Source organism: Vibrio splendidus (assembly GCF_003345295.1).
GTDB classification, from domain to species: domain Bacteria; phylum Pseudomonadota; class Gammaproteobacteria; order Enterobacterales; family Vibrionaceae; genus Vibrio; species Vibrio splendidus_K.
This window is the reverse complement of record NZ_CP031056.1, coordinates 1,093,869-1,151,539: the sequence shown is the minus strand read 5'-3', so window position 1 is coordinate 1,151,539 and position 57,671 is coordinate 1,093,869. Positions and strand designations below refer to the sequence as shown.

Here is a 57,671-nt window from a genome sequence, read left to right as displayed (position 1 = left end):
CAATCAATGTCGGCATCACAGAAGCATCAATGACTCTCAAATTATCCAATCCATAAACTTTAAGATCGTTACCTACCACGGCTAATGAATCACTACTAGGGCCCATTTTACAGGTCCCGACCGGGTGATACTGAGTGTCTGCACGGTTACGAATGTCTTGCTCGATAGCCTTGTCATCACTGGCGTCCACTGGGTAGAAAGCATTGCCACGGATGTCATCAAACGCCGAACTCTCTAACATTTGATACTGCTTCTTCCAGCCCTTAATCATGATCTCCATATCTTCAGGATGACTGAAAAACGCAGGATCGATCTTAGGCGGATCATAAGGATCATTGCTATTAAGCGTTACGCTGCCATGGCTCTTCGGTCGCAACAAAGTGACATGGGAGGTAAACCCATGACTGGTATGGATTTTTCGTGCATGGTCATCCACAACAGCGACCACAAATACAAACTCTAAATCCGGCACGGCGATATGATCTGCGGAACAAAGAAAACCAATCCCTTCAGCAAAGTTGCTACTCATCTTGCCACGGCGTTCTTTGTGCCATAGCGGCAGAGCTTTGGTCATTTCAGAGGCCATTTGTAGCGAGATACCAAAGGTTTCACGTTTATCACTGCATTTATAGGAGTGTACTAAATCAATATGGTCTTGGAGGTTCTTGCCGACACCGGGCAGTTCGTGAACTTGTTCGATGCCATGCGCCTCTAATTCAGACTTAGCGCCTACACCCGACAGTAACAACAATTGAGGAGAACCAAATGCACCAGCAGATAGAATCACTTCTTTGCTGCACTGAATCTTATAACGCTGTCCGTTAGAACCATATTCAACGCCAACCGCTTTCTTACCTTCAAACAAGACCTTATGTGTGGTGGCTTTAGTAACGACCGTGAGATTCGATCGTGAAAGGTTTGGCGTTAAGTAAGCCTTGGCAGCGCTGCATCGTTCACCATTCAGCTGAGTGACTTGGGTCGGCATCGCCCCAAACTGAGCCGCACCGTTGATGTCGTCATTACGAGGAATCCCTATCGACTCACACGCCGTTAAATAGCGTTCCAACATCGGGCTCGGCGATCGAAGGTTTGCCACATTCAGAGGACCACCTTGGCCATGATACTCATCTTGGTGAACTTCGTTGTTTTCCGCTTTCTTAAAGTAAGGTAGACACGATTCATAATTCCACCCTGTGTTACCTAGGCTTTCCCATGTGTCGTAGTCGGAACGGTGCCCACGAGCGTACATCATGGCATTGATAGAACTAGACCCGCCAAGTGTCTTACCTCTTGGCTGATAACCTCTACGGCCATTTAAACCCGACTGTTCAACGGTTTCGAAAGCCCAATTATTGAGTTTGGTTGGCATCATAGCCACCACGCCAACGGGTGTATGAATGAATGGGCTCGTGTCTTTACCGCCCGCTTCTAACAAGCAAACAGTGACATTAGGATCTTCCGACAACCGAGAAGCCATGACACACCCCGCAGAACCACCGCCAACAACAATAAAATCATAACTATCCATTAGTCATCTCCGCTATTTCTAGTGGGTGCAATTCGCGCTTCAATATTTTGCCGGTTGCTGTCATGGGTAAGGCTTTGCGAATAAATACCTTACGCGGATATTTGTAATCGGCCAATTGCTCACGACACCATGTAATCAGAGCTGCACTATCACATTGCGTATGTTCGTGAAGCACCACATGAGCGTGAATCTCCTCGCCTAGGCGATAATGATGTTCACCCACAACCGCGACCATTTCGACATCAGGATGACACATCAATACTTCTTCGATTTCGCGCGGATATACGTTGTACCCGCCACGGATGATCATGTCTTTAACGCGATCAACAATGAACAAGTTGCCGTGCTCATCGGTGCGTCCAATATCTCCAGTTAGGAACCAACCGTCTCTTATCGCTTCTGCTGTCGCCTCTGGTCTTTGATAGTAGCCTTTCATGACACTTGGACTTTTGATACAGACTTCACCCAGTTCACCCATTACAACAGAGTTGCCTTGTATATCAGTGATCTTGATAAGGTGACCACACAAAGGTTGACCCACACTGCCAGACAATCGGTCACCGTCAATATGATTAAAGGTCGCAACTGGCGCTGTTTCTGATAAACCATAGCCTTCTAATACTGGAAGCTCAAAGCGAGACTCAAACTGTCGAATAACCTCAAGTGGCATAGAAGCACCGCCAGAAACACCCAACCTCAAGCTGTGTTTAACCTGTTCAGAGCGTTTGCTTATTTCTAAACTACTAGAGGAGTCTTCTCCCGCCTTTAATAGCGCGATATACATGGTTGGAACGCCCGCAAACACGCTTACTTTATGGTTAATGATCTGTTCGATCACCAGTGACGGTTCGAAACGCGGAATCAACACCATGGTCGACCCTGTTAGCACACTCGCGTTCATCATCACTGTCTGGCCGAAGCTATGGAATAAAGGCAGTGTGGCCATTGTGGTGTCGCTGTACTCCAATCGCATTAGATACTGTGACGACATCGCATTGGTTTGCATGTTGGTGTGGGAAAGCTCAGCCCCTTTTGGCTGACCTGTCGTACCTGAAGTATAAAGAATCACAGCGGTATCATCACCATGGCAAGCCACAGACTCAAAAGGAATCAAAGGTTGTCCTAACCAGTCAGCCATTGATTCATGCTGCTCGTTTCTTTCTGAAGTCGTGTCTGCGCCGGCTGGGATGGGCATCTCGACAAAGTGTTCACAATGGTTTGCCTGTTCGAAACCTTGTAAGCCATAGCGACCGATGGGCAGCTCTTCACTGCCCTCAAAGCATAAATAGGCTTTCGCGTCAGAGTCATTAAGGTGATAAGCGATCTCTCTTGCTTTAAATAACACGTTCAAAGGCACCACGACGCAGCCTGCTTTCAGAATTCCATAATAGGCAATCGGGAAATACGTGACATTCGGACACGACAACGCGACCTTATCTCCTTTCTTGAGCCCCAGCCTCTTTAAATTAGCGGCGACGTTTCCAGAAAGTTGTTCCAACTGAGAAAAGCTGACTTCATCCGTCCCCATTCGCAGAGCGACTTTATTTGGGAAAAGCGAAGCGCTGCGCTCCAAGTTAACAGCAAGATTGTGCATCCATGATCTCCTTATTCGGCTTAGACCTATTAATCACGGTCACCGTAGACGTTGTTGTATTTTGTTTCGAATATGTGTTTAACCTATGTTCATTTGTTCTTTGCTTTCGTTTCTAATCTATTGTTATTTCAACCCTATGCACACGTATCCGTGTACGGCTTATTAAATTACAACATTTTGATAACATTCTGCAAAGGTTGCAAAAAGACAAAAAACGGTGATATTCGGACATAATTGCAACACAGCCGACGAAAAGATGTTCGTGGTTAAGATAGAATAAGAACACTCAACAAGAGGCATATTATGGAATACACCGCAGTTTACGAACCGGATATGCAGGCATTTGGTATTCTTGATCTTCAACTATTGTCTCGCTATTTTTCATCATCCTTGACGGTCGATACGTTGTTGAAAGGCAGTAACATCGATGAGTTCCAGCTCAATACGCCAGATACCCACATCACGCTCGCACAAAAATTAGCGGTGTTCAGTAACGCGCTTGAGAGTTCCAACGTAGAGGGGCTAGGACTAAAAGTTGGACAGGAAGCCCGATTTAGTGATTTTGGTGTGTTGGGTTACGCAGTGTTCAGCAGTGAGACACTGTTAGACGCTCTTTTAATGGGCTTCAAATATCTGCGTCTTGCGGGCCCTGTTCTCAAGAAGACCATGTCCGTTGAACATCAAACCGGATACTTTCGCGCTGAGCAACTTATCGAGCTCGACTCTTTGTTGCCTTTCTGTTGTGAGTATTGGTTTTCCGCTATTCAAAGTTTGTGTGAAGAAGTGCTACAACAGCCGTTTCCCTCTCTTGTGATCCGCTTCCCTTATCCTAAACCTACCTACGGCGATCTCTATCAGGAGATTTTCCGTTGCCGGGTAGAGTTTGATTGCGAGCAGCTTGAATGGCAGTTCGATGCAACAAGCCTATATTCACCTTTACCAACGGCTAACCCAATCACCTTACAAATGTGTTTGAAATCTTGTGACGACATGTTGGCTAGAGTCAGCGCACCCACCAGCCTAAAAGAGAAGATCTCACAGATGTTTATTGAAAGGCCTGGCTGTTACCCTTCCATTGAAGCGCTATCCACAGAATTGGGAATGTCTTCGAGAACACTACGTAGACACCTCAAAGCTGCAGACACGAGCTATCAGAAAATATTGGATCACGTGCGATTTCACCTCTCTAGGCACTACCTTTCATCGACGCATATGAGTATTGAAGAGATCTCCGATAGAGTCGGATTTTCAGACAGTGCGAACTTTCGGCATGCCTTTCGTAGGTGGAGTGGAAGCTCGCCCAGACAATACCGAAAAGAAGTGGTCTAACACGATTAAACGCCCTAAATTAAAATCTGATAAATACAACGAATCTCTCTCCGTCTTTCAAATTAAATAGTCGTTTGAACAACGCTTTATCGGCTATTTAACCGCAGAAAATATCGCGAAAACATGAAATATCACAACGGTATTTTAGCCAACAAACACGATAGATTTCTTTTATCTTAACGACCATTTTTATTCGTTTTACCCAATTCAGTTTCTCCCCCATAGTCGCGGAAAATTCATCGTTTCTTTTACTATTTAGAGGCTCCTGCATTGGACAACATCCAACCAACAACTCGCATAACTGTTCCTGTTATTGCATTGTCTTTTTACGCGATCGCTTCAGGCTACTTAATGAGTTCATTACCATTAATGCTGTCTGAGTATGGCTTAGACAGTAATCTATCGAGTTGGTTGGCGAGTGCCTTTTATGCAGGTCTTTTAGCGGGTACGTTATTGATTGAGCGTGCGATCGCTCGCGTTGGTCACAAAGACGCGTTCGTCATTGCACTTAGCGTATTTATCGCAACAATTCTTGTATTACCGTTGGCGCCACATCAATCAGTTTGGTTGTTGGCTCGTTTCGTCGCGGGTGTCTCAGTCGCTGGGATCTTTGTGATTGTGGAATCTTGGCTAATGAGCGGTGAAGAATCTCAACGTGCGAAACGTTTAGGGGTTTACATGTGTTCGTTATATGGCGGCTCGGCCGTTGGTCAACTTGGCATCGGATACCTTGGTATTACGGGGGGCGTGCCTTTCATTGCAATGTTCACCCTGCTGTTTGGAGCAATCATTGTATTGATGTACGGACAAGCGACAGCACCACAAATTCACGATGCGCAGTCTTTATCACTGAAACAAATCAGCAAGCTAAGTCACAGCGCTTTGATTGGCTGTATTGTTTCTGGGTTAACACTTGGGTCTATTTACGGATTGATGCCTGTAGAACTCGCTCAGCGCAACATCGCACACCAAGACATTGGCGGTTTGATGGCGTTAGTGATTATGGGTGGTATGGCCGTTCAACCGATGGTGACGTGGTTGTCTCACCACATAGGACAAGTGTTATTAATGGCTCTGTTCTGCCTGCTAGGGGTTGCAAGCATTGGTGTGCTCACTATCAACCATGATTTTTACGTTCTTGGTATGAGCTTGTTTGTTTTAGGTATGGCGACCTTTGCACTTTACCCAATTGCGATTAACTTGGGTTGTCGTAACTTAGACCCGAGCTACTTAGTTTCAGTGACTCAAGTTATGTTGTTGTGTTACAGCATCGGCTCTGTAGCAGGGCCATTGGTTGCGGATAGCTTTATGGATTCACAAGCAGGCTTATTCACTTACCTGTTCGCGTCTCTACTCGCTACAACCATCTACATGCTAATTGCTAGCCTAAAACGTTCTCCTCTACAGATTGCAGGCGAGTAAATCGAATAGACAGGCACAAGAACTGTATCACTAGGGCTCTTAGTTATGACTTCCCGTCTAAATTAAGAGCCCTTTTTGTTTTATGTCGTCTGGAGGAAAGATCGACAAAAAACCAATAGCAAATAGCAAATAGCAAATAGCAAATAGCAAATAGCAATAAAATCTATTATTTCAAAAGGTTAAGGTTGAAATACGTAACCTTCACCAGTAATCGTGATGATTAATCCGTCTCCGAATAATGATCTAATTTCGGATATCGCAACAATCACAGATGAGTTGGTCACTTTCTCACTTTCCCAGCCAATCTTCTTTAATTGGCCAACACTGAACAGTTCACCTCGATGTCGATTCATAAATAAAATGATCTTTCGGTACGCCAAAGGCATGGTAGCCAGTACGTAACCATTTTCAACATTGCGAATGAGTTTGGTGTTGAGTTCAACAATTTTACCGTTTAGTTCAAGTACTACGTTGTTTTCAGAGTGGTTCGTTTCTATTGCAGGATAAGAGTCCATTTTTATATCATTCCCTTACTATATAGCCAGCGACAAAGTCAGATTCGATCGTATTTATATAACGTCGCTTATAAGTGGACGTTTTAGATTTGACGATAATCAATGGAATTCGTACGGTAAAGAGATTAAATTTTTATTATTAATATATTAACAGGATATCAATAGAAGATTATTTATTACTCCATGACATACCCTTCGTTGGAAACGGTTTGTATACAACGGCAGTCAAGAATCCTCCTTATCTCGTAAATAGCAACCAACACAGATGCAGATGTCACCGCTTTACCTGCCCAGCCTACACGCTTCAAAATTTGCTTGCTCACCACTTGGCCTCTGTTCAGGTAAAGATAGAAAAGTACTTTACGATGAGGCTCAGCAAGCGTTCCTATTATTGAACCACAACCCTGCTTGCGTACGATTTTAGTGCCTGATTGAAACTCTTTATTGTTTAAAATGAGCTTCGACGGAAGAGCTAAATCATCCGTCTCACTGATAACTTGGTGCATTAATTCCTCGCATTGCATATGCAGTCACCCTCTTGGATATTTCCAATAGTACCGAATAGAGTAAAAATACTAAATTGATAGATAGCTCAATACGGTAATATTACTGCAAAGCTTGATCTTGCGTAATTGATCGAGGAAATAAGCAAGGCTAACCAAGAAGTCGATGGCTTTTTCGATACTGGCTGGGTGACAGACCAAAATGTTTTTTGAAACGATGTGAAAAGTTATAAGGATCTTTGTAGCCCAACCGATTCGCAATCATAGAGACTGACCAATCTTGATATTTCAGCAAACTGGTGGCTTTATCCATGCGTAATTGAATCAATTTACTGCGTGGTGACAGGTTGAATAGCGTCTTGGTGACTCTATTGAGCTGCTCTTCACTGATGAACACCCTTTCGGCCATCCCTGCGACGGTCCATGGCTGGTGCAGACTGCTTTCAATCTCGTTATAGAGTGCTTGAACACGTGCTGTGGTGCTGGTCGATTTGGGTTCAAACCCCGTCAACGTTCGGATGATTTCACTCAAAAGTAACTTACGGTAACTGGCTCTACCGCCTATCTCAAAGTAAACCAAGTTCATTAATGACCAGATCTGCTCACACTCTCCGAACGGCACTATCCCCTGACCTAAACTTGCTATGTGCTGCCATTGCTGCGTATCGGGCGTCAGCATCCACGCCATTTTCCAATAATTGTATTGAGGATCGAGTTCAAAACGAAATGGGGTTTCAGCAGGAAGAACCACCAGCGTATAAGGTGTAATCGCTTGTACCGAGGTTGAAGTGGTTAGAATTCCGCCCCCTTCTTGAGTAAAAATCAACGTATGAACATTAACGGATTCGCGCTCAACCCAGTAGCCATCATATAGCTTCGCCATGCCGCCCATATAGACACCAAAGCTTTTCATCTCTGGAATATCTTCAACGGTCAAAAAACGTTCTTTGCACTGTTCAGCGAGAAAAACATCATCGTGCCAAGTTGATTTTGGTCTCATTGAATCAATGACGGATTCGCACAGGTTTTGTTGTTTTTTAAACATGTTGTTACTTCGCTCAAAACACTATAGTTCTGCCATAAATCGGAGAGCTTATGACAACTAACATCAACCCTAACTCATCTATGAATAACAAGCCAGAGAGCATCTTACCTCGTATCGTTAAACTTGGTTTGCCTGTTGCTTTGCAAAGTGCGCTTGTCGCTATTCTTGCCCTTGCTGACGTATTAATGGTCAGTGATTATGGTATGGAAGCAGCTGCAGCTGTGGGAATTGCATCAAAATGGCACTTCGTTGCAATTATGATTATGGCAGGGTTGGCCTCAGCAAACGGTACATTAGTCGCTCAATACTGGGGAAAGAATGACCGAAAAAGCGCACGAACAGTATCCTCGATTGCGATGATATTTGGCTTAAAAGTTCTGTTGCCTGTTACTGCAATCATCACTCTTGGTTCTCAGTTTTTAATGATGTTGCAAACCAGCGATCAAACCGTGATTGAACTTGGCGCGACTTACCTATGGTATGGCTTCCCTGTTCTACTTCTGACTCACATTGTTGTCGTGGTAGAAGCAAGCATGCGCTCATCAGGTGACACCGTAACTCCACTATTATTAGGTGGCGTTACCATCGCACTCAACATTGCGCTTAACTTCATTCTTATTAAAGGTGCTTTCGGCATTCCAGCAATGGGCGTCGCAGGTGCGGCATTGGCGACAACCTTAGCGCGATTAATTCAAGTGGGCTTGATGTATAGCTACATGCGTATGCGTAAACATTGGCTATTAACGACACCGAGCTCACCACATCGCCCATCATTGTGGATGTCTTACCGTCGCATTGCTTTGCCGTTGACGATGAATGCTGTGTTGTGGGCAATGGGTACCATGGCATATCAAATGATTTTCGGTCACATGGGCACGACTGAGCTTGCGGTGTTCTCGATGCTCGCACCATTTGAATCTCTGTGTTACTCGATCTTCTTTGGTATTTCAGTGGCGTGTTCTGTTTTGTTAGGCCATTCATTAGGCCGTGATGAATTTGATGACGCGATGAGCATGGGTCTAACATTCATTAAAGCCGTCGTTGGTTTTGGCGCGGTCGTTGGGTTGCTACTGTTTATGGGTAAAGAACATGTTCTATCATGGCTAAACCTTTCTACCGATGCATTGTACCCACTCGCTGCACCTGCAATGACTATTATGTGTTTTGCGGTAGTCATTCGTATGCTCAACATGGTGATCATTAACGGTATTATTCGTGCTGGTGGTGATAACGCTTTTTGCCTGCGAATGGATTTCATCGCGATGTGGATGGTGGGTATTCCAGTATGTGTTTACGGTGCGTTTGTCGCTGGATGGGATTTCAAATACATCTATGGTCTGATGTTGGTAGAAGAAGTGGTGAAGTTAGCTATATGCTCGCACCGATACTTGAGCCGACGCTGGATCAACAACCTCACAGTGACCTACGACGAGCCTCAAGCAGCATAGGCTATTTGGCTACATTTAAGCTGAGATAGCAGCGTATCTACATCAAAAAGGTCTGAGAAATCAGACCTTTTTCGTTCCTTCAGCAACCACTTTAAAACGCCAGTTACTTCTTATTCATTCGGATATGGCGGTTCGACACATTCGGCAATGGCTTCTCTGGCACTTTCCGCTTCTCATGTATCAAATGTCGTATCGCTAAAATCGGATGCTTGAGTAGCATTCTTGGCCCAGCATATCGCATCACTAAACGCATCTGCTCTTTAGGGTCAGGCTTATAGCAATGAATCGGACACTTATTGCAGGTTGGCTTCGCCTCGCCATAAGGACAGCGGTCAAGTCGTGTTTCAGCATAACGCAACAGTTGCTCGCACTCTTCACATAACGCGTTGTCCAAACGAACAGCACCGTGATGATCTTTGCAATAGATGTGCACCATAGCAATAACAGTTTTGTACTCGGTTGCGAGTTCGCCTTGCAGAATGTTGTTATGTTGAAACATGATTAATTACTCAGTGATAGACCGTACAGGTTGAGATTGACGCTTTCATTGATCGCCTCTTCAACTCGCTCAAACACAAAACCCAACTTAGTCAGCAGTGCGATGCTTCGAATATTATCAGAGGTCGTGATGGCAACTAAATGATCGATATCAGCATTATGTTGAGCTTGTTCAATTATCGCTTGTGCCGCTTCCTTTGCATAACCTTGGCCATAGACTTCAGGTACAAAACCATAACCAATATCATGCGCCTCTAGTGTGTCTCTTTTAATCAAACCACAGACACCGATTGGCGTTGAAGACTCTTTAATCTCGACCATCAGTAAACACACACCCTTCTCTCTATACATCTTAAGAATGTTGTTTTCGATGTATTCAACAGCCTTGCCAGTATCTGTAATTTCCTTGTCTCCGATGTAACGTAAGAAATCTTCTGAGCTATATAATCGCTGGATAAACGCCGCATCATGAGGTGCGATCATTCTTAATCGTAAGCGTGCGGTTTCGACTGCCTGCATAGTGATATTTTCCTTGCTGGATAGCATGTAAATATTGAGTTCTAGATCTAAAATGATTATCCTCCACCGCATAAACTAAATACAAGGCTATGCAGCAATGAACCGTAAGAAAAAAATCAATCAAATTCTAAAGAAAAGACAGAAACAGGCGACCTCTAAACTGCATGGTAGCAACAAGCCTCGCTATATTTCTAAAGCTGACCGCGCAAAAATGGAAGCTGAAGAGCAAGCGAAAGCCGCTCAAGAGCAAGCTGAAGGCACAGTTGAAGTTTCTGTTGAATCGGAAGAAGCTGGTATCGAAACTAAAGAGACAAAAGCTGCAGAGTAAATTTTAGCTCGCAGCACTCTTGCCCAGCACTCTGACCCAAAACTCTGACCAGAGCCAACGGACAAGAACAAAAAAAGCAGCCTCTATTTGGGCTGCTTTTTTGATCGTATTTTTTGAACGAGCGGTTTATTAGCTAACTTATTTTAGCCACTTAACCTTTGAAAGGCTCAACTTCCCAGCGAGCAAATGGCGCTTTTGCGTTAATCCCTGCTCTTCCCCAACGATCTACGGAATCAACAACAAGAATTCGCTCATGCGGTACCAGTGACTTAATTAACGTCGTTGGCTTTTTCGCTGTGACTAACCAGAGTTCATCGTCTTCTGAAAACATCGTTTTGAGCTTCGCTTTGTCTTGATCTGTCCATTCAAGTTCTGCTTTGAACATACGCTCTTCAACAAACAGTTGGCTACCAGAAGCGAAATCTTCCAAACTTTCTGAAAGCAACAATACTGAATCTACGTCGTTATCCAATAACACCGCTTGTTGCTTGTTAATCAGTTCACGAACATCAAGCATTACGCGCTGTAGGTTGCTATCAATGGTCTCAGCTTGCGCCGGCCACAACAACTTAAAGTCATCAGCCACAATTGCCGCCATACGCGTTAGATTGGTTGGGTTTAACCACGCGTATTTAGACACTTCACCATTTGATAACGTCAGCGCAGCGACACCTTGCGCACGCGGTGTAATCGCTTGAGCAGCATCAACCTCGACCAAACGGATGTTGCCTTGTCTTGCGTATACAAATGTAGGATCAGCTTGCCAGATAGATGACAGCGTTAGTACAACAGTCGCCTTTTCACCTGACTTAAGCACCTTACTTGCGCCCTTAGTGCCAAACCAATTAGGCAAGCGATCAATGCCGTAACGTTTTGGTGGTAGGTATTCAGCGGTAATATCGGTGCCTTTGGTGAGCTCAGTCGCTAACGCGTAAGTCACAGGCGTACTGGTGAGGATATCCTCTGCATTAGCGCTGATAGACACTATTGAGCCAGCCAACAATAGGCTGCTTAATGCGCCCGCTTGAGTCGTTGCCTTCACTGAACTTGAAATACGATTCATTAAAGAGGTCATGATTATGCCTTTCTTACAATTCGGTATAGCGTTGCCGCTAAGAAAAACGTTGCAGAAACGATGATAATTGAAGCGCCAGATGGCACTGGCAATTTAAGTTCCATCGGTAAGACGGTTCCGACCAAACACGCGATGGTTGCCAGCAACGCAGAAAGCAAAACAAAGCTGCCCATGCGCTTAGTTAGCAATCGAGCCGTAGCACCTGGGATCAGCAATAACGCGCCAACCAGAACCGCACCCACTATTTTCACGGCTGCAATCGTCACTAGAGTGATCATCATGACAAACAGGTAGTCGTAGAAGCTGGTGTTATAGCCACGAACCTTGGCAATATCAGGACTAATACAAGTCAAAAGAATACGGTTGAACGTCGGTATCAAGAGCAAAATGATGATCGCGCAGCTGCCTGCGAGAATTGCTAAATCTTGGTCTGTTACTGTCAGAATCGATCCAAATAACACGTTCTCAAGCATGTGGATATTGATCTTACGTGCTACGTACATCAGCAATGCCGCGCCTACTGCCAATGCTAGCGCTAGAAACACACCAACTAAGGTGTCATATGGCACGTTGGTTCTGTTTCTTACAAAGTGAAGAAGCAAAGCGAAGATCATACAGAAGCTAAACAAGCCAATAATTGGGTTTTCTGGTGGCTCACCAAGCAGAACACCGATAGCGATGCCGGTTAAAGCCGCGTGGCCGACAGCTTCAGAGAAAAAAGCGAGACGCTTTGCAATCACCAAAGTACCAAGGCCACCTAGTAACGGGCCCAGTAATAATGCAGCAACCAGTGCATTCACCATGAACGCATACATGAAGCTGTCTGATAACCAACCCGCTTCAACGCCACTTACGGCAAGTTGTCGTAACCATTCCATTACGCAACCTCCTTCGATTTAGTGATGGTTGCACCACTGCTGTAGTGCTGGAATAAGCTTTCAATTTTACTTGGGTGCAGTACTTGTTCGTGAGAACCGCTATCAACCAAGAATCGATTCACAACATGTACATTGGCTTCAAGACGACGCACTGCGGTTACATCATGGTGAACCGCAAGGATCGTACGGCCTTCATCAACACATTCACGAATTAGAGATTCAAGATAACGAACGCCCTGCTCATCCATACCGGTCGTTGGTTCATCCAACACCAGTAAGCTTGGGTTATCCAATAAGGCTTGAGCAAACAATACACGTTGTTGTTCACCGCCCGATAACTGGCCCATACGGCGGTCGCTACGAGTCGCCATTCCCACTCGATCTAATTGTGCTAATGCAAGATCCAACTGCTTAGACTTGCGACGCCAAAATAGCGGAATTCGAGTTTGGTTAAGCAACACGAAATCCATTACCGTCAGGGGTAAGCTCGATTCGAAGGCCGCTTTTTGAGGAACGTAACCAATACTTGGCTTTTCTGGCCAATGAATATTGATTTGCCCAGAGAAAGGTGTGAGACCAAGAACAGAGCGCAGCAAAGACGTTTTGCCTCCGCCGTTTGGCCCCATGATCACATGGCACTGACCCGCTTTAAGTTCTAGTGAGATATCGTCAAGAATGACGTTGTTGTCGTATTGCAGACCGAGCTGATTAATTGAAATTGATGGACCTAGCATTATGCATTCCCGCTCTTCGCTTGGTTCGCCGCAGCAAATTTCATGGCTTCGATTAACGTCTCGAGGTTCTTCTTCATCTCAACTTCGACTTTATCGTCTGCATATTCGCCGTGCGTCATGTGAGAAAAACGGTAAAGCTGCACGCCTGTTTCCGCTTCAATGGTGTCAACAAAGCGATTTGGCATATTGAGCTCATAGAACAGAACATCAATGCCCGAAGCGCGGATCTTTTCGATCGTTTCTTGTAGCTGGCTCGCACTTGGTTCAACACCGTGTGCAGGCTCAATTACCGCCGCCACATCTACACCAAACTCTTGAAGGATATAGCCGTAAGCATTGTGCGTAGTCGCTACTTTCATGCCTGATGTGTCTAGCTCACCTAGTGACAACATCGCATCACGCTTCATAAAACGAAACTGCTTGGCGTATTTACGCGCGTTTTTACGATAAAACGCCGCGTTGTCTGGGTCGAGCTTAGAGACTTCGCTCGCGATGGTGTAAACCTTTTGAATCGTTGTCGAAAGGCCAACAAAGGTATGCGGGTTCACGGCACCTTGGCCAACAGACTGACCTAATGCGGGAAGTAGAGGCACTTCTTTGTTTGCTTCGATAACCACTAAGTCATCACGTTGCGCGGCTGAGATTACTTTTAGTGCGAAGTCGTCATGGCCAATACCGTTTACTACGATTGCATCCATCTGGCTCAATCGCTTCAAATCATTGGGTTGTGGTAAGTAGTTATGCGGATTAAACCCAGCATCAACCAATGGAAGGATGTTCACTTTGTCACCCACGACAGCTTTTACGTAGCTGTAGTAAGGTTGAAGCGTGATACCAATCGTTAGCTTGTCGCTGTCGATCTTGTATTCTTTTGCCAATGCATTGGGTGTCATTAACACCGCCAATAACGACATCAATAGAGTCATAATTCGCATAGTAAATCTCTTATTATTAGTGAGCATTTTTGTAAGCCGGATTGTTTAATGAGAAGAAGCATCATGCTGTTCAACTTCTGATTCATTGACGACCATTTTCCAGCCCGCAGACTCAAGTGTGTGTTGATCAAAAGTACCGGGCTGTTCTGCTACTCCACCGAAGTAGATCCAGATTTCAGGAGAGACGCTGTTGGCGTTTAAAATAAAGGAATCCGCAGAACCATGATCGGATGGCGTAGAAAAGTAGTAACCACGCTCGTCCAATAACCAAGTATGAGAACCTTTGCGCTTCCAACTCTGGTCTTCAACAAACGGCGCGACCCATTCGTCTTTAAGTGATACGACACTTGGCCATTCGCCGTCTGAGTCCATACGCAGGTCACGAATCTCTTCATGCGCTAAACGCAGCTCTGATAACATCGCCAAGTTTTCTTGCTCAACATCGGTCACTAAGATTTGGTGATCAAGTACCGCTTTTACGTGGGATTCTGCTTGATGAACTGGGATAGCTATCGTGGCAAAGCTCAGAATGAACACAATGATCAGCCCTACCCATTTGCCTTCTCTGCCGCCCGTGTCAGCACGTACACCTTGGATCATCATTTCTCGCTGATCTCTACAACATCGACTTCAACAGGAAACTCATGGCCTGAATCAAACACAAGGTAGAACTCAGTATCAGGATTTGGGAACTCGACGATAGAACGCTTATCCGTCATCTCTTTTGCAATCAAGTTGTCTTCGTAGTCGTACATCTCAACCGCGTAATCAATCGCTTTACTACCGTCTGAATAGCCCGCTTCGCAAGCCACGGTTTTGCCTTCAAACCAGCAGCTCATCAGTGGAAAGTGTGCTTGCGCAGGTAATGCCGCGAAACCAAGTCCCAGTGCCAAGCATGGAGTGATTATCGATTTTAGTTTTGTTTTTATTGTCATGGTTCGTACCCTAGCCACTGTGCAAATTCTCAGAAGTTAACTGAGCGATAAAGGGCTCAAATGAGCCCTTAAGTTTTTAGTTGCTTAATCAGGAATCGAGCCCCGATATCACAGATTATTGAAGCAATGCTTCGAACGTTAGGTGAACGTTCGCGCTTGCTTTGTCTGCCAGTGGGTTGTCAATCAACTCACCTTTGTAGTTCGCTTTCATTACGTAACGACCCGCTACGTCTGGAGTGAAGGTAATTTCACCGTTCTCGTTACTCACAACATCAATCTGCTCTTGGTGGTTACGGTAAAGCGTGCCTTCTCGAGTGATTTCAGCTTTCACGTCTTTTTGAATTTCACCGTTGTAGAAGAATTGGAACGTTACTGGTTCACCTTCAATGATGTCTGAAGGGTGCGTGACTGGCTTCATTTCAAGTAGCTTGCCTTCAATTTTGAAGACTGAATCCGATGGCTTACCTACTGTGATGTAGCTTTCTGCACGAGTGAAGCTGATTTGTGTTACCACGTCACGCGACTTTTCAGGAAGAACTGAATCACGTTCCGCTTTGTTTGCTTTGATCCATTTCACTGTGTCACGACGACCCGCTTTGTATTGCGTGTAGTAAGAAGGCTCATTGTTGATTGCAACTTTGTGCGTACCTTCTTCTTCGAAGTAGAAATCAAAAATAGAACGACGTTTACCACGAATAACAAAGTTAGGACGCTCGCTGCGACCATCTGGCATGATGACATGTGCGTTTTCACTGCCTGCTGGCTTATCGAAAACGAACGTACCGTGAGATGCAGTAACGTCGAACGTTAGCCAGTCACCGCCTTCTTTAGACACGGTAAAGTGAGACGGCAGGATCCAACGTGGGTGAGCTTGCGCTGTTGTCGTTGCTGCTAGGCCGAATGCCATCACACCCGCTAGTGCAAGTGCCTTAATTTTTGTCTGTTTCATCATGTTCAATTCCATTATTTATAATTGTTAGCCGTGTCGCTCTATCTGAGCCTACGATGACGACTGTCTATTCTGTTGAGTTTGCTTTTGCTATTCGCACTTACTATTTAGCGATGTAGTTCAGAGTGATTTCACCCGTCTCTTCTGTCGCCTTTAGCTCATAAGAAGCATTTACATCCGTTAGCGATACTTTTTGACGAAGGTAATTACGGCCGCCGTGTTCACGCACAACCTCGATATGAACCGTGTATTCGCCTTGCTCTAGAGTTTGGCCATCATCGCTCTTACCATCCCAAACGAAACGGTACTGGCCAGCAGGACGCGTTGCAGAAGTCACTGCATCAACCAATTCACGATCGTAACGCCCAACTTTTCTCCACCAGCTACGTAAGTCTTTAAGCCATTCATCTTTACCGACCCAAAGCTCAATGGTTTTCACTGACTTTCGTTCGCTGTTCTCTACCCACACCGCCACATAAGGACGCGCGTACATAGAGGTATCAATCTTTGGAAGCTTAAAGTTCACATCAAGTTTTGCCGTATCAGGGATCGCTTGTGCCATACCTAGGCTTGGCAAAAGAGATAAAGCAAGAAGCGCCTTGCTCCAGTTCATTTTTTTCATGTTTAACAACCTTTTAAATCCGTTTAGCCTTTAGTTCATTCTTCAAGCTGATTCACTAAACTGACTCATCAGCCTAATTCATCAAGCTAACGAGGGGTTAAGGTACCGCGACAAAATAGATAGCAAGCGAGATTACAGACCCAAATACCGTCCATTTAATGGAGGTATTCAGTGTTTTTTTCTTAGGTAACAGTAAGCACACGCCTGTAAGTACAAAGAAGATCATCAGTAGCGCTGTGATATCGATGAACCACTTCCAAACTTCACCGCTGTTACGGCCTTTGTGTAGATCGTTCAAAAGTGCGATAACGCCGTAATTGGTGGTTTCGACTTCCACCATTTCAGACGCCACGTCAACGAACACAGAGGCGTTGTAGCCTGGTCCTTTGAAGTCCATAGACACTTCACCGATCAGCAACTCACCGCCTTCAATCTCGGCGTAGATGTCTAAACCTGAAGGAACGCCAGATAGGTTGGCTTCTTCAAACAGAAATGTTTCAAAGGCCGTTTCGTCGGCTTTTAATCGCCCGTCTTGGATTGAAAATAAACTTGTAGGAAGCGTTAACGTAGACCGTTGGATATTGGGTTGGGTTGATTCAAATAATTCAGGTCGATTAAGGGTGATACCTGTCACTGAGAAGAAAAGAACAACGAACAGAAGCGCCATTGAAATATAAACATGAAGTCGACGAGCCCATGATTGAACCGCCCTACTTTTTAACGACATACAAACCAATACCTATAAATTTTATGGCGACAATTTAGTTGATAATCATTCGTATTGGCATTCAATTTACATTGTTTACGTTTGCCGAGCGGCGTAAGGAAATTTACATAACATTACATGGGAAGTAATCGAACTGTTTATCTACTCTGTTAACGTGTAAATCTTGCTAACGTTTAGAGCTGGCGGTAATAACAGTTTCAAACGTCAATCAAGGGGACAAACGTCAATGTGATTCAACCGAAAGATCATCGATAGAAAGCAATAGGTGGATACACCGTGCATTTAAGAAACGAAAACTGGAAGTATTTAGAACTGAGATCACTATCAAGATCATTAACATCAGGATCTGTTCAAGAGTAGTTTAAGCTTATTGTCTATAAAACGAGCATGGCGATACATGTTTAAAAGGATTTTGAAATGCGTATGATTATTTTAGCTTTTACCATGTTGGTAACGGCTTGTACTAGCCAGATTATCGGCACTGACGAACATATCGAGAGTTATATCGGCTCCAATATTGCCGACGCCCAAAAGTTGTATTTAACGCCTCACTCTCAAGCTGTTTCATTTTGGGAGTCGCGCACGTTTGCTTGGGTAGAAACTCAAACCCCACTCGAGAATGGCGAAACACAACATGCTTTCAAAAACCCCTATCGTGACTGCACTATCAACTGGGTTGCTGACCAAAACGGAATGATCATCACGGGATCGCACAGTGGCGAGATGTGTAGCCCTTAACTTTGCCTTTGCTCATATCTCGATCAAACAGCAAGGCCTAATGAAGCACTAAGGCTCAATTTTATTCAATATATAAAAAAGGGTGTCATTTGAACGATCAAATGACACCCTTTTGCTTTTCTTGTTTCTAATGTGCTGTTTCTTGTCTTCTGTTTGCTATGAGCGGTTAGACGTTTCCGTTATCACTGACTGTTCGTAGCTGAGTAAGATATTTGATCCAACCTTTCGCCTCAGAAGATGGTTCAATGTTGTTCGCACGCTTGGCTTGAGCAAGGGCGTTATCAAGATTCTTTAACTTGTACCATGAACGCACTTTCGCTAAAGCAACGTCGGCTTGTTTGTTTTTGTCTTTCACTTTGTCTAAAACAACCAACGCTCGGTCGTAGTAACCTTGCTGAACCAATAGCTGTGCCACATTCCAGTGGTATTGAGTGTCCTTTTTAGAGGCTAACGTCCACACTTCAATGGCATTGTCCCACTCTTTAGCTAGCTGCCAGTAAGTTGCTTGCTCAGCCAGAAGTTGAACATCGCTGTTCGCGTCATCTAACTTACTTATTTCTTCAGCAGCTCGCTCTGGAATACCTCGTTTGGCATAAAGCTGTGCTAATAAACGGCGATCCGAATTTTTAAGCTCAACGCCCTGTAAATCAGCCAGTGCTAACGTGTTCAATGCATCACGATTACGTTCCAATCTTAGCTGAATACCGACAAGTTGACGCCACCAGTTATCTTTCTCTGGTTGAAGTTCAATGAGGCTTTCCAGTGTCGGAATAGACTGCTTCCACTGTTTTAACTGAAGCTGTGCGCCCAATTTTAGCGATAGAGGCGACAACTCTGCTTTTGAATTGAATTTGTCTCGATTACCGATGGCAACTAGGACTTTCGACCAGTTTTCAATTTGGTATTCAGCTTGTGCAATTCGCATCCAAAGCGTATCTTTCTTTTCTTTTTCTGGCGCTGTTTTCACTAACTCGTAATAGTGCGGAAGCGCGTTTTTAAACTGCTGATCGTTCAACAACAAATCAGCCAGCATGCGTTTCGTTATCCAAGCCTGTTCATCAACCAGCAAATTGCTGTCGACCGCATAAGTAAGCTGCTTAATTGCCGTGTCGGTTTTGCCATCTTGCCAGTAAAACACACCAAGCATACGAGCTACGTACGCTTTGTCGTAGCCTTTAGAAAGCTCCAAGCCTGCAAGAACGTCAATCGCCTGTTTAACCTGTTCATCTTGAGCAAGCTTGTGCGCTTTTTGAACACGAATAGCAGTATATTGAGTTAGCTCTTTTGCTTGTGTTGTAAGGGGCATTAACAACACGCCCACTAATATCCATATATGTTTCATCATTTTGCCAACTTAAACTCTAGTTTCACGGTTTGACCAACCTGAGCTATCGCTTTTCCATCGACGACTTTCGGTTGATATTTCCATTTTTTAAGTGCTCTCATCGCTTCACGTTCAAACATACGACGTGGGTTTGCGTCAGTAACTTGAATGTCAATTGGGCGTCCCGTTTCATCGATGGTAAAAGACATAATCACATGGCCTTCAGCGCCACGTTTAAGCGCTTTCGCAGGGTAACGAGGCTCTACTCGGTACAAAGGCATCGCCTGTTGGTTTGACCCAAAATCAGAGAATGTCGGTGCGTTAATCGCTAAGCCATCAATGGATGTATTCAAATCCAATGAAGGCAAAGAAGACATCGAATTCAGAGGCGTAACTTCAGCTTGTGACTGAGACGTTTGCGCCTCCGGTGGCGGCTCTGGCATTTCTGGTTTTTCAGGGACTGCACGTTGTCTTCTTTGGACTTCTTGTTCTTGTTCCACCATTACCATGTTGAAACTTAACGTCTCGCTATCGTCTGGTGAACGTTGGTGGCCATTATCGACCATCCAAGCCATGAAAGAAAACAGCGCTAAGCCCAATGCACCCGCTAGCGGTAAAGCAAGAAATAGGCGAATCATTTATGAAGATCCTCCAAGATCATCGCTTATCAGCAGCAAGCGCAATGTTTTTGACACCAGCACCTTTCGCGGCATCCATCACTTTAACAACAGTACCGTTGTAAGCGTGTTCATCCGCTTGAATAACCAAAGAAGCATCAGGTTGTTCTAGCAACAAGTGCTCTAGGGTTGCTTGGACACGTTCAACATCAACGACACGCTTATCAATGAAAATGTCGTTCGCAGAAGTAATCGCAACAAAGATGCCTGCATCCTTTTGGCTTACTACGTTAGAAGCTTGTGGGCGATTGACTTCAACCCCTGATTCACGAACAAATGAACTGGTCACAATAAAGAAAATAAGCATGATAAAGACAATATCAAGCATCGAAGTAAGGTCTATTTGAGCCTCTTCGTTTTTAGAATGACGTCGACCGAGTCTCATCGTTGACTCCTTAAAGATTTTTCTAATTTCAATTCTAAGCGGTTACATACTTTCGCTAAGCGAGCGTGCACGAACATGCCCGCTAACGCTGCAACCATGCCTGCCATGGTAGGCAGTGTTGCTAACGAGATACCTGAAGCCATCAATTTAGGGTCACTGCTGCCTTGTGTCGCCATGACATCAAAAACAGAGATCATACCGGTTACGGTACCTAACAAACCCAACATCGGACAAATAGCGACTAACAGCTTAATAAAATTTAAGTTTTGGTTAAGCAAGATACTTGCTTGCCCTAACCAACCTTCACGTATGGCTTTGGCATGCCAAGAAGAGTGGTCTTCTCTTTCATGCCATTTCGCTATCCAAGCTTGGCGTTGCTTAGGAAAGTAGAACGCAAGATAAAGCACACGTTCTACCACAAGCACCCAATACACTAGGACGACAGCCGCTAGCCACCACAGGACGAAACCGCCCTGCTCCATAAAGCTTGATAAAGACAGCAGCCAGTCACTCGTTAACCAACTCGCTGGTAATAGAGAACCCGACAAAATATCCATTACGCAGCAGTCCCAACTGGTGAAACAACAACGTTTGATTCAACGGTCTTTTCAGCCTGCTCAGCAACAAGACCAATACCTTGTTTCTCAAGAATATTGCGAATGTTTTCTGCTTGAGTGCTAAGAATGTTGTGTGCCAGTAGAAGAGGCATTGCCGCAACCAGACCAAGTACCGTAGTTACAAGTGCCATCGAAATACCACCCGCCATTACTTTAGGGTCGCCATTACCAAACTGTGTGATCACTTGGAATGTTTCGATCATGCCAGTTACTGTACCTAAAAGACCCAACATTGGTGCTAGTGCCGCCAATAGCTTGAGCATCGATAAGCCTTTCTCTAAGTGAGTCTGTTCATCAACTACCGCTTCTAAAAGTCGCAGCTCTAGAGCTTCAACCGTTTGGTTTTGTTCTTTGTTGTAAACCGCAAGAACACGGCCTAGTGGGTTATCACCCGCTTGCTCAGGGTTCTTAAGTTGCGCACGGATTTTCTGGCGTGCGATAGCTAGTGAAACACCACGAACCAATGCGATGATTAGACCAATAGCCAATAAGCCAAGAATCACTTTACCAACCACACCACCCGCTTGTAGACGGTCAGTTAGGCTTGGCGTCAGTGCTAATTGCTCTAGCATGAACCCGCGAGAAGGATCGACAACGACATTAGATACGTCACCATTCGCAAGTGAAGAAAGTGACGCTAACGTTGGACCATTTGATGGCTGTTTCAGATACGCAATTGCATCTTCACGCTGAGTGTTCCAGCTAACATAGCCTTGGTCTGTTACTAGGCCAATTGAACCTAAACGATAAGCGTCGACAGACTGTGTGTTGCCTTCGCCATTGATGAATGCAATTTGAGATTTGCTAAGCTCTGAGCTTGCTTGGATCTGTTCCACCATGCTCATCCACAAACCAGAAAGTTGTGGCATTGATGGCAGGGATTTAGCATCGATAATTTGATCAACAGTTGCGGTATGCTCAGCACGATCAACACTGTTTACTGTTGAACTAAGCTCTGCGCCCAATTCTTTTGCGTTCTGACGAACGACGCCGAATAGCTCACCTAAACTACCAGTTTCTAAACGCAGCTTCTCTTCTAAGCGAGCAAGTTTGTTTTCGTTATCACTGAACGTCTGAGTAAGAACGTCTGTAGCGCCTTGGATTGAAGTACGTTTCGCTTCAAGCTGCGTCTTGATCGCTTTCAGTTCTTGTTCTGTCTTTTTGAAGTCAGCTTCACGCACTACGTTGTGAGAAGCTTGAGTGCGATTCTCTGATTTAGCCTCGTTAACTAGCTGAGCAGTCGTATCAGAAGCTGAGAAAGCAGAAAATGAAATTGAAGTAATACAAAGCAATGCTGCTAATGGCTTTAAGTTCATTACTTAACCTCCGCAACAGTTAAAGAAACAGGTAAAGTAATCAAGCTTGGAGCCGCTTGTTGACCAGCAATATCGTAGGCTTTATCTAGCTCAGACTTCATCGAAGAATCAAGCTCTTGCCATTGATCTTCTGTTTGATCCCAAGACCAGTATTGGCTTCCATTTAGATTGCGAGCGACTAAAGAAATGCGACCTAGGTGCAGTACATCAGCCTCAATCGTTTTTTCACTCGTCAATGCTACACGACCTTGATAAACACCCAGCTTGATACCGTAGTCCATCTCAATTTGATATGCCTCTAGGATACGACGATACTTTTCTGCATCACTTACATCCGCGCGAGTCATCATCACTTGCAGCTTTTCAACTCTTTCTAGACGCTGTTCTTTCTTGATTGGCACATCTTGCTCAACTAACTGCTGAAGGCCATCAATCATCTGGTACATCAGAGGCACAACACCTTGACGTGTATATTTGATTTCGTCGATCTGTGCTTCAATGCTCTGAGCTTCTTGATTCTGGCTCTCAACCAATGCAGCAAGATGGTCGTGATAGATTTCTAAGTTTTTAACTTCTTCTTGCAGACGCTCAATCTCAGCTTGCAGCATTAAAGTCGCTTGTGAGCTTTTATCAATAACCTTTTGGCTCGAAGCCGACGCGTTATTGGTCTTGTTTTGAATTGATTGAGCTTGATCCAAGCCGTTTGCCATAGAAGACGTTGCAACCAAACTGATGGCAAGCGCTAGGCTAGTTTTTAAAAGATTCATAATTGTCGTCATTTACTATAAGAAGAAGGTCAAATGAGCTTTATTGATAAGCGGTCTCATTATCATTAAAAGTCACTCGCATTACTAGGGATATTTTTACTAAATAGCAGAATCACGAAAGGGGAAAGTCGAAACCTTCCCCTTAGTAATTAAGCTATCAATGACACCCTACAGACAAATTAGTATTTAACCTGCAGTGTTGCCATGTAGTTGCGGCCTTCGCCAACAACAACGCTGCTTGTGCTGCCACCTTCAAGGTAGTCAGTATCAAACAAGTTCTCTACGTTGAAACGTGCAACAAAATCTAGGTTTTCGTCATACTTCATTGTATGAGACACACCCATGTCTACACGAGTGTAAGCATCTTTTTTGAATGTGTTAGCGCTTTCTGTGTAACGCTCACCTACATGATAAATGCCTAGGTTTACATCAGTGCCGTTGTTGAATGCATAAGTAGACCAAATGCTAGCCGTAAACTCAGGAACGTCTGCTGGAGTTTTACCTTCAAGTGCAGGGTCATTTTGGTATTCGGCATCCAAGAACATGGTTGATGCACTCAAAGAGAATGCGTCAGTCATGTAGCCGGTAGCCGACAGTTCTACACCAGTATGAACTTGCTCACCAACTTGGCTTGTACGTGTCTCTTTACCGTTATTGCTTGCTGGATCTAGATCTTCAGTCACTTGCATGTTCGATTGAGTGATCTGGAACAATGCTCCTGATACAAACAGACGCTCATCAAACAGTTCCCATTTAGAACCTAGCTCGTAAAGTGTGCCCTTCTTAGCATCTTGAGACTGACCAAAGTTCACGTCATCTTTATCTGTGATTTCGCCAACAGGTTCGAAACTTTCAGAGTAAACCGCGTAAATAGAACCATTAGACGCTGGTGAATAAATCACACCAAGCTTAGGAAGAATGTTGTTGTAGCTTTCTTCTTGATTAGAGCTGCTCGTCGTTTTGTCGTAAGCGAAACGCACGCCACCAAGTACTTGCCACTGTTCAGTCAGCGTTACTAAGTCTTGAACATAAACACCGTAGTGTTGGCTTTCAGAGTGAGACACTTCATTGTCGTTCTTGTAGCTAACGTTAGAAGGCATATCAAAGCCGTTACCACATGCAGCAGCTGCTTCAGCTTCTGTTGCGTTAACACATGTGTAGCCAGAATCGTATAAACGCTCGTAATCGTAATGTAGGCCATTCACACCAACAAGTAGGCGGTGGTTTACACCTAGTGCATCGAAATCACCAGTAAAATCTACATAAGCCGTGTCAAACGTCCACTCGTCGTGACGATCTGATACTTTGTATCCATATCCAGTAATGTTGCCACTTTTATCTTTCTGCGAATCTACACCATTATCAGATTCAGTACGTTGACGCTCATAGAACTGACGGCTGATGCCAGTCTTCACAGACCAAGCGTCGTTCAAGTTAGCGGTTACGGATGCACCGTAGTTTGCAACGTCGTTATCCGTTTGAGCAAAGCGTTGATCATTAACCGTGTTAGGGTCGATAGCCTTGCCTGTAGAAGTATCAATTTTAGAACCATTGTCTAAATCGCCCTCTTCGATTGTGCGGTCGTAGTGCACAGACAACATGATGTCTTCGTTAATATCGTAATCAACAAATAGACCACCAACAAAGCGGTCAGTCTCTACATCTGTACCGTCAAAACGTGTGCGGTAAGAGTCTTGATTTTCTTGTGAAACAATAAGACGAGCACGTAAAGTTTGGTCATCGTTCAATGAGCCACTTACATCAGCAGTAGTACGAGTGTAGCTATCAGAACCAATATCTTGGCTTACGTTAACTTGAGTTTCGTATGTTGGCTTCTTAGAAACCATGTTCACAAGGCCGCCAGGAGCAGACTTACCGTAAAGTAGACCAGCTGGGCCTTTCAATACTTCAACTCGCTCCAGAAGCTCTACCGGTTGGCGGTAATGAGACCAGTGTTGAACACCATCACGCAGGTAACCAGAGCTACTCTCCAAATTAAAACCACGAAGCGTGAAACGCTCACGGTTAGTTGACTTAGAACCCGCACCAACAGATGCGTCGTTCTTAAGAACTTCACCTAACGTACTTGCACGCTGTTCATCGATGATTTGCTCATCGATTACTGAAACTTGTCCCGGAGTCTCTAATTGAGTCGCCTCCATGCGCATTGCTGTTGTGTTTGTGTCGGCCTTGTAACCGTAGTCACGACCTTCAACAACCATGTGCTCGTCTGTTTTTACTGTTTCTGCCAATACTGCTGGTGAAGCTAATACTGCGCCGATCACTAAGGCCAATGGGCTCTTTGAAAACATGTCCTTTACTCCGCTTTTATTCTTTTGTACGAGCACTTTGTTATTTATTCGATGTGCTCGGTTGAACCGTTTCCGGTACCACTGAATCATTTCGGGAGTGAATATAAGTGATAATTATTACCATTTGCATTAAATTTACATTCTTTGCATTCGTAAAGATTTGTAAAGCCCACTGAACGTACACTTTCTTTAGCTCAACAAAATCAATTCAATACGTTAATTGAGCGTGCAGATCTGTAAACATGAAGTCAACATTTCACTATAAGGTCATTTGTCTGATCAATCTAAGCAGCCAAGATCAATACAAATACTGTCTTGTCTTATTTACTACCTTTGAAACGACTGATTGATGTATAAAACCCTCGATAAATGTAAATAAATGGTGAATTATTTTGTTTTTATTTGTTTAATTTACACAATTATCAGTGATTTTGATCACATCTATAATTTCAAACTCATTTTTTGTTTTTCGATTTGATCAACCGACTGCTAATCTCCCGCTCACTTTGAAAAGGTATCAAAGTTATAAATAATAAGGAGTGTTCTAAATGAATACCAAGAAACCTATGTCTCTAACTGGTCGAGTTATCCTCGGTATGGTCGTGGGCATATTAACGGGATTTGCCATTCAATCCCTTTTTGCAGACAGCGGATTTGTTAACAACTACATCGTTAACGGACTCTTTGAAGTAGGCGGACAGATTTTTGTCGCCAGTTTAAAAATGCTTGTTGTGCCACTAGTCTTCGTTTCACTAGTGTGCGGTACAAGCTCTCTTAAAGACTTATCAACTCTTGGCCGTATGGGTGGCAAAACGCTTGCACTTTATATCGGTACTACAGCCGTTGCTATCACTCTAGCACTTACTATCGGCAACCTGTTCCAACCTGGAGCTGGTGCGGATCTTACTGCTGCGAGCTCTTTCAAATCAGCGGATGCCCCTTCTTTGGGCCAAGTAATCATCGACATGTTCCCAACCAATCCTATTCAGGCGATGGCTGAGGGCAAAACGCTGCAAGTTATCGTATTTGCTGTGTTGTTTGGTATTGCAATCAGTGCAGCGGGTAAACCTGGCGAGCGTATCGCTGCGGTTTTCTCTGATTTGAACGAAGTGATCATGAAGCTTGTTGCGCTACTGATGAACCTTGCGCCTTATGGTGTGTTCTTCTTGATGGCGAAGCTGTTCTCCGGCCTTGGTTTAAGCGCAATCTGGAACCTAGCAGAATACTTCTTAGTACTTGCAGGTACCCTACTCCTACACGGTTTGGTTACTTACAGCGCGATGCTAAAAGGTTTCACAGGTTTAAGCCCTATTACGTTCTTACGTAAGATGGAAGATGCCATCATGTTTGCATTTTCAACGGCATCTTCAAACGCAACGATTCCAGTAACTATGGAAACGGCTAAAAACCGCATGGGCGTAGACAACAAAGTCGCTTCTTTCACTGTACCACTAGGTGCAACAGTGAACATGGACGGCACTGCTATCATGCAGGGTGTTGCAACGGCGTTTATCGCACAAGCCTACAACATTGACCTTACTATGGGTGACTACTTGATGGTTATCCTAACAGCGACATTGGCGTCTGTTGGTACTGCAGGTGTTCCTGGTGTTGGTCTTGTTATGCTAGCGATGGTATTGAACCAAGTTGGCTTACCGCTTGAAGGTATCGCGCTTATTATGGGTGTTGACCGCCTTCTTGATATGATTCGTACCGCTGTAAACATCACAGGTGATAGTGCCGTAACTATCATTGTGGCTAAGTCTGAAGGTTCTTTTGACGAAGCTCGCTTCAATGACCCAGCAGCTGGTGAGAAAGAAGAAGAAGTTAAGCTAGCACGCCAACAGGCATAATCTAGTTTCTCTGTCGCTCTTACCTTCAAACTGAGGCGTAATTAATGGCTATGCCTTAGCTAATAATCAAAAGCGTATAAACAAAAACGCCACTGCATCTGCAGTGGCGTTTTTTATTGGGCTATGTTTCTAAGCTATATTACTTAGTTATATTTCTTAGTTATATTTCTAAGCAATGTTTCTCAGCACGCTTTCAGTCATCGTTATAGATGGAGCACGACAGGTAATAACAGGAAGCTAATCAGCGATTGGGAACATTAGATTTACTCTCAATCCCCCACCGTCTCTATTCTCAGCAGTAACATGCCCATTCATCACTCCCATCGCTTCCTTCACGATCGCTAGCCCAAGACCGTAACCACCAGACTGTTTATCACGGGCTGACTCTATGCGAGTAAACGGATCGAAAATCCCTGCAATCTTGTTATCAGGAATGCCATGGCCGTCATCTTCTACAGATATGACACTGTAACGTTTATCGGTTAACAGTTCATAGGTAGTCACGACAACATGAGCATTCTCACCCGCATATTTGATCGCGTTACTGACCAAATTACCGATAACTCGCAGGAGCAACCTTTCATCAACATTAACCATTGATGTCGGCGTCTCTAAATCACCAATCAAAGTTTGATTCGGTTTTAAATCATTTTGCATCTGCGCGATTAGCATCGAACAATAATGCTCAAGATGCATCAAGCTTAACTTGGAGTCATAGCGAGACGTTTCTAGACGACTGAATTCAAGGATCTCACCCACCAGCTTGTTCATCTCTTCCGTTTCGCTTTCCATTCGCTCAAGCAAGCCAATACTCTTATCATCTACCTTGCTGCGCAACAGGTGCAATGCGAGGTTTTGCCTAGCCAATGGTGTTCTAAGTTCATGAGACACATCACGAATCAAACGGCGTTGCTTTTCAGCCAAAGACTTAATCTCAACCGTCATATGATCAAAATCATGGGCAAGTTCGTTGAACTCCCGCGTCGTAGAATTTAACTCAGAAACAACACTGACAGTGAAGTCGCCTTGCGCTAATCTTCGGCTCGCTTCTCTTAATCTATCCAGCGGCTGCTGCAGGCTTTTCGCCATGATAATTGAGAACAGAGACAACACGATCAAAGCTATTACCGCTTTCAACATGTAAGAATATGGCGCAAAGGATTTAGCCGGGTGAAACTGGTGAGGGAGTTGGATAACCAGTGTTTTACCGTTATCGAGTGGCAGGCCGAATATCGGCTTACTCACACGGTCACTAAGTTGATGATCTAAGGTACGCAGGTACTTGAGTTTGAATTCAAAGTGCGGATGCATGTGTCGATGGGTAATTGGTCGATTATTTTCATCAATCACAAATAGATAGTAACCTTGAGCATTGCCCCAGTCAGCTAACTCATCCATATCCCCTTCTTCGATCAGCACATTAGCTTGATACGCAAGATCCAACATTTCAGCTTTGACGGATTCTGGAACCTTCAACAAAGCCTTCATCAACGCTCGTTCAGCCACGCCTTGAAGGATTAATATACTTACCAGAATCACCGTCAGGTAACTGAACAACTGGAACGTTAAGCCATCCTTACGCTTGGCAATAAAATCAGGGCAACGCAGCAGTTTCTGACTCATACCCCTACCGACTCTAGGTAGCTATAGCCTTTACCACGAACGGTTTTGATATGTTGCTTAGACAAGCCAGCTTGAACGAGCTTTCGACGTATATTACTGATATGCATATCTAAATTACGATCGAAAGGACAGAGTTCTTTCTTTAGAACATGGATTTGAAGGTCAGATTTAGATACAACAATACCGTCGTTTTTGACCAAGTAATCAAGCAGTTCTTTCTCAGTACCCGTTAACGGTAAACGAGAAAGTTGTTCACACAAGCCTTGATTAGGTGAAGCCAAAGATTGCCTTTGACGTTCAAAACCAACGCGGCGCAAGATCACCTTGATTCGGGTTAGGAGCTCAGGAACATTGAAAGGTTTGGCGATATACTGGTCGGCTCCAGCTTGGTAGCCATCCAGCATAGAGGCATCGTCGTTCAGTGCAGTCAGCATAAGAATAGGAGTAGCAAAACGCTGACAAATACGTCTTGCCACTTGAATTCCGCTCAAGTTTGGAAGCATTACGTCTAGTAGAACCAAATCGACAGGGTTCGATTGAATAAACTCTAGCGCAGATTCACCACAATGAACGGTATCGACGTGATACCCCTCATTTTCCAATACTTCACCCAGTAACTCACACAACTGGATATCATCATCAACAACTAAAACGCGAGACATTGCACACACCGATAAATAAGAACAGTTTGCATTCTAATTATCGTTATTATTGATTTCAATTATAAAGTGCAGGATTTCCTCTATAGAAGAAAATCTTTTTCAATCGGTACAAATTTTGAGGCAGAATCGATAAGATTTTGAGCAGTTAACCCCGGAACACCATACACTTCAACAGGTTTGCCAAAACGCTCTTTGATTCGCTCTACAAGGATCTCGAAATCACCGTCTCCTGATACCAAAACAATCGTATCAACCGTCTCTGCGAGTTCTATCGCGTCTAACGCAATACCTACGTCCCAGTCGCCTTTTGCACTGCCATCTCGACGCTGAATAAAGGGTTTTAACTTCACATTAAAACCAACACCACGAAGGATATGATGAAATTGACGCTGCTTAGGATCTTGGCTTGAGATTGCGTAAGCATTAGCTGCCACAACGTTACGCCCTTCCGTGGCAACATACCAAAACTGGTTATAGTCGAAGTTAGAACGGTATTTGTCGCGCGTTGTGTAGTAAACGTTCTGAACGTCGACCAAAATTGCTATGTTTTCCATAATTTCATACCTTTAGATTTTCCGTATACCCTATTCTATTCAACTCTAAAATGCGAGCCGCTTTCTTTAATAAAAATGAACTCATTGGCTATGCTTAACGTAGTTGTTATTAGCTTAACTCAGAGCTTGTTTGAGTTTATCAAGGAAGGTGGAACATGCAGTACCGACAAATAATCAGATCGTACGTTGGCAGCAACACCAATGGCTCAGTATTGCCACGTTGCTGCGCAGCGATAACCAAAGCAATATCCAAACCATTGAAAACTCTATTAACAAGCGTGGTTATGTTTATGATTCTGTCAGTCAACTCGTTGCACGCTTACCCAGCCTACTCTCACTCCAAGGCCTTGCCGCACCGCAGTGTGATCTATTTTGCACCGAAGGAGGACTCTGCCGTCAAAGAGTTTCTCAATGAAGTGTTGATCAATAACTGTCAATTGGACGAACGTGATGTGGTCGTAATGGTAATAGCAGAAAGCGGCTACACCGTACCGACATGGCTTGATGAAGAGTTTAATCTAGAGGCAGTAACCAGCATCTATGAGATACAGAAAGGGTCGCATACTGCTGTTTTGATAGGTAAAGACGGAAAAGAAAAGCATCGATGGAATGGGAAGACTGATTGGAACCTTATCACCAACATTATTGATGAGATGCCTATGCGCCAAAAAGAAATGCAGCGACAAAGTAGCCGCTGCAGTATTTGATTCTTAGTCAGCTAAGCGGTCGCTTAACACATTAACTTGTAAATTAATCAATTAAGCTTGCTTGTTAAACCAAGCCAATTTTTCATGAAGCTGAGCAACGCTACCTACCACAATCAATGCTGGGCTTTTTGCGACACTCGCAAGGTTGGCTAAGTCACTCAAACCACCACGGAACACTTTCTGTTCTTGGCGCGTACCATTTTCAATAATCGCAACAGGCATGTCTGCTCGCATACCGTTATCTAGTAAGTTTTTCTGAATGTTCGGGCTCTCTTTTAAACCCATGTAAAACACGATCGTGTGATTGTGTTGAGCAAGCGAACGCCAATCAATATCTTCACCATCTTTCTTTAGATGACCAGTAATGAATTGAACGCTTTGTGCGTGATCTCTATGTGTAAGCGGAATACCCGCATACGCGGTCGCGCCTGCAGCTGCGGTGATACCGGGTACCACTTCAAATCTCACACCATTTTCAGCCAGAGTTTCGCACTCTTCACCACCACGACCAAAGATAAACGAGTCACCGCCTTTAAGGCGAACAACATGTTTATTTTCTTGCGCTTTAGTCACCAGCAGTTGGTTGATCTGATCTTGTGGTACACAGTGATGGTCGAGCTTTTTCCCCACATACAGCATTTCTGCATCGGCATTAGCCATTGCCAAGATATCTCTAGATACTAAGCGGTCATAAACGACCACATCAGCCTGTTGGATAACACGTGCCGCTTTTAGGGTAAGTAAGTCTGGGTCACCAGGGCCCGCGCCTACTAATGAAACCAATCCTTTGGTTACTTCTTTAACATTCGATGACGATACTTCTGACATGCTGTGCTCCGAAGGTTTGCTTGTTCTATCTCAAGCTTTAATCTATGTGATAAGTCACTGTATTCATGATGACTTATCCAAATCCTTAACCCTTAGACTATCAGGTGTTGAATTAAATATTCAGTCTAAATACTAACGAAGATAGAAGTAATTATAACAAAACAGTCTATTGCAGGTATTTGATACCAATCGTAGTAAATAACTGTTCATCCTAGCTGGTTAAAACGCTCGATAACTTCGTTAGAATTTTTGATTGTAGAATAACTACTTATCGAAAAATTCCGCCTTGTTCTCAAGCCTTTTTCCTGTGCTATTTCTGATCACTTACTTACTGTGATTGGTATTACTCAATAACAATCAACGCATTGATGATGTTTAAGGCGTTCGAACTAAAAAAGCCCCAAACATGTTGTTGGGGCTCTTAATCTCATACTAAATTACGTTTCACCGTATTCAGAATTACTTAGCACCTAGAGAAGGAGCTGTTCTTGCGTGTGTTAGGAACAAAGGAACACATGTTAAGAAAAGGCCACCTACGATGTTACCAAGGATTGTAGGGATAAGGTTGAAGTTCAACCATGTCGCGATACCGAAATCAGCGCCTAGAATCATACCTAGTGGGAATAGGAACATGTTTACTACTGTATGCTCGAATACTAATGCGAAGAAGATAAAGATTGGGAACCACATCATTGCTACACGACCAGACACAGTACGTGCTGTCATGTTACCAATCACGCCTAGACATACCATTAGGTTACAGAAGATACCGCGTACGAAACACGTGATCCATCCGTCCATACCCATGTTTTCAAAACCTAGGCTACGAGCTGTAGAAACCGCGATGAACTTTTGTGCTACTGCGTTTGGATCTAAAGAGAAGTTACCCGTTAATGAGATAGCAACCAGTACCGCAACGATTAGAGAACCGATGAGGTTACCAAGGCCAACAATACCCCAACAACGTAGAACACGCCCCCAAGTCACACCTGGGCGGTTATCGAATTTCGCTAAAGGAGCAAGGCCAAATACACCCGTTACTAGGTCGTAGCCCATAACACTTAGAATAACGAAGCCCACTGGGAACACAAGAGCGCCAACAATACCAATGCCTGTTTGCACGATAGTCGTAATTGCCACAACAACAGCAAGAGAAAGAATGATGCCTGCCATTGTGCTTCGAATCAGAAGATCGCGAGTACTTGTTTTCGTTTTCGCTTCACCCACATCGATCATCGTTTGAACGAATTCAGCTGGTTTAAAATCAGGAGACATAAGGTTGTCCTTAAAAAGTTAAAATTAAAAGTTAAAATCGGATAGGAAAAGGTTCTAGTTGCCGAACTAAGGCAATGTCGATAACTAGAACCCTTGATCTATCAAATCTTGTTACGTATTCGATTATGCTGAGATTTCAACAGCACCTTTGGTAATTCGAGCTTTATACGCTTTCACGCTGAAGTTCTCGTCTTCCATGCACACACCTGTTGCTAGGTTAAAGCGTTGTTTCTTAAGTGGGCTCGCCACCCAAAGCTCACCTTTGTGCTCAACCGTTAAACCGCGAGATAAAACGTTTGATTGGAAAAACGGGTCAGTATTACTAATAGCGAACACTTCTTCAGCTTTAGTTGGGCGGAAAATAGCAACTTGCTCACCACCAACCAATGCACAAACACCGGTACCTGGAATAATATCTTCGATCTTACAAACTTTGGTAAATGCCATGATGTCGTCTCCCAATTAAACCAGTTCAACGTGAAGGATGTCGCCCTTCGCTTCTGGGTGTTTTTCTGTAAATGTTGCTGGGCGGTGTTGTTCACGGCCATCGTTAACAAACACAACGTTTTCATCACGGTCATCAGCATTGATGAAGTGTGAGAAGCGCTTAAGTTGAGCTTCATCGTTGATAGTGTCAGTCCACTCACAAGCAAAGTTACCCACTAGGCCAGCGACGTCAGCTTCGAGCTGGTCGTTGATGCCAAGTTTATTATCTACAATCACTTCACGTAGGTAGTCAACGCCGCCTTCTAGGTTATCCATCCATACCGAAGTACGTTGTAGTGGCGCAGCCGTACGGATGTAGAACATCATGAAACGATCGATGTATTTCAGCAGTGTTTCTTGGTCTAGATCGCTTGCCAATAAATCTGCGTGACGAGGCTTCATACCACCGTTGCCACACACATACATGTTCCAACCAGCGTCCGTTGCGATAATACCTAAATCTTTACCTTGAGCTTCAGCACACTCACGAGTACAGCCAGACACACCGAACTTCATCTTATGAGGAGTACGGATGCCTTTGTAACGGTTCTCGATCATCACGCCTAGGCCAACTGAATCTTGAACGCCGTAACGACACCAAGTTGAACCGACACATGTCTTAGCCATACGAAGTGCTTTTGCGTAAGCTTGACCCGTTTCGTAACCGGCTGCGATTAACTTCTTCCAGATTGCTGGTAAGTCATCTTTCTGAGCACCGAATAGACCGATACGTTGTGCACCAGTGATCTTCGTATATAGGTTGTATTCAGCTGCAACATCCGCAAGAACGCTTAGAGCTTGAGGCGTTACTTCGCCACCCGCCATGCGAGGGATAACCGAGTAAGTACCATCTTTCTGAATGTTACCTAAGAAGTTGTCGTTGGTATCGTGCAGTTTTACTAGCTCAGGCTTAAGGATGTGCTCACCCCAGCAAGAAGCAAGGATAGAACCCGCTAGAGGCTTACAGATTTCACAGCCGTAGCCTTTACCGTACTTCTCAAGTAGCTCGTCGAATGTTTTGATTTCTTCGATGCGGATTAGGTGGAAAAGCTCTTGGCGAGAGTAAGCAAAGTGCTCACAAACGTCGTTCTTCACTTCCACACCCGCTTTAGCAAGTTCAGCGTTTAGCACAGAAGTCACAAGTGGAATACAACCACCACAACCTGTACCTGCGCCAGTCACTGCTTTGATATCACCAATGGTGTGGTGACCTTCAGCAACAGCTTGAGCGATCTTGCCTTTGGTTACGTCGAAACAAGAACAGATAACTGCAGTTTCCGGTAAGGAGTCAGCGCCAAGCGTTGGTTTTTCACCGCCAGCGTGTGCTGGAAGAATCAATGCATCTGGATGTTCTGGTAGGTCAATTTCGTTCAACATAAGTTGAAGAAGGTCACCGTAATCAGAAGTATCGCCAACCATTACTGCGCCAAGCAGTTTCTTGTTGTCTTCAGAAACGATTAAGCGTTTGTAAACTTCTTGCTCTTCGTTTTGGTAAACGTAGCTTTTACAACCAGGAGTACGACCGTTTGCATCACCGATTGAACCTACTTTCACGCCCAGAAGCTTAAGCTTCGCAGACATGTCAGCACCTTCAAATGTGCTTTCGTTACCAACAACGTGGTCAACAGCAACGGTCGCCATTTTGTAACCCGGAGCAACAAGGCCGTAGAACGTTTGGTTCCAAGACGCACACTCACCAATCGCATAGATGTCTTTATCCGTCGTTTGACAGTAATCATTAATCTCGATACCGCCACGAGGTGCGATACCCAAGCCCATTTGACGAGCAAGTTTGTCTTGTGGACGAATACCAGCAGAGAATACGATGAAATCTGTTTCGAGCTCTGTTCCGTCTGCAAAACGCATCACGTTACGAGCTTCAGTGCCTTCAGGAGCAATCTCAAGCGTGTTCTTGCTTGTATGTACGTTTACGCCCATACGTTCGATTTTTTGACGAAGTTGGTTACCACCCGCTAGGTCAAGTTGCTCAGCCATTAGCTTAGGAGCAAACTCAACAACGTGTGTTGTCACGCCAAGTGCTTTTAGTGCACCAGCCGCTTCAAGACCTAGTAAACCGCCACCAACAACAACACCAGACTTAGAATTCTTAGCGGTTGCTTCAATAGCTTTTAGATCTTCGATTGTGCGGTAAACAAAACAGTCTTTACCTTCGTTGCCTTTAATTGGCGGAACGAAAGGGAAAGAACCAGTAGCAAGAACAAGTTTGTCGTATTGGATTTCACGGCCAGTGCTTGAGTAAACCGTTTTTTTCTCACGGTTAACGTTGATTGCACGTTCACCGATCAGCATGTTTATGCCGTTTTTCTCGTAGAAGCCCTCTTTAACTAAAGAAAGTTCGTCTGCAGTGTGGTGTGAAAAGTAAGAAGAAAGGTGCACACGGTCATACGCAACACGTGGTTCTTCACAGAACACCGTAATGTCCATGTTCGCAACATCTGTCTTCTCGACTAAATCTTCGATATAGCGATGACCGACCATCCCGTTACCGATTACGACTAGCTTCATCTTGCTCATAAGAATTCCTGAAGGTTATATATTTCTTAACTACACGAATAATGAATTATGAAAGAAAATGAAAATATGATGTAAATCAATTACGAAAACGAACTACCCGAAAGGGGTAGGACAAAAGAGGTAGATCTGCTTGTTTATCGAGCTAAGCAAACGAATAACCTTGGTTTTGATAGGGTTTAGCGGGATTTTATATACACTTTGGCGCACTAGAAAGAGTGTTGTAAAGTTTCATAATAGGTTAGCAACAACGTAAGTAAATGACAATCATTTTCATTTACTGTTCCATTTTCTACTCTACAAATTGCCAAACCTCTTACTTCATGAAGAAGTATGAGTAATTGTGAAGAGTCATATGATCAATTAATGGTGACAAAGCAAATACCATCTCCTCTACTATTACGCATAACGTGTCTATGACAGACGAAACTATTACCTTCGCCATTTTACTCATCCATACCTCGACACTACTCGCGGCCGCTAACAACTTAAAATGATAGAACGGTTAGGATCACGGGCTTTGTAAGACATTGTATGGATATGTATTACAGCAACTGTAATCACCCAATATCACGCGACATCTCGGTATATTGGCACTACGTTCAAAATCATAAGATGTGTCCCATGAAAGTGTTATCTTTAACTGCATTCGCTGCCAATGTTCTTCTTGTCGGTTGTAATAGTTCAAGCCAAAGCAAGCCTGTGGCAAGCCAAGAAAATGTCAAACCATCCGTTGTTCACGGGATCACAATAGAAGCAGTCCCTTCTCAGTTCTCTGCGTATTCCAAAGCAGGTTATAACCGACATGTCGCGGTCAATGCCCCCAATGGCAAATCTATCCATATTCTAATTATGGATCGCCTGAGCGATTATCAAATAGTCAAATCAGTCAATATTCTCAACCACTATCTAACCCCCGTTGATGGCACTAAATACGGGAGCGCTGACTCAAAACGCGATATTGCAAATGCTATGGCGAACAATGGCGCAATATTGAAACTGATGAATTATCACGATGAGCCCCAATATAACGACGATTTGGATGGCCAACCCTTGTTCGAAGAGGAAATTCAAGTAGAAGGCGGAGAATGGTATGTTCGACAGGATTATGAAGAGCATCGCGATGCGTCTTACGAGGAAATTCTCCACCTAGTCCATGACTATGGTATTGGTGTTCTTAACTCCCCTCAAAGTGGCAAATCGGCATTACCTTTATTTCAAAAAGAGCTAAATACAATACAGACTCAGGCTTTACATAATGCCTATACACCTCCAGTTGACACTTTGGAAGAGTGGCAAGAAGAAGTCAGTGTTGACCAAGAATACTTTGCAGCCGTCATTGATAGCTATTACGGGCTTTGGGGGGCGTATAGTGGCGAAGGTATGTGGGGGTTATACAAAGTTAAAACTCGCGACGACTTCTCTACAAGAGATCCTAACGCGCAATATATTACGGAACAGATTTTCTCTCCAACACTGGCTTACGACGCATACATTGCAGATACATTCACCGGCACTTTTAAAATGCAATATGACCCAGCAACGCCCTACACTCATCACTCTCAATATCTGACGAAACTCACGCTATCGGGCAAGAATAACGCAAATATTGAGATCAATGGATATGATAATAAGGTAACCGGAAATTTAGGTGTTAATACGGTTGTAGTACATGGTCCTAAAAGTGAATACCAAATCCACAATCTTGGGGGCGGTAAATTTCAGCTCAATGACACCGTTACTTCACGCGATGGCTTGAATACCCTATCAAGCATTGAACAAGCGCAGTTCACTGATCAGCGTTGGACTCTTTGATTCACATACACGTGTTTACTAATCAAACAGAGATATGATTCAAAGTACCTCTTCCCTTAGAAACTCCGCACAAGATACCGGAGGTAGATCGGGCACGAAGCTTTCAGAACATTCCTTTCCCAGGAGCAAGCTCAACTTGACGAGTTTTTCACACTTTAGCCTCTGATACACACATTGGCGAAAAATGTCGAACAATGAGCAAGCCTTACTTAAGCTTGCTTTTCTCTCTTTTTGAAGACATCTAATACGTCCATTCTCGAGCTTTTGTTCAATCGTTGTATTTTTTGGGCAGCCCTTCTTAACTTTGTATAAAGTTGGGTTACATTAAATTACGTCAAATTACATTAAATCACGTTAAATTGCGTCATTCATTTCAAAAGAAGCACTGGCTAATGACTGATCATCAAATGACCATGAACAAATCCATCGTTCATCAAAGCAAGACTATTTACTCGGAGCAGTTTGCAGAGAACTTTCACCCGATCTGGATTTACCGTATCAAGTTTATTGCGCGAGCGTTATTCTACAGAAAGGCATTCAACTACTTGGCTAATAACATTGAAGAGTCTATGTTAGAGATACTGTGTACACGCTCGCATCGCTTTTTGGAAAAACCTTTTCGCCCGTACATCATCAAAAACAACCCGGCTATCGATCGCTCAGAGCTTGTTATTGAGCATTACAAAACAGCATCAAAACTGATATCACCAACATTAATGAAACAGATCTATACAGATTCCATAGGGCTTACTCTTATGACCTTTGAGATTAATGAGATCTTATACACTGTGAAATTGGTATATGAAGAGCGCTATCAAAAAGAAGGCGATATGAGCTTAGTACTGCATAGCCAAGAGGACGGTAACTTCTACACAATCTCCTTTATTCTCGGGAATGAAAATGGGATCCGTTGCATTAAGATTGGCGGGTTGCAAGGTCCACGCAGTAACGAGACCAGCAACGAGAAGATAAAAAATCTGACTCGTAAACTTTATGGCCAACGTCCAAAAAGTCTAATGGTAAGTCTACTGAGTATCCTTGCACAGATCTGGGATATAGAGACCATTCTTGCGGTGAAGACACAGTCTCACACTTTTGCGGCTAAACGCTATAAAAATGGGCGAATTAAGACTGACTACGACGCATTATGGATTGAACTGGGCGGCACCGAATACGACCGTAACTTCTATTCGCTTAGCGTTGATGCACCACGCCGCGACATCGAAGGTATGTCTCGCTCTAAACGTTCTATGTACCGCCGCCGTTATGAATGGTTAGACAACACCAAAACGACATTCAAAGAAGCATTAAAATACTCTTATGACGAGTGATAAATTAGGCACTATGAATATACGAGTATCCATCACTTTTCTCCGAATCATGAAAAGTAACGTAGTGCATATCCTCAAAATTAACAATCTCGGTATCACCTGAATGACAGTTAGAGCTCGTACTTAGTTAAATGGCAGTACCACTTCGATTCGCGAGATCACAGTCAGTAATGATCATCACTGACACCTTTGTGCCTAATAACATGTCAGTTAACACTTGCCGGCTAAAAGTTACCACCAACTCTATTAATTTTTTTATTTAAGCTTCGTGTACACTTTCCGCCCGACAAGACAAAGATCAGAGACATACCGGAGGTTTTCCCTTCGGTATTTTCGCACAAAACTTCCGCACGACTCATCAGCGCAGATATTTCCTCGCGCATCCTTCCCCTAGAAATTCCGTGCAAGATACCGGAGATAGACAAGACAAGAAGTTATCTAAACCGAAACCACTTTCCTACAGACGTAAAAAAGCCCGATCATTTCTGATCGGGCTTTCTAAATAATGGAGGCGCCTCCCGGAGTCGAACCGAGGTCCACGGATTTGCAATCCGCTGCATAGCCACTCTGCCAAGGCGCCTTCAGTAGTGTTTAAAGAGAACAACTCTTTTGAGCATTACCTAACAAAAGGTAACAATCCAATAGATGGTGCCCCGGGCCGGACTTGAACCGGCACAGCGCGAACGCCGAGGGATTTTAAATCCCTTGTGTCTACCAATTCCACCACCAGGGCACGCAATTCTTTATTGCGATGCCGATTACTGAAAAGTAAAACACCATCTTAATGTCAAAATGAATCAACATTACAAAATTTGGAGCGATACATCGGGTTCGAACCGATGACCTCAACCTTGGCAAGGTTGCGCTCTACCAACTGAGCTAGTATCGCAATTTCATTCTTTTAATTTCTCATTAATTAAATAAGAAAGAGAATGGAGGCGCCTCCCGGAGTCGAACCGAGGTCCACGGATTTGCAATCCGCTGCATAGCCACTCTGCCAAGGCGCCTTTATCAACATAAAAATATATTGAAGTGTTTAAAGAGAACTACTCTTTGTTCAACACTCTACTTAAAGTAGAAACTAGATAGATGGTGCCCCGGGCCGGACTTGAACCGGCACAGCGCGAACGCCGAGGGATTTTAAATCCCTTGTGTCTACCAATTCCACCACCAGGGCAACGCAATCATGCGATGCTGATTACTGAAGAGTAAAACACCATCTCTCAGCGACCTAAGCCGTGAGAACGAGGTGTACTTTAACGGATAGAAAAAATTCGTCAACAGTAAATTTTATCTTTCAATTCAAGTGATTAATTATCGAACTCAAACGATTGAATTTAGTGCAGCTTGTACGGTTCTTATACGTAGATTTTGAGTTTTAACGGGAACTCATAAGCCGAAATCCAGTTCGAAGATTCACTAAATACTGTTGATTCCATAGAATGAACGAAACACACCCTCGTTTTCATGTGCTTTTCACATTCAAAGACTAAAGTTTTAAGTAACAACTATTACGAAATGACAACGTGAAGCCACTAAAACGATACCAATATGAACGCTACGCCGTGCTCTGCAACCTCGCCTACCCTAGAGTATTTAGACAAACTCGTTATGGTTTTGATCCTAATGGACAGCGCATCATAAAGAATCAGTTTGGCAAAACCATGATTCGAGTCTTATGGAGCAGCGACAAAGATGAAGTCGTCGTGGTTATCAAGGGGTCACACAGCGTTTCTGACTGGCTACTCACTTTTGCACTATGGACCAGAAGCTGTAAAAGGATTGGGTTGAACTATCGGGTACACGCTGGCTTCTATCATCTTATGTTCCAAGAAAGCCAACCAGGTCGTAACGAAGACAAGCTTGGGCAAACCGTTATCGAACGCTTAGAAGCCACGCTCTTGCCTTTGTTAGAGCAAGGGAAAAGAATTTCTATTACTGGGCACTCTTCTGGTGGCTCTATTGGTTGTGTATTTGCTGACTACCTAGACCAAAAGTATCCAGGCTGTATCAAACGAATTGTGACTTTTGGACAACCTGCAATTGGTGATTGGAGTTTTAAAAAGAACTACCGTTTGGGCAAGAAAACCTACCGTATCTGTTGTGACATCGATATTGTCACCTTCATGCCGCCCGTGCCACTGCTGTATTGGCATGTAGGGAAAGTACTTTGGCTCTATAACGGCAGGATCTATGAAAACACACCGACGTTAATACGCCTTGGACGCTCAATTTTCAGTTGGTTGATCCGGCCTTTCTCTTATCACCTAATGAGCAAGTATATTCGTAACAAAGATTTCTTCGATAAGCACTGAGGCAGTGAATTAAGTTGATGCTGGCTGCATAAAAAAAAGAGCACAAGCCTGTAATGACTTGTGCCTTTATGGTTTTAACTGAACTTAAAGTTTAAATCTTGATAGTTCCTGTTTGAGATCGTTAGCTAAGTGGCTGAGCTGATCGGCTTGCGAAACTGCATCTGTCGCATCAAGCGCCATCACATCACTAACTTCACGAACAGACTCAGTATTCGCATTGATTTCCGCGGTAACTAAAGATTGTTCCTCAGCGGCAGAAGCAATCTGAGTCGCCATATCACTGATCATCTGAATCGCTTCACGGATTTGAGCTAGGCTCTCTCCGGCCATGTCCACGTCATGTACGCTTGTTTTCGCCATATCATGGCTTTGTGTCATCACTTTCACCGCACCATTGGTCGCTTGTTGTAAGCGTTTGATCTTGTCTTCGATCTCTTCTGTTGAAGCATGAGTACGTTGAGAAAGCACACGAACCTCGTCAGCCACCACAGCAAAACCTCTGCCTTGTTCGCCTGCCCTAGCCGCTTCAATGGCCGCATTGAGCGCGAGTAAGTTAGTTTGCTCCGCTATTTCACGAATCGTCGCTAAGATAGACGCGATTTGTTGACCATGCTCTTCAAGCTCGCTGATGATAGACACAGCGCTTGTTAGCTCAGTAGCAAGTTCATTGATCGATGATTGGCTTTTGGCCATCTGTTGGAAACCTTGCTCGCTCAACTCCACCGAATGAGTCGCACTTTTGGCCGTACTCTCAGCATTCGTGGCGATTTCGGCTGTTGCTGTCGCCATTTCTGTCACAGCCGTTGCTACCATAGTGATCTCATCTTGTTGTCTGCTTACACTATCACTGCGCTTCATCGCACTGGTATTAGCATGCTCGGCACCGCTGTTCATCGCGGTAGAAACTTGAGTGACGTTTTGCATCATTTGATGGAGTCGATCAACGAAGACATTAAATTTATCGGCAAGTTGACCCACCTCATCTTGGCTCGACACTTGTAGTCTTTGGGTGAGATCGCCTTCCCCTTCCGCAATATCAGCTAATGCTTCACTCACTCGACCCAGTTCAACTAATTGACGAGCCACAAACCATGAGGTTGCTACAGCCATAACGATCAATACAATCAAACCTGTGGTAATTTGGCTAATCAACATATCGAACAGGGGCTGCTCTAGTACGTCTTTATCCATTTCAATCACAAGTAACCAGTCAGTGCCTTTAATTGGCTCAGCCATGATGACTCGCTCGGCACCATCCACTTGCGTAAAGATCGTCGTCAAGTTCTGCGCAGCACTGTTTAATCCAGAAACACTTAATTCAGGTGCTATCTCTTTGACTTCCTTAAGGATGAAATCTTTATTTTGATGAGCAACGACCGTGCCTTGCTTATCAATTAGTATCGCTCGTCCATTACCTGGAACCTGAATAGCCAACACATCTTCAATTAGCTTGTCTAACGCAAGATTAGATGCCACAACACCGATGATTGAACCATTTTCGGTCACAGGATCGGTCAGTGTCACCACCAAGGTTTGCATCGTCACACTCACATACGGCTTTGTTGTCACAGCTCGATTTTCAGCCAATGTTTGTTTATACCAACCTCGGACTCTTGGGTCGTAACCCGCTTTATTCAATGAAGGATCATGGCGAAACATCTCACCTTGTTTGTTACCGTAGTAGCTCAATCCAAACCCACCAGATACCAAGGTTTGACGTAAATGAGGAACGATATCTATTGAAGGGTTAAGCTGTACTTGTTGCTTAAGTCCGTGTACTGCTTGCTTCTTATCGTAAAACCAGTCGCTGATGCCTTTTGCATGAGCTTGAAGCGTATTGCGGCTTTCACTTTCTATTGCTTGCCAGCTGTTTGTTTGAAAAGTCTTATAACCCATGAAAAGAAGAATGGCAGATGTAACAGCAATCGCCAAAACTACAGAGAAAACCATTTTCCTCTTTAGACTAAATTGCATATTTAAGAACCTCTTATAGAACAATTAAAGAAATATAAAGAGGGACACTATCACTCATACGCATGTTTTAATTAGGGTTATCCCATAAAACAATGAAACAAATTGAGCATTATGGTTAATTGTGACTTTGATTTATTTACTAGTCTATCAACAAAGGTTCAACTTAGGATCTCATCAAAATAGAGTGGGTCTATGAAAGGAAAAGGGGGAGAAATGAAGAGGCAAGGATGAAGAAACAAAGAAGCCAGAAACGAAAAAACCAGCCACAAGGACTGGTTTCTTCTAAATGATGGAGGCGCCTCCCGGAGTCGAACCGAGGTCCACGGATTTGCAATCCGCTGCATAGCCACTCTGCCAAGGCGCCTTCAGTAGTGTTTAAAGAGAACAACTCTTTTGAGCACTACCAAAAAAAAAGGTAACAATCAAATAGATGGTGCCCCGGGCCGGACTTGAACCGGCACAGCGCGAACGCCGAGGGATTTTAAATCCCTTGTGTCTACCAATTCCACCACCAGGGCACGCAATTCTTTATTGCGATGCCGATTACTGAAAAGTAAAACACCATCTTAATGTCAAAATGAATCAACATTACAAAATTTGGAGCGATACATCGGGTTCGAACCGATGACCTCAACCTTGGCAAGGTTGCGCTCTACCAACTGAGCTAGTATCGCAATTTCATTCTTCTAATTTCTCATTAACTAAATAAGAGAGAAAGAGAATGGAGGCGCCTCCCGGAGTCGAACCGAGGTCCACGGATTTGCAATCCGCTGCATAGCCACTCTGCCAAGGCGCCATTTTTCAACACGTTAGAACCGACTAAACGTTAGCCCCGCTGTGTTCGGGTGCCTACTTTACGGATTGAGTGAAGATAGTCAAACAAAAATGTGAATTTAAATTCTGTTTGCTGACATTTAAATCAAATTGCTGCATGTTCGATCTTTTTATTCAAAAAGCATACAGCAAAGTCGATTCATTTAAGGAGTTTGCGCACTACCACTTTTTCATGAAGCGGCCAACGAGGCTTGGATGATACGACCAACAGTGATCAAACATGGTCATAAGTTGAGGGTTACCATACTTAGAAAGACTAACTGCATGGAAACGGTTTTTGTGCGTTTTAAGTTTCTCGACTTGAGCAATCATTTCATCAGACTGCTTTGGTGCGATAAAGTCAGAAAGAACGATCAAATCAGCATTCTTGTACTTGTCGCCCATCATCAAATCTATCGACTTCATTAGCACTGGCTCAAGGTCTGTCCCGCCGTGGAATGAGTAACTTAGGAAGTCACTGGCTTCACGTAGGCCGTCTTGTCGCGTCAATTCATAAGTAATGTGTTCTGAAGAGAACAAAATCACATAACAGTCGCGTTCTTCAGCTAAGGCGATTTGCATCAAGGCATAAGCCATCGCTTTTGCCGACTGTTCTGGGAAACCACTCATTGACCCCGAAGCATCAACACAAACAATAAATGGACCTTTTTCAATGTCCACCGATTTGCTGTCTGGCTTTTGAGCTTTCACCTTACGTAGCGTTCGAGATTTACCTTGCGAACGATAGCTAAGCAAACGCTTATCAGCCAAGTGTTTATAGAAGATAACCTCAAGCTCTGGGTACGCTAAGAACATGGTCTCATTCGGCAGCATCTTGTTGAGGTCATCACTTTCATGGATCCCAACAATATCATCGACTGCCTCATCGCTCTTCTCTTCAACCATCTGTAGTTCTTCTACAGGGGCTTTGTGCAGAGAAGGATCATCTTCTAAACCAGCCATGCGACCGAGTTTTTCAGCAATTTCTTGAAGGCCTTTGTGCTTATTTAGAAACTCCGCATGACGCTTCATTACCGTTAGGTCGGTTTTACTCAACTTAGCCGAAGCCATGTCCCACAAGCGCCCTACACTCCCTTCATCACCCGACTCCGTCACTTTATCCATGTTTTTCATGGTTTCCATGCGTTGATAAAGGTCAGCTAAGACTTTTTCTTTGCTTGTTTCAAGTTCGGTTACTTGAGCTTGCTTAATCGCGTCTGAAAGCGATTGATACCACTGGTCGCAAAAGTAGTGTGGAAACATTGCGTTATAAACGCCTTTGTTGTTTTCCATTAAACGTCTTGCTTGAAGGTAGAACGCTGAGTGCCACTCCAATTTTTTGATGACACTGTCAATCTCATCAAAAAACTGAGGTTCATCCCAGTAGATAACCTCTTGGTACAATGCAATTTCTTCCTGGAAACGATCGGTTTCACACACTTTAGTGACGCGTTTTTTTACTTTACCGCGCCACTTAACCAAATGGTTTTTGACCGACGTTTTCACGCCCTTGTTCTCAGCAGCCATCATGACTTGAGAACGAGCGATGAGATCATTCATCGCTGTATCAATGATTCCTGAGTCAGCCACCATCAAAGCGAGGTTTAAGCCGTCTGCTCCTAACATATGCTCTCCCCTTACTCGAAGTACTGACTCATGAACTTAATACGCTGTGCGATCTTACTGCTCTTGACTTTCGTGGTTTCAAGATCTTGCGTTACAGCTTGCAAGCTTGCTTCCATTGCCTTCGGTAACTCAGGATCAATATAGTTGTGAGGCAACGCATCATGGAATTCAGTTCGAACTCTCTTTAACTTAAATTCAGCCTCAGTTAACTGTTCTAAGGCTTTCTCAGCGCCACTCAACCACTTGTTATACAATTCTTGGTCTAAACCGTCGGTAGTAACCACACTCACCAATACAGAGCGATTGGCAATATCTTTAATCACTAATTGGTTCGATGCATCCAAGTCGAGTTTTAAACGGCATAGGTTTTTATTTTCATTTACGTAACCGTAAATATCGCCGTGGCCTTCTTTAAGCGCACGGTCAAAATCATCCTTGGCTACATATACCCAACGGCTATCGCCTTTCTCAGATTCAGAAACCGACATGTTGCTTTGCAGCATAACCAGTTTAACTAGGTTGTAAGCGCTGCCGACGCTGTACATTTTCGCGTTCTTGATATCATTTTGGTAAACATCTTTACGCAGTAAGCCGCTGGTTGATTCCATAGAGAGCGACACCGATAACGTTGATTCAACATCATCTTGAATTTCTTCAAGCTCTTCACGTGACATTTCGATTTGAGATTTCGACTCCTGCTGATCAAACGCTCGGTTCAATGCAAAATCTTTTACCACACTACGAACAACGTCTCGCGATTCTGGACTATGCCATAAACAATCTTGCAGTAGCATAATATCCAGCGGGTTTACGCTATCACGACCACTGAAGAATGCGCTTGCCTTCAACAGCTTGACCGCTTTCTTCCAGCGTCTGTCCGATACATATAGATCAGTTTCAGTAGCCGAACTTTGCTTTTTGACAGTCTCTTCAAGCATGGTTTTCAGTTCAAATAGCTTGTTAAACGAGTTATCCGTCAATTCCAAGTTATCGAGCTCTTTCTGCCATTGATGGTATTCAATATCAGTAATCGCCAAACCTTTTGGAATCACAGCTTCCTGAGAAGTACCCGTCGTCAGCATCGATTTGAAGTTTTGTTTGTTTTGAATACGGTTTACAAACACACGAACGAGCATCCGGTCGTAAAGAGCTTCTAAGCCGCTGTCTTCATCTGGAAGTTCGTTAGATGCAGACACTAATAAACGCATCGGCACGCGCTCGATGTCTGCGCCATTTTTGAACGTCTTTTCGTTAACGACCGTGAGCAAAGTATTTAGGATTGCAGGACCTGCTTTCCAGATCTCATCAAGAAATACAACTTGTGCGGTTGGTAGGTAACCCTCGGTCAGTCTTACGTAACGACCGTTGTCTTTTAATTCTTGGATACTTAGCGGGCCAAACACTTCCTCTGGTGTAGAGAAACGTGTCATCAAATATTCGAAGTAGCTACTGTTGTCAAAAGCTTGGATGAGGCGTTTAGCGATAAGACTTTTTGCAATACCCGGAGGGCCTAATAGGAACACACTTTCACCGGCAAGAGCCGCCAGTAAACAAAGCTTAATGGTGTCTTCTCTTTCGTAAACGCCATCTGAGAGAGCATGCGCTAATTTGTTGATTCTTTCAGAGAGTAGCGCCTTGTCAGCATGTGAGGAAATAGAAGGGTTCATGCGTTACTCCGAAAATCTTTGAACAGTTGAGAGTGTAGATACGTTTTTATACATTTGTTAGCACTTTGTTACAAGTATCTTTTATTATTGAGTTGCCTTTATATCAGATGGTTACGCTGCAATTTTCGCGTAATCATAGATTCCAATTATGAGAGTAACATCACGAACGGCGTCAAATTAAATCTATTGCTAAGCCTAATTTTTCTTTTATTTTCGACACCATAGACGTTATGGTGGTACACGTCTTCAGTTATACGAAAAATTGGCAAGGAATGTGGCCAAATTGCATGAGTAAAGTTATCCATCAATGGAAAAGTATTTCTCTCATCGAAGAGAACGTGGCGCTCCCTACGAACGTCGTGGTAAAACATACAACAATACACCACCCTGGCGCGGCCGTTATTCTTCCTATCACTTCGTCAGGAAAAATCATCCTCATTAATCAGTTTCGTCCTTCTCTTAAGAAATGGCTTTTGGAGCTACCTGCAGGCACGATGGAAATTGATGAGACACCTCTTCAATGTGCCCAGCGCGAACTGGAAGAAGAAACCGGTTACAGTGCCACTTTTTTTCAGAGCTTAGGACAAGTCACACCTTTGGCTGGATTCTGCGATGAGATTCAGCATTTATTTGTCGCAAAACATCTTAGCCTCACTACCCGATTTGAATGCGACGAAGATGAAGTTATAGAAGTGATAGAGCTGAGCTTAGAAGAGCTGCACAACAAAATACGACACGATCAAATCACCGATACAAAAACTATCGCTTGTTTAAGCAAAGCCCAACTATGTGGCTATCTATAGCCAATTATATGACTACCTAAAGTACTCTAGGAGAGAAGCATGGACTTTCGTTCTGATACCGTAACTAAACCTTCGCAAGCTATGCGTGACGTAATGGCAAATGCAGAAGTGGGCGATGATGTTTATGGCGATGACCCAACCGTAAACGAATTGGAACATTGGGCTGCCAATGAAACCGGCTTTGAAGCAGCGATGTTCACTTCTTCAGGTACACAAGCCAACCTACTTGGTTTAATGGCACACTGTGAGCGTGGTGACGAATACCTTTGTGGCCAACAAGCGCATAACTATAAGTATGAAGCTGGCGGTGCTGCAGTGCTCGGCTCGATTCAACCTCAACCCATCGAGAACAACCCAGACGGCACACTCGACTTTAAAAAGCTTGCCGCTGCGATTAAGCCAGATGACAGCCACTTTGCTCTTACTAAGCTTCTTAGTTTAGAGAACACGATCAATGGTAAAGTGCTGCCAATGTCTTACCTAGCGGAAGCACGTGAATTCGTAAACCAACACGGCTTACAAATGCACCTAGATGGCGCGCGCGTTTATAATGCAGCAGCGGCGCTGGATGTACACATCAAAGAGATCGCACAGCACTTCGACTCTATGACGATTTGCTTATCAAAAGGTTTAGGCGCTCCAATCGGTTCACTACTCCTTGGCAACAAAGAGTACATCGCTAAAGCTCGTCGACTGCGTAAAATGGTCGGAGGCGGTATGCGCCAAGCGGGTATTCTTGCCGCCGCAGGTAAAATGGCGCTGACTGAGAACGTAGCTCAACTTAAAAATGATCACGAGAACGCAAAAAACCTAGCGATTGGTTTAAGCAAGCTAAAAGGCTTCTCTGTTAACCCTGATTTCATTCAAACTAACATTGTATTTGCGAAGTTAGATGAATCTGTGGATATTAACCGCATCGCGCGAGAGTTAGGTGAACAAGGTATTACGATGTCGCCAGGTAATCCAGTACGTTTTGTTACCCATAGAGATATCAGTTCAGAAGACATCGTTACTTTCCTAACAAGGCTAGAAAATGCGCTTTAACTCTTGACGAGATTAGCCTCTATAGCAATTGAGATTTGAGCTTCCCCTGTGGGAAGCTTTATTCTTTCAGCAAAATCATTAACCCATTCCACAGCCCAAATAGCCCTCGAAACCTGCTAATTTTCTAATAAACACACTTGATTGACTGGAACAGAACGCGATCTCGTTTTGGCCTATGAGAATACTTTCTGAAAATTATTCTAACATTTAAACATTAAATTATTGTTTAAGTTGGATTTACATTAATGGCTTATCAGCATTGTATTGTCACTAAAGGTAAATGACTTAGTAATAACAGATTCAAGTTTTTAATCACCACGCACACGATAATTAAAACTAGAACACATCAATCCTAATAGATTCTTGTAAAGAACTAATTTCAATAAAGAAACAGTAGATATTCGCCATCCATTATTAAAATTTTAAATCGCCACAATCAAATTATAAATTAAATAATCAAATTAGTGTTTTCGTTAATAATGCTGTCACATTCATGATGACAGTAACCCACCAAAAACTCCAAAACACCCGTGTAGACCATAGCTCTATTTTAATCAATTAAATAAAAAATCTCCGTCAATATTAGTATTGAGTAAAACCAACCTATCTAATTGAATATTAAATTATTATCTAATAATTTCGCTTCTACCTCTCAGCTTAAAATCATACTAAAAATCATACTTCTCCTAGATAATAAACTTTTTTTACTACTTCACCATTTTTTAAAGCACTTATAGTTTTGAAAGTTAAGCAACAAGTTACATTCAATCAGTGAGAGGTGAAATTATGTTTAGAGTATTTCGGATTCTTCATAGCTTCACCGTCTTCGTGTTAATTTTGGTTCTGTCAATTTCATTTAATGTCAGTGCCAATACTTTAACGTTAGGAATTAACGGCAAGATCAAAGATCGATGCGAAATAAATTTTTTCTCTGGCAACATTATGAAGTTTACCGAACATCTCGATGAGCAATCGTTGCCTTTTAATGTGTATTGTAACCGCCCGTTGGGTATAACGATTAACTCAAAATACGGTGGACTAAAATATCAACAACAAGGCGTTGATATTATTGAAACTTATAATTTGTCATTACAAATAGATGAGCTTCGTCTTTATGAAAGTCGACACAGCAGCCAACTTATATCATCAGTAATGATAGACAGTTCTGGTGTTATTCCTTTCGCTCAACATGGGAGCCTTAGGGTAGCACTCGAAAATAGCTTGCGTTTCGCAGGTTATTATCAAGACGTTATCGAGATCGAAGTTTACCCTTCGATTCATAGCGTGACAAAGTGAAAACTCTGCAATGTATCTGCAGAACAACAAACGCTCAGCAGTATTCGAGCCAATCATTTAAGATAAAGGAATTTCTAATGAAAAAGCTAACACTCTACGCAGCAACAGTCACTGCTATTTTTGGTGCTCAAGTCCAAGCCGCTCCTGGTGATGTCCAGTTAGTTGGTTTTGTTTCACCTGTATGTGAAGTTACTGGTCTTTCAACGCAACTGATGGACTTCGGTAACGTATCTCAAATTCAAAACCTTTCTGTTAGTGGTCTTAACATGAAGTGTAATGACGTCGATGGTGCAACTGTGACACTGACAAGTGCTGAAGGTGGTCTAGAGTCAGACGATAGCGAAGACTACGCTCTTACATACGATGCAACATTCAACCCTTCAGGTTTAGCTCCTTTTACGCTTAATGCACCAGGGGGCCCAGGTCAAAATGACGTTTCAGTCAGTAATTCTTATGGTGGTTCCGGAGTATTGGCTACTGGTGTTGCCGCATCTATTGATATTGTGACAACAGAAACCTCCCCATGGGCAGGTGGCTACTCAGATACATTAACCGTCAATATCACCTCAAATTAGAGGTTAATAAGTCGGGGGCTATTATTTGGCCTCCGACTTAATCTCGATATCAATTTCAATATCAATATCAAAGACATAAGTTTAATTTGGAGCTCTTCGCTATGTATAAATGGATCATGCATAAATGGATCGTTCTTTTCCTATTGTCATTCACTTGTCTGTCCGCTCATGCGTTCAAAGTCGAACCGATGTCTATGGAAATGACACCGCTTGGCAAAAGAGCTCAAATGACCATGAGGGTTGAGAATTCGTCTACCGAACCACTCACGGTTGAATTATCTCCAGTATTTATGACCATGAACGAATATGGAAAAGAGACCACGACGCCTGCAGATGACGAGCTATTAGTGATACCGGTGACCGCAATAATAGAACCTGGACGATCGCAATCCATTATGGTGCGGTATTTGGGCGATCCTTCCATCACAGAATCTAAAGCGTATCGCATTGCTGTTAAGCAAGTAAAAGTTCAAAGAGCGAGCAGTAATCAAGGGCAAGTAAGTCTTTTGCTTCAGTTTAATACGCTTATCAACGTGCGACCTCAGAACACGGCTTCTCAGCTAGAAATTAAAAGTATCGAACAAAATGACAAAAAGAACAAATGGGTTCTTGAGGTACTTAACAGTGGTAATAGTTATGGTCGATTAACCAATACAACATGGAAAATATCTGATGGTAAAAATTCAACATATTTAAAAGGCGTAGAAATCGCTAAACGTATTCCGGGTACTTTAGTCCTACCCTACTCTACTCGCTTTTTCGAAATGCAGCCTCTTAAAAATTATGATGTGGACACCCTATCGATTGAAATAGAGCAGGATCAATAGTAATGAGACGTTATATCTTGGGTGGGCTCATTTATTGCTTTCTGTGTGCACAAACGTTTGGCATAACATTGTTTCCAACCGTCATCGAGCTCAACACAGATCACCGGGCAACATCGCAACTGGTTGTAACTAACAATTCAACACAAGCTCTCCCACTTGAAGCTAACGTTCGTCGTTTGAACTTCTTATCTGATGGCACGTTCCAAACATCAGATCTATCGAGTGAAGAGATGTTTGTGTTTCCACCAGCCGCAATGTTGGCACCCGGTGCACGCCAAGTATTCCGTATACAGTGGTTGGGAAAGCGATTACTCGAAACCTCCCAGAGTTACTTCGTTCGCTTCAGTACCGTGAATATTGGCCAGAACAACGCGAGAATAGACAAACCCATCGGTTTAACAACCGGTATCAATTTACAAGTTCACTACAATGCGTTGTTACACATTCACTCATCCTCTTTAGAACCTGACGTGAAATTGCACATAGATGAACAAGGCAAACTTACACTCACTAATTCTGGGTCGCGATTTACCTATACATCGTTACTTCATTTTGCGGGGCTCGAATCTCAGAGCCAAAAAGTACATGAGGCTTTAGGTGAGCAGTTTATTCCACCACGCTCCATTATTACTTTGCCTTCTTCTTTAAATTATTTACCAGTGGGCACTTATCATGGGCATGAAAACTGAAACCTATCCCAAGATATGGCAAGTTTTGTATGTCTTGGTATTAGTACTTTTTTATTGTGCTGCCTTAAGCCCTGCTGCTTGGGGTCAAGAAATGATCTTGAACCCGACAGGGCGAGATATTCAACTTACCTCTTTGTTAAGGATAAGTGACACCATACTGGGGGAAGCGGACATTATCATTACCGCAAACAACGAGATCTTGTTACCGAAGGAAAGTACGCTTTCTCTCCTTTCGTCCGTCGTAACTCAAGAAGGTATTGGGAAACTCAATGACACGACAAGCGATAAAATGCTGTCTCAGCACCATTTTGAGAGCGTAGGATTAGGTCTTAGTTTCGATTTTTCTTTATTAGAATGCATCGTGACAGTACCGCCTGAATTTAGCTTAACCCAGCAACTGTCTATGAATGGCGCAGATGATTTTTATAACTATGCTGAGCCAAGTTTGTTTAGTGGATACGTTAACTTTGCCCTTTCGGCTAATGAGAGCCAATATGTCGATCAGAATTCGTCAAGGCAGGATCTCTATCGCAGTCAGTTTGACTCAGCACTTAACATTGGTTTTCTAAACTTTGAGTATGAATCTTATTTAGAAAACAGCTCATCGCAAGATTCGCGATACGTAAGAGAAGGATCTCGTCTTAATATTGACTTTGCAGAACAAGGCACGCGACTTGTGCTCGGTGATATGTACAACAGTGGTCAATCTTTTCAGGACAGCACCGACATACTTGGTATTGGCTTAACTCGAGATTTCACGCTCATTCCAACCAGAAATGCACGACCACGAGCCAATCAATCATTCACACTTCAAAGAGCTTCAAATGTCGATGTCTATATAGATGGGATTGCAGTCCAGCGATTAACGCTAGGCGCTGGTAGCTATAACCTTAGTGACATACCTCTAGCGCAAGGTAGCAATGATATTGTACTCGTCATCATCGACCGCTCCGGGAATGAAGAACGCATCGAGTTTTCTATTGCGACCGGTAACGACTTGCTCAATGGCGGTGAGTTTGAATATAGCGTCATGTATGGAGCGCCTTCTGAATTACAGAATGGGCAAATAGAATATCTAACCGACGAACGCATTTTGCATGGTTATGTCGATGTGGGTATTAACCCTTGGTTAACGTTAGGTACCAACTTCCAAACCCGTGAAGATCTTTACCAATATGGAGCCACCGCTTTACTCGCTTCTACATGGGGCGTCACTGAACTCAATGCTTCGCGTAGCGAACACCCTACATTTGGAACTGGCGACGCTTACAAATTTGCGTTCGATGCGGAATTTTCTAATACGAACACGCTGTCCCCACAACTGAGTGTAAGTTATGAATATCTGACCAACAATTTTACTGGGGTCTCAGGGTTTGATGCTTCCGATACCGATATCAATCTAACCACCCATTATGTATCTGCATTCAGCTCTATTTACCTTGGTCAGTCTTTACGTGCCGCCATGACCCTCAATTACCGCTCAGGGGTAGACAAAGAGAACGATTATTGGTTGATTAGCCCGAGTTTATCGGACGGACTGTTTGATACTCCCGCCACCTGGAGTGCACGCGTTAACTATCGGCATAACGCAACCGAAGACGATGATATCAGCACGACTGTCACCATAAGCTGGCCTCTCAGTAGACAAACTCGTGTTGTCGGTCGTTACACAACAGAGCTTAATGAAGCCGCCTTAGATTACAGCTATCAGAATAATATTGGTAACACAGGGGGGATGTCGGCGTTTGCGAGTGTCATTACTAACGAAGAAACGGATGCCGATATGGATGCTGGGATTAACTACACGGCTAACCGTTATGAATTAAACGCGACCCACGCTTCGCGGCTTGAAGACATTAGTGGCGAAACACGAAATCACAGTACTGATGTGACGATAAGTAGTGCCCTTGCTTTTGCAGGTTCATCTGTGACGATCGGCAGACCGGTGCGCGAAGCATTTGCTATTGTTAGCAAGCACGAAAGCCTCGCAAAAAATGACGTGGCTGTCGACCCAACAAAAGATGGTGAGTACGCACGCGTTTACCTTAAAGGAGATGCAAGTGCCATGGTTCCTGACCTTGTTGCTTATAATGGCCAAGTAGTCGGTTACGAGGTCGATAACTTGCCACCAGGGTATGACTTAGGCGATGGTGCTTTTTGGATTAAGCCTGGTTATAAACGGGGATTCCAGCTACAGATCGGATCGGATGCTGTATTAACGGTTATTGGCAAGCTATTCGATCGTCAAAGTAACAACCCTATTTCACTTGTCGCTGGTGTCGCACATTACCTTGGTGATGCAAAACAGTTACCGATTGACTTCTTTACCAATCGTAACGGCATATTCGCAATCTCTGGATTAAAGCCCGGTAAGTACCAGTTGGTACTCGACACTAAAGAACAAGAATCCGTCATCATTACCCTCAGTGAACGCAGTGACAACTTGATAAGACTAGGAGATGTTTATGTGGAATAAACAAGTTCTTTGGGGATCCTTGTTCCTCATCGCCATAAACCATGTACCTTCGGCATTGGCGTGTGAAGCCAGTGCCTTGGCTATTCAACCCGTCTCATCGAAATCACAATATGATGTTTTCAGCGCAGGAACTTTCGCAACAATAAACACTTACCGTATAGATGCGATCATAATTGGCGAACCCTGCAAATTAGACTTGATTTTACAACTTAACGATACCAGTCGATCGTTAAAAGGGGTAAACCAAGCAAAACTCGGCTTTGAATGGAGTGGGCAGATTGGTATGTCAGTGGCTAATCAATGGCACTTATCATTAACAGAAAACCAACCTTCGGCAACGATACAAATGCGTTTCCCAAGTAAACAATGGTTAGCATCAGGAACCTATCGAGGGTTATTGGAAGTCTCGCCTTCTTATACCTCAGATAGTAAACAAATAGAAATTAGCCCCAGTTCACTCTCGGTATCTGTTAACGTTCCGCCTGCTGCAAAAATTCATTTTTATGGATTGACCCAACAACATTATGACCTTGATCTAGGGACTTTATATTCCAACAAGGTTATTCGTTCCGCACCTAACCTATGGGTTCAAAGCAACACAGCTTATACCATCGTATTGGAATCAACCCATCAAGGAATGCTACGTCATGAATCTAATGAGGAAAAATGGGACATTCCATACCAACTTTCCCTTGATAACGACAGAGTAAACCTTGAACAACTGGATGCAAAAATTCAACGTCTTTCCGCTACGATTGGCCAACCTATTCCTTTGAGTTTTGTCATCGGTGAAACAGAGAACAAACCAGGAGGACAATATGACGATACATTACAAATTTCTATCGAACCCCAACTTTCACAACAACCATAATTATGTAATTATATAAAAAGTGAGATATGCAACTCAATTATATAAAATCCACCATCATACAATCAAACATGATTTTTCAGTTTCGGAGTAAATTATGTATGAAAATAAAAATAATTTAAAGCACATACTCCTGGTAGGTGACAACGGTATTAACAATCAGTTTATTCAACGAGAAATAGGGAAATACAGTGATTTTTCTTTTAGCAGAGAATGTATTTTAAGCATTGAGCGCTCTCGTAATCATAAAACGTTCGATGTCGTTCTCATTAGCTACTTACTCTTGGAAAATATCGAAGATATCAACATCATCTTATCAAAAATAGAGTCCAGTAAATGGGTAGTCTATGACGTTCCCGCAGACATTACCGGACAGAGTATTACCGTAATGCAGCTATTCAACTTGTTTAATATAAAGGGAATGATTTATCAAGATGCTCCTATTGAACACCTTACACGTTGTTTAAAAACGGTATGTGATGATGATCTATGGCTACCTAGGAAGTTAATGTCACATATTTTATCCAATGCGTGCTCTTATACTTTCAAGTCTCAGGTAATACTGTCTAACCTGACGAAAAGAGAGGCTCAAATATTTAAACGAGTTGTCAGAGGAGATTCAAATCTAGAGATATCAAGCGAACTATTTATTTCAGAAAGTACGGTAAAAACGCACGTATACAACATATACAAAAAAATAAATGTCACCAATAGAAAAGAAGCGATAAGAAAAGCACATTTTATCAATAGTTTAGAGACTATTATACAACCAGACATATAGTTGAAATTATGAACATAAAAATGCCGATTGCAGTTTTTTTTCAAACAGACGTATTAGAATTTAAGCCCTTGAAAGGTGACCTGATATTATTCAGTTCCTCATAGAATCACTGTCAGGCTAATAAACGAAGTTTAAATCGAATCGTCTGTGGTTTAATCACATTTTAAAAAGTAGAAAAACATCCCGCCCTATAAAATACGAGTCGAACTTGTAAACTCACGAAAACATCACTTCTGCAGCCCCTCTACTTACCTAACAGAGCAAAAAGTACGCTTTAACTGTTAACACCATTAGCATCTATAGCACCTATAGCAATTCAGACTTGAGCTTCCCCTTAGGGTAAGCCTTATTGTTATGTTTTTAACTGGAGTAAAAACATGACTTATCAATCCTTCGCTTTACTATTACTCACTCTTTCCCCTAGCCTTCATGCCTCTGATTTTGGCGATCCTGAACTGGGTAAAATGAAATCACCAAGTTGCGTTTTCTGTCATAACCCCACGGGTGAAACAAGTAACACTGATTACCCCA

52 protein-coding genes, 9 tRNA genes and 1 pseudogene (2 of these 62 cut by a window edge) are annotated in these 57,671 nt (G+C 43.4%); 20 read left to right on the top strand and 42 right to left on the bottom strand.

Going from position 1 to position 57,671, the window contains the following annotated elements; all coding sequences use genetic code 11:
* A protein-coding gene (locus DUN60_RS20785; RefSeq protein ID WP_114635311.1) for a GMC family oxidoreductase crosses the window boundary here: on the bottom strand, positions 1 to 1,528 show its 5' portion. The gene continues 122 nt to the left of window position 1, outside the view; the window shows 1,528 of its 1,650 coding nt (coding positions 1-1,528); the start codon lies at positions 1,526 to 1,528; its stop codon lies beyond the left edge, outside the window.
* Complete coding sequence (locus DUN60_RS20780; protein ID WP_114635310.1) at positions 1,521 to 3,122, bottom strand: long-chain-fatty-acid--CoA ligase; 1,602 nt, start codon at positions 3,120 to 3,122, stop codon at positions 1,521 to 1,523. The genes DUN60_RS20785 and DUN60_RS20780 overlap by 8 nt, the downstream gene beginning before the upstream one ends.
* A 303-nt stretch (positions 3,123 to 3,425) precedes the next feature.
* On the opposite strand from DUN60_RS20780, the gene DUN60_RS20775 reads away from it, so the two are divergent.
* On the top strand, positions 3,426 to 4,451 hold the full coding sequence (locus DUN60_RS20775) for an AraC family transcriptional regulator (RefSeq protein ID WP_102494969.1): 1,026 nt from the start codon (positions 3,426 to 3,428) through the stop codon (positions 4,449 to 4,451).
* 270 nt (positions 4,452 to 4,721) lie between these two features.
* On the top strand, positions 4,722 to 5,873 hold the full coding sequence (locus tag DUN60_RS20770) for an MFS transporter (protein ID WP_017079268.1): 1,152 nt from the start codon (positions 4,722 to 4,724) through the stop codon (positions 5,871 to 5,873).
* Positions 5,874 to 6,052: 179 nt separating this feature from the next.
* Here DUN60_RS20770 and DUN60_RS20765 read toward each other — a convergent pair whose 3' ends face one another.
* From DUN60_RS20765 to DUN60_RS20755, 3 genes and pseudogenes are all read right to left on the bottom strand, one after another.
* Positions 6,053 to 6,388: a winged helix-turn-helix domain-containing protein gene (locus DUN60_RS20765; RefSeq protein ID WP_017079269.1), complete on the bottom strand. Its 336-nt coding sequence runs from the start codon at positions 6,386 to 6,388 to the stop codon at positions 6,053 to 6,055.
* 147 nt (positions 6,389 to 6,535) lie between these two features.
* Positions 6,536 to 6,922 (bottom strand): annotated as a pseudogene (locus DUN60_RS20760) (winged helix-turn-helix domain-containing protein).
* Positions 6,923 to 7,042: 120 nt separating this feature from the next.
* Positions 7,043 to 7,936, bottom strand: coding sequence for a helix-turn-helix transcriptional regulator (locus tag DUN60_RS20755; protein WP_114635309.1), 894 nt, complete (start codon positions 7,934 to 7,936; stop codon positions 7,043 to 7,045).
* 50 nt (positions 7,937 to 7,986) lie between these two features.
* On the opposite strand from DUN60_RS20755, the gene DUN60_RS20750 reads away from it, so the two are divergent.
* The gene (locus DUN60_RS20750; protein WP_114635308.1) at positions 7,987 to 9,384 is read left to right on the top strand and encodes an MATE family efflux transporter; all 1,398 of its coding nucleotides are present in this window, start codon (positions 7,987 to 7,989) and stop codon (positions 9,382 to 9,384) included.
* A 103-nt stretch (positions 9,385 to 9,487) separates the two neighbouring features.
* Here the strand turns inward: DUN60_RS20750 and DUN60_RS20745 are convergent, their stop codons facing one another.
* Together DUN60_RS20745 and DUN60_RS20740 are read right to left on the bottom strand one after the other, a co-directional pair.
* Complete coding sequence (locus tag DUN60_RS20745) at positions 9,488 to 9,883, bottom strand: nitrous oxide-stimulated promoter family protein (RefSeq protein ID WP_017079273.1); 396 nt, start codon at positions 9,881 to 9,883, stop codon at positions 9,488 to 9,490.
* Positions 9,884 to 9,885: 2 nt separating this feature from the next.
* Positions 9,886 to 10,401, bottom strand: a complete 516-nt coding sequence (locus tag DUN60_RS20740; RefSeq protein ID WP_114635307.1) for a GNAT family N-acetyltransferase — start codon at positions 10,399 to 10,401, stop codon at positions 9,886 to 9,888.
* A gap of 97 nt (positions 10,402 to 10,498) precedes the next feature.
* Between DUN60_RS20740 and DUN60_RS20735 the strand changes: the two genes are divergently transcribed.
* Entirely contained in the window at positions 10,499 to 10,729 is a 231-nt protein-coding gene (locus DUN60_RS20735) for a DUF2986 domain-containing protein (RefSeq protein ID WP_114635306.1), read from the top strand.
* Positions 10,730 to 10,880: 151 nt separating this feature from the next.
* Here the strand turns inward: DUN60_RS20735 and DUN60_RS20730 are convergent, their stop codons facing one another.
* From DUN60_RS20730 to DUN60_RS20690, 9 genes are all read right to left on the bottom strand, one after another.
* The gene (locus DUN60_RS20730; RefSeq protein ID WP_114635305.1) at positions 10,881 to 11,804 is read right to left on the bottom strand and encodes a metal ABC transporter substrate-binding protein; all 924 of its coding nucleotides are present in this window, start codon (positions 11,802 to 11,804) and stop codon (positions 10,881 to 10,883) included.
* Between the two features lie 2 nt (positions 11,805 to 11,806).
* Positions 11,807 to 12,682: a metal ABC transporter permease gene (locus DUN60_RS20725; protein ID WP_017075990.1), complete on the bottom strand. Its 876-nt coding sequence runs from the start codon at positions 12,680 to 12,682 to the stop codon at positions 11,807 to 11,809.
* Complete coding sequence (locus tag DUN60_RS20720; protein ID WP_114635304.1) at positions 12,682 to 13,416, bottom strand: metal ABC transporter ATP-binding protein; 735 nt, start codon at positions 13,414 to 13,416, stop codon at positions 12,682 to 12,684. The genes DUN60_RS20725 and DUN60_RS20720 overlap by 1 nt, the downstream gene beginning before the upstream one ends.
* Positions 13,416 to 14,351, bottom strand: coding sequence for a metal ABC transporter solute-binding protein, Zn/Mn family (locus tag DUN60_RS20715; protein WP_114635303.1), 936 nt, complete (start codon positions 14,349 to 14,351; stop codon positions 13,416 to 13,418). The genes DUN60_RS20720 and DUN60_RS20715 overlap by 1 nt, the downstream gene beginning before the upstream one ends.
* 45 nt (positions 14,352 to 14,396) lie before the next feature.
* Positions 14,397 to 14,954: a DUF6162 family protein gene (locus DUN60_RS20710; RefSeq protein ID WP_114635302.1), complete on the bottom strand. Its 558-nt coding sequence runs from the start codon at positions 14,952 to 14,954 to the stop codon at positions 14,397 to 14,399.
* On the bottom strand, positions 14,951 to 15,286 hold the full coding sequence (locus DUN60_RS20705) for a hypothetical protein (RefSeq protein ID WP_017079279.1): 336 nt from the start codon (positions 15,284 to 15,286) through the stop codon (positions 14,951 to 14,953). Before DUN60_RS20705 ends, DUN60_RS20710 begins: the two co-directional genes overlap by 4 nt.
* 115 nt (positions 15,287 to 15,401) lie before the next feature.
* Positions 15,402 to 16,238 carry a DUF4198 domain-containing protein gene (locus DUN60_RS20700; RefSeq protein ID WP_114635301.1) on the bottom strand — a complete coding sequence of 279 codons (837 nt, stop codon included), beginning with the start codon at positions 16,236 to 16,238 and terminating at the stop codon, positions 15,402 to 15,404.
* 100 nt (positions 16,239 to 16,338) lie between these two features.
* Positions 16,339 to 16,857, bottom strand: coding sequence for a DUF2271 domain-containing protein (locus DUN60_RS20695; protein WP_017082148.1), 519 nt, complete (start codon positions 16,855 to 16,857; stop codon positions 16,339 to 16,341).
* A 97-nt stretch (positions 16,858 to 16,954) separates the two neighbouring features.
* Positions 16,955 to 17,584, bottom strand: coding sequence for a PepSY-associated TM helix domain-containing protein (locus tag DUN60_RS20690; RefSeq protein ID WP_114635300.1), 630 nt, complete (start codon positions 17,582 to 17,584; stop codon positions 16,955 to 16,957).
* A 417-nt stretch (positions 17,585 to 18,001) separates the two neighbouring features.
* Between DUN60_RS20690 and DUN60_RS20685 the strand changes: the two genes are divergently transcribed.
* Positions 18,002 to 18,322 carry a hypothetical protein gene (locus DUN60_RS20685; RefSeq protein ID WP_114635299.1) on the top strand — a complete coding sequence of 107 codons (321 nt, stop codon included), beginning with the start codon at positions 18,002 to 18,004 and terminating at the stop codon, positions 18,320 to 18,322.
* A gap of 166 nt (positions 18,323 to 18,488) precedes the next feature.
* Here the strand turns inward: DUN60_RS20685 and DUN60_RS20680 are convergent, their stop codons facing one another.
* The 7 genes from DUN60_RS20680 to DUN60_RS20650 form a co-directional block, all read right to left on the bottom strand.
* The gene (locus tag DUN60_RS20680) at positions 18,489 to 19,667 is read right to left on the bottom strand and encodes a tetratricopeptide repeat protein (protein WP_114635298.1); all 1,179 of its coding nucleotides are present in this window, start codon (positions 19,665 to 19,667) and stop codon (positions 18,489 to 18,491) included.
* Positions 19,664 to 20,284, bottom strand: coding sequence for an energy transducer TonB (locus DUN60_RS20675; RefSeq protein WP_008219721.1), 621 nt, complete (start codon positions 20,282 to 20,284; stop codon positions 19,664 to 19,666). Before DUN60_RS20675 ends, DUN60_RS20680 begins: the two co-directional genes overlap by 4 nt.
* 19 nt (positions 20,285 to 20,303) lie before the next feature.
* Positions 20,304 to 20,708, bottom strand: coding sequence for an ExbD/TolR family protein (locus DUN60_RS20670; RefSeq protein WP_004739212.1), 405 nt, complete (start codon positions 20,706 to 20,708; stop codon positions 20,304 to 20,306).
* Positions 20,705 to 21,265, bottom strand: a complete 561-nt coding sequence (locus DUN60_RS20665) for a MotA/TolQ/ExbB proton channel family protein (RefSeq protein WP_010429842.1) — start codon at positions 21,263 to 21,265, stop codon at positions 20,705 to 20,707. The genes DUN60_RS20670 and DUN60_RS20665 overlap by 4 nt, the downstream gene beginning before the upstream one ends.
* A complete protein-coding gene (locus DUN60_RS20660) occupies positions 21,265 to 22,641 on the bottom strand; it encodes a MotA/TolQ/ExbB proton channel family protein (protein WP_114635297.1) in 1,377 nt (458 codons plus the stop codon). Before DUN60_RS20660 ends, DUN60_RS20665 begins: the two co-directional genes overlap by 1 nt.
* The gene (locus DUN60_RS20655; RefSeq protein WP_114635296.1) at positions 22,641 to 23,408 is read right to left on the bottom strand and encodes a DUF3450 domain-containing protein; all 768 of its coding nucleotides are present in this window, start codon (positions 23,406 to 23,408) and stop codon (positions 22,641 to 22,643) included. The genes DUN60_RS20660 and DUN60_RS20655 overlap by 1 nt, the downstream gene beginning before the upstream one ends.
* Positions 23,409 to 23,587: 179 nt before the next feature.
* On the bottom strand, positions 23,588 to 25,720 hold the full coding sequence (locus tag DUN60_RS20650; protein WP_114635295.1) for a TonB-dependent siderophore receptor: 2,133 nt from the start codon (positions 25,718 to 25,720) through the stop codon (positions 23,588 to 23,590).
* Positions 25,721 to 26,268: 548 nt separating this feature from the next.
* Between DUN60_RS20650 and DUN60_RS20645 the strand changes: the two genes are divergently transcribed.
* Positions 26,269 to 27,573 (top strand): dicarboxylate/amino acid:cation symporter, encoded by a 1,305-nt coding sequence (locus DUN60_RS20645; protein ID WP_012600580.1) that lies wholly within the window; start codon positions 26,269 to 26,271, stop codon positions 27,571 to 27,573.
* Positions 27,574 to 27,810: 237 nt separating this feature from the next.
* Here the strand turns inward: DUN60_RS20645 and DUN60_RS20640 are convergent, their stop codons facing one another.
* The 3 genes from DUN60_RS20640 to DUN60_RS20630 all read right to left on the bottom strand — a co-directional run bounded on the left by DUN60_RS20640 (position 27,811) and on the right by DUN60_RS20630 (position 30,412).
* Positions 27,811 to 29,196, bottom strand: coding sequence for a sensor histidine kinase (locus tag DUN60_RS20640; RefSeq protein WP_054546804.1), 1,386 nt, complete (start codon positions 29,194 to 29,196; stop codon positions 27,811 to 27,813).
* On the bottom strand, positions 29,193 to 29,858 hold the full coding sequence (locus DUN60_RS20635; RefSeq protein ID WP_054546803.1) for a response regulator transcription factor: 666 nt from the start codon (positions 29,856 to 29,858) through the stop codon (positions 29,193 to 29,195). The genes DUN60_RS20640 and DUN60_RS20635 overlap by 4 nt, the downstream gene beginning before the upstream one ends.
* 80 nt (positions 29,859 to 29,938) lie before the next feature.
* Positions 29,939 to 30,412, bottom strand: a complete 474-nt coding sequence (locus tag DUN60_RS20630; protein WP_004731130.1) for a LabA-like NYN domain-containing protein — start codon at positions 30,410 to 30,412, stop codon at positions 29,939 to 29,941.
* Between the two features lie 155 nt (positions 30,413 to 30,567).
* Here DUN60_RS20630 and DUN60_RS20625 point away from each other — a divergent pair, with 155 nt between their 5' ends.
* On the top strand, positions 30,568 to 31,119 hold the full coding sequence (locus DUN60_RS20625; protein ID WP_114635294.1) for a DUF4174 domain-containing protein: 552 nt from the start codon (positions 30,568 to 30,570) through the stop codon (positions 31,117 to 31,119).
* A 51-nt stretch (positions 31,120 to 31,170) separates the two neighbouring features.
* Here the strand turns inward: DUN60_RS20625 and cobA are convergent, their stop codons facing one another.
* From cobA to nirB, 4 genes are all read right to left on the bottom strand, one after another.
* Positions 31,171 to 31,947 (bottom strand): uroporphyrinogen-III C-methyltransferase, encoded by a 777-nt coding sequence (gene cobA, locus DUN60_RS20620; protein ID WP_114635293.1) that lies wholly within the window; start codon positions 31,945 to 31,947, stop codon positions 31,171 to 31,173.
* Positions 31,948 to 32,406: 459 nt separating this feature from the next.
* Positions 32,407 to 33,222, bottom strand: a complete 816-nt coding sequence (locus DUN60_RS20615; protein ID WP_017109568.1) for a formate/nitrite transporter family protein — start codon at positions 33,220 to 33,222, stop codon at positions 32,407 to 32,409.
* A 123-nt stretch (positions 33,223 to 33,345) separates the two neighbouring features.
* Positions 33,346 to 33,669 (bottom strand): nitrite reductase small subunit NirD, encoded by a 324-nt coding sequence (gene nirD, locus DUN60_RS20610; RefSeq protein WP_004731122.1) that lies wholly within the window; start codon positions 33,667 to 33,669, stop codon positions 33,346 to 33,348.
* 15 nt (positions 33,670 to 33,684) lie between these two features.
* Positions 33,685 to 36,243 (bottom strand): nitrite reductase large subunit NirB, encoded by a 2,559-nt coding sequence (nirB, locus tag DUN60_RS20605; RefSeq protein WP_054546800.1) that lies wholly within the window; start codon positions 36,241 to 36,243, stop codon positions 33,685 to 33,687.
* Between the two features lie 621 nt (positions 36,244 to 36,864).
* On the opposite strand from nirB, the gene DUN60_RS20600 reads away from it, so the two are divergent.
* Positions 36,865 to 38,055: a hypothetical protein gene (locus tag DUN60_RS20600; protein ID WP_114635292.1), complete on the top strand. Its 1,191-nt coding sequence runs from the start codon at positions 36,865 to 36,867 to the stop codon at positions 38,053 to 38,055.
* 392 nt (positions 38,056 to 38,447) lie between these two features.
* Positions 38,448 to 39,386, top strand: a complete 939-nt coding sequence (locus DUN60_RS20595; protein ID WP_114635291.1) for a VirK/YbjX family protein — start codon at positions 38,448 to 38,450, stop codon at positions 39,384 to 39,386.
* 506 nt (positions 39,387 to 39,892) lie between these two features.
* On the opposite strand, the gene DUN60_RS20590 is transcribed toward DUN60_RS20595, so the two are convergent.
* From DUN60_RS20590 to DUN60_RS20570, 5 genes are all read right to left on the bottom strand, one after another.
* A tRNA-Cys gene (locus DUN60_RS20590) sits at positions 39,893 to 39,966 on the bottom strand.
* Between the two features lie 66 nt (positions 39,967 to 40,032).
* Positions 40,033 to 40,119: transfer RNA gene (locus DUN60_RS20585), tRNA-Leu, on the bottom strand.
* Between the two features lie 80 nt (positions 40,120 to 40,199).
* Positions 40,200 to 40,275: transfer RNA gene (locus DUN60_RS20580), tRNA-Gly, on the bottom strand.
* A 44-nt stretch (positions 40,276 to 40,319) separates the two neighbouring features.
* Positions 40,320 to 40,393, bottom strand: a tRNA-Cys gene (locus DUN60_RS20575).
* A gap of 83 nt (positions 40,394 to 40,476) precedes the next feature.
* A tRNA-Leu gene (locus tag DUN60_RS20570) sits at positions 40,477 to 40,563 on the bottom strand.
* Between the two features lie 349 nt (positions 40,564 to 40,912).
* On the opposite strand from DUN60_RS20570, the gene DUN60_RS20565 reads away from it, so the two are divergent.
* Positions 40,913 to 41,701, top strand: a complete 789-nt coding sequence (locus tag DUN60_RS20565) for a lipase family protein (protein ID WP_114635290.1) — start codon at positions 40,913 to 40,915, stop codon at positions 41,699 to 41,701.
* Between the two features lie 84 nt (positions 41,702 to 41,785).
* Here the strand turns inward: DUN60_RS20565 and DUN60_RS20560 are convergent, their stop codons facing one another.
* The 7 genes from DUN60_RS20560 to DUN60_RS20530 form a co-directional block, all read right to left on the bottom strand.
* A complete protein-coding gene (locus DUN60_RS20560; RefSeq protein WP_479688301.1) occupies positions 41,786 to 43,675 on the bottom strand; it encodes a methyl-accepting chemotaxis protein in 1,890 nt (629 codons plus the stop codon).
* Between the two features lie 290 nt (positions 43,676 to 43,965).
* A tRNA-Cys gene (locus tag DUN60_RS20555) sits at positions 43,966 to 44,039 on the bottom strand.
* A 67-nt stretch (positions 44,040 to 44,106) separates the two neighbouring features.
* Positions 44,107 to 44,193 (bottom strand) — tRNA-Leu (locus DUN60_RS20550).
* Between the two features lie 80 nt (positions 44,194 to 44,273).
* A tRNA-Gly gene (locus DUN60_RS20545) sits at positions 44,274 to 44,349 on the bottom strand.
* Between the two features lie 48 nt (positions 44,350 to 44,397).
* A tRNA-Cys gene (locus tag DUN60_RS20540) sits at positions 44,398 to 44,471 on the bottom strand.
* Positions 44,472 to 44,668: 197 nt separating this feature from the next.
* Positions 44,669 to 46,114: an ATPase RavA stimulator ViaA gene (gene viaA, locus DUN60_RS20535; RefSeq protein WP_065105819.1), complete on the bottom strand. Its 1,446-nt coding sequence runs from the start codon at positions 46,112 to 46,114 to the stop codon at positions 44,669 to 44,671.
* A gap of 11 nt (positions 46,115 to 46,125) precedes the next feature.
* On the bottom strand, positions 46,126 to 47,781 hold the full coding sequence (locus DUN60_RS20530; protein ID WP_114635288.1) for an ATPase RavA domain-containing protein: 1,656 nt from the start codon (positions 47,779 to 47,781) through the stop codon (positions 46,126 to 46,128).
* A gap of 287 nt (positions 47,782 to 48,068) precedes the next feature.
* On the opposite strand from DUN60_RS20530, the gene DUN60_RS20525 reads away from it, so the two are divergent.
* The 10 genes from DUN60_RS20525 to DUN60_RS20480 form a co-directional block, all read left to right on the top strand.
* Entirely contained in the window at positions 48,069 to 48,584 is a 516-nt protein-coding gene (locus tag DUN60_RS20525) for an NUDIX hydrolase (RefSeq protein WP_114635287.1), read from the top strand.
* Positions 48,585 to 48,623: 39 nt separating this feature from the next.
* Positions 48,624 to 49,628, top strand: a complete 1,005-nt coding sequence (ltaE, locus tag DUN60_RS20520) for a low-specificity L-threonine aldolase (protein WP_114635286.1) — start codon at positions 48,624 to 48,626, stop codon at positions 49,626 to 49,628.
* Positions 49,629 to 50,399: 771 nt separating this feature from the next.
* Complete coding sequence (locus DUN60_RS20515; protein WP_244212224.1) at positions 50,400 to 50,924, top strand: hypothetical protein; 525 nt, start codon at positions 50,400 to 50,402, stop codon at positions 50,922 to 50,924.
* A 77-nt stretch (positions 50,925 to 51,001) separates the two neighbouring features.
* Positions 51,002 to 51,499, top strand: coding sequence for a hypothetical protein (locus tag DUN60_RS20510; protein WP_017076027.1), 498 nt, complete (start codon positions 51,002 to 51,004; stop codon positions 51,497 to 51,499).
* Between the two features lie 101 nt (positions 51,500 to 51,600).
* Positions 51,601 to 52,326 carry a fimbrial biogenesis chaperone gene (locus DUN60_RS20505; RefSeq protein ID WP_114635285.1) on the top strand — a complete coding sequence of 242 codons (726 nt, stop codon included), beginning with the start codon at positions 51,601 to 51,603 and terminating at the stop codon, positions 52,324 to 52,326.
* Between the two features lie 2 nt (positions 52,327 to 52,328).
* Positions 52,329 to 53,015, top strand: a complete 687-nt coding sequence (locus DUN60_RS20500) for a fimbrial biogenesis chaperone (RefSeq protein ID WP_114635284.1) — start codon at positions 52,329 to 52,331, stop codon at positions 53,013 to 53,015.
* A gap of 91 nt (positions 53,016 to 53,106) precedes the next feature.
* Positions 53,107 to 55,491, top strand: coding sequence for a fimbria/pilus outer membrane usher protein (locus DUN60_RS20495; protein ID WP_114635770.1), 2,385 nt, complete (start codon positions 53,107 to 53,109; stop codon positions 55,489 to 55,491).
* Positions 55,481 to 56,362, top strand: coding sequence for a hypothetical protein (locus DUN60_RS20490; protein ID WP_114635283.1), 882 nt, complete (start codon positions 55,481 to 55,483; stop codon positions 56,360 to 56,362). The genes DUN60_RS20495 and DUN60_RS20490 overlap by 11 nt, the downstream gene beginning before the upstream one ends.
* Positions 56,363 to 56,456: 94 nt before the next feature.
* Positions 56,457 to 57,140 carry a response regulator transcription factor gene (locus DUN60_RS20485; protein WP_054545539.1) on the top strand — a complete coding sequence of 228 codons (684 nt, stop codon included), beginning with the start codon at positions 56,457 to 56,459 and terminating at the stop codon, positions 57,138 to 57,140.
* A gap of 377 nt (positions 57,141 to 57,517) precedes the next feature.
* On the top strand, positions 57,518 to 57,671 hold the 5' end (the start) of the coding sequence (locus DUN60_RS20480; protein WP_114635282.1) for a c-type cytochrome. The gene runs 194 nt beyond the window's last position; the window shows 154 of its 348 coding nt (coding positions 1-154); it begins with the start codon at positions 57,518 to 57,520; its stop codon lies off the right edge, out of view.

Excerpts from the sequence above, each read along its gene's own strand:
- DUN60_RS20765 (WP_017079269.1), bottom strand. The coding sequence starts at position 6,388 with ATGGACTCTTATCCTGCAATAGAAACGAACCACTCTGAAAACAACGTA.
- DUN60_RS20690 (WP_114635300.1), bottom strand. The coding sequence starts at position 17,584 with ATGTCGTTAAAAAGTAGGGCGGTTCAATCATGGGCTCGTCGACTTCAT.
- DUN60_RS20500 (WP_114635284.1), top strand. The coding sequence starts at position 52,329 with ATGAGACGTTATATCTTGGGTGGGCTCATTTATTGCTTTCTGTGTGCA.
- DUN60_RS20655 (WP_114635296.1), bottom strand. The coding sequence starts at position 23,408 with ATGAATCTTTTAAAAACTAGCCTAGCGCTTGCCATCAGTTTGGTTGCA.
- DUN60_RS20775 (WP_102494969.1), top strand. The coding sequence starts at position 3,426 with ATGGAATACACCGCAGTTTACGAACCGGATATGCAGGCATTTGGTATT.
- DUN60_RS20720 (WP_114635304.1), bottom strand. The coding sequence starts at position 13,416 with ATGCTAGGTCCATCAATTTCAATTAATCAGCTCGGTCTGCAATACGAC.
- DUN60_RS20490 (WP_114635283.1), top strand. The coding sequence starts at position 55,481 with ATGTGGAATAAACAAGTTCTTTGGGGATCCTTGTTCCTCATCGCCATA.
- DUN60_RS20740 (WP_114635307.1), bottom strand. The coding sequence starts at position 10,401 with ATGCAGGCAGTCGAAACCGCACGCTTACGATTAAGAATGATCGCACCT.
- DUN60_RS20675 (WP_008219721.1), bottom strand. The coding sequence starts at position 20,284 with ATGATTCGCCTATTTCTTGCTTTACCGCTAGCGGGTGCATTGGGCTTA.
- DUN60_RS20725 (WP_017075990.1), bottom strand. The coding sequence starts at position 12,682 with ATGGAATGGTTACGACAACTTGCCGTAAGTGGCGTTGAAGCGGGTTGG.
- DUN60_RS20615 (WP_017109568.1), bottom strand. The coding sequence starts at position 33,222 with ATGTCTCCTGATTTTAAACCAGCTGAATTCGTTCAAACGATGATCGAT.
- DUN60_RS20560 (WP_479688301.1), bottom strand. The coding sequence starts at position 43,675 with ATGCAATTTAGTCTAAAGAGGAAAATGGTTTTCTCTGTAGTTTTGGCG.
- nirB (WP_054546800.1), bottom strand. The coding sequence starts at position 36,243 with ATGAGCAAGATGAAGCTAGTCGTAATCGGTAACGGGATGGTCGGTCAT.
- DUN60_RS20735 (WP_114635306.1), top strand. The coding sequence starts at position 10,499 with ATGAACCGTAAGAAAAAAATCAATCAAATTCTAAAGAAAAGACAGAAA.
- DUN60_RS20625 (WP_114635294.1), top strand. The coding sequence starts at position 30,568 with ATGCAGTACCGACAAATAATCAGATCGTACGTTGGCAGCAACACCAAT.
- DUN60_RS20600 (WP_114635292.1), top strand. The coding sequence starts at position 36,865 with ATGAAAGTGTTATCTTTAACTGCATTCGCTGCCAATGTTCTTCTTGTC.
- DUN60_RS20755 (WP_114635309.1), bottom strand. The coding sequence starts at position 7,936 with ATGTTTAAAAAACAACAAAACCTGTGCGAATCCGTCATTGATTCAATG.
- DUN60_RS20485 (WP_054545539.1), top strand. The coding sequence starts at position 56,457 with ATGTATGAAAATAAAAATAATTTAAAGCACATACTCCTGGTAGGTGAC.
- DUN60_RS20525 (WP_114635287.1), top strand. The coding sequence starts at position 48,069 with ATGAGTAAAGTTATCCATCAATGGAAAAGTATTTCTCTCATCGAAGAG.
- DUN60_RS20685 (WP_114635299.1), top strand. The coding sequence starts at position 18,002 with ATGCGTATGATTATTTTAGCTTTTACCATGTTGGTAACGGCTTGTACT.
- DUN60_RS20650 (WP_114635295.1), bottom strand. The coding sequence starts at position 25,720 with ATGTTTTCAAAGAGCCCATTGGCCTTAGTGATCGGCGCAGTATTAGCT.
- DUN60_RS20705 (WP_017079279.1), bottom strand. The coding sequence starts at position 15,286 with ATGACAATAAAAACAAAACTAAAATCGATAATCACTCCATGCTTGGCA.
- DUN60_RS20645 (WP_012600580.1), top strand. The coding sequence starts at position 26,269 with ATGAATACCAAGAAACCTATGTCTCTAACTGGTCGAGTTATCCTCGGT.
- viaA (WP_065105819.1), bottom strand. The coding sequence starts at position 46,114 with ATGTTAGGAGCAGACGGCTTAAACCTCGCTTTGATGGTGGCTGACTCA.
- DUN60_RS20680 (WP_114635298.1), bottom strand. The coding sequence starts at position 19,667 with ATGATGAAACATATATGGATATTAGTGGGCGTGTTGTTAATGCCCCTT.
- DUN60_RS20780 (WP_114635310.1), bottom strand. The coding sequence starts at position 3,122 with ATGCACAATCTTGCTGTTAACTTGGAGCGCAGCGCTTCGCTTTTCCCA.
- DUN60_RS20635 (WP_054546803.1), bottom strand. The coding sequence starts at position 29,858 with ATGTCTCGCGTTTTAGTTGTTGATGATGATATCCAGTTGTGTGAGTTA.
- DUN60_RS20640 (WP_054546804.1), bottom strand. The coding sequence starts at position 29,196 with ATGAGTCAGAAACTGCTGCGTTGCCCTGATTTTATTGCCAAGCGTAAG.
- DUN60_RS20660 (WP_114635297.1), bottom strand. The coding sequence starts at position 22,641 with ATGAACTTAAAGCCATTAGCAGCATTGCTTTGTATTACTTCAATTTCA.
- DUN60_RS20695 (WP_017082148.1), bottom strand. The coding sequence starts at position 16,857 with ATGAAAAAAATGAACTGGAGCAAGGCGCTTCTTGCTTTATCTCTTTTG.
- DUN60_RS20505 (WP_114635285.1), top strand. The coding sequence starts at position 51,601 with ATGTATAAATGGATCATGCATAAATGGATCGTTCTTTTCCTATTGTCA.
- DUN60_RS20530 (WP_114635288.1), bottom strand. The coding sequence starts at position 47,781 with ATGAACCCTTCTATTTCCTCACATGCTGACAAGGCGCTACTCTCTGAA.
- DUN60_RS20700 (WP_114635301.1), bottom strand. The coding sequence starts at position 16,238 with ATGATGAAACAGACAAAAATTAAGGCACTTGCACTAGCGGGTGTGATG.
- DUN60_RS20730 (WP_114635305.1), bottom strand. The coding sequence starts at position 11,804 with ATGACCTCTTTAATGAATCGTATTTCAAGTTCAGTGAAGGCAACGACT.
- DUN60_RS20745 (WP_017079273.1), bottom strand. The coding sequence starts at position 9,883 with ATGTTTCAACATAACAACATTCTGCAAGGCGAACTCGCAACCGAGTAC.
- DUN60_RS20710 (WP_114635302.1), bottom strand. The coding sequence starts at position 14,954 with ATGATGATCCAAGGTGTACGTGCTGACACGGGCGGCAGAGAAGGCAAA.
- DUN60_RS20715 (WP_114635303.1), bottom strand. The coding sequence starts at position 14,351 with ATGCGAATTATGACTCTATTGATGTCGTTATTGGCGGTGTTAATGACA.
- DUN60_RS20510 (WP_017076027.1), top strand. The coding sequence starts at position 51,002 with ATGAAAAAGCTAACACTCTACGCAGCAACAGTCACTGCTATTTTTGGT.
- DUN60_RS20495 (WP_114635770.1), top strand. The coding sequence starts at position 53,107 with ATGATCTTGAACCCGACAGGGCGAGATATTCAACTTACCTCTTTGTTA.
- DUN60_RS20630 (WP_004731130.1), bottom strand. The coding sequence starts at position 30,412 with ATGGAAAACATAGCAATTTTGGTCGACGTTCAGAACGTTTACTACACA.
- DUN60_RS20665 (WP_010429842.1), bottom strand. The coding sequence starts at position 21,265 with ATGGATATTTTGTCGGGTTCTCTATTACCAGCGAGTTGGTTAACGAGT.
- nirD (WP_004731122.1), bottom strand. The coding sequence starts at position 33,669 with ATGGCATTTACCAAAGTTTGTAAGATCGAAGATATTATTCCAGGTACC.
- DUN60_RS20670 (WP_004739212.1), bottom strand. The coding sequence starts at position 20,708 with ATGAGACTCGGTCGACGTCATTCTAAAAACGAAGAGGCTCAAATAGAC.
- cobA (WP_114635293.1), bottom strand. The coding sequence starts at position 31,947 with ATGTCAGAAGTATCGTCATCGAATGTTAAAGAAGTAACCAAAGGATTG.
- ltaE (WP_114635286.1), top strand. The coding sequence starts at position 48,624 with ATGGACTTTCGTTCTGATACCGTAACTAAACCTTCGCAAGCTATGCGT.
- DUN60_RS20750 (WP_114635308.1), top strand. The coding sequence starts at position 7,987 with ATGACAACTAACATCAACCCTAACTCATCTATGAATAACAAGCCAGAG.
- DUN60_RS20595 (WP_114635291.1), top strand. The coding sequence starts at position 38,448 with ATGACTGATCATCAAATGACCATGAACAAATCCATCGTTCATCAAAGC.